Origin of the sequence: Salsipaludibacter albus (genome assembly GCF_019798055.1) — a bacterium.
In the GTDB taxonomy this organism is placed as follows: Bacteria; Actinomycetota; Nitriliruptoria; order Nitriliruptorales; family Nitriliruptoraceae; genus Salsipaludibacter; species Salsipaludibacter albus.
Genome location: NZ_JAHOPH010000026.1, coordinates 1 through 55,488 on the forward strand (window position 1 = coordinate 1; position 55,488 = coordinate 55,488).

General features: G+C 72.3%; 56 protein-coding genes. 29 read left to right on the forward strand and 27 right to left on the reverse strand.

Annotated features, from left to right (window positions below; translation table 11 throughout):
* The coding region (locus tag KR546_RS14125; protein WP_238445363.1) for a PadR family transcriptional regulator at positions 1-495 on the forward strand (495 nt) is incomplete at its 5' end.
* A gap of 67 nt (positions 496-562) precedes the next feature.
* On the opposite strand, the gene KR546_RS14130 is transcribed toward KR546_RS14125, so the two are convergent.
* Complete coding sequence (locus KR546_RS14130) at positions 563-712, reverse strand: hypothetical protein (protein WP_238445364.1); 150 nt, start codon at positions 710-712, stop codon at positions 563-565.
* 76 nt (positions 713-788) lie between these two features.
* On the opposite strand from KR546_RS14130, the gene KR546_RS14135 reads away from it, so the two are divergent.
* Together KR546_RS14135 and KR546_RS14140 are read left to right on the forward strand one after the other, a co-directional pair.
* Positions 789-1,145 carry a hypothetical protein gene (locus tag KR546_RS14135; RefSeq protein ID WP_238445365.1) on the forward strand — a complete coding sequence of 119 codons (357 nt, stop codon included), beginning with the start codon at positions 789-791 and terminating at the stop codon, positions 1,143-1,145.
* Positions 1,146-1,283: 138 nt separating this feature from the next.
* Positions 1,284-2,396: a methyltransferase gene (locus tag KR546_RS14140; RefSeq protein ID WP_238445366.1), complete on the forward strand. Its 1,113-nt coding sequence runs from the start codon at positions 1,284-1,286 to the stop codon at positions 2,394-2,396.
* A gap of 186 nt (positions 2,397-2,582) precedes the next feature.
* On the opposite strand, the gene surE is transcribed toward KR546_RS14140, so the two are convergent.
* Both surE and KR546_RS14150 read right to left on the reverse strand, forming a co-directional pair.
* Positions 2,583-3,488 (reverse strand): 5'/3'-nucleotidase SurE, encoded by a 906-nt coding sequence (surE, locus tag KR546_RS14145; RefSeq protein ID WP_238445367.1) that lies wholly within the window; start codon positions 3,486-3,488, stop codon positions 2,583-2,585.
* Positions 3,485-4,423, reverse strand: coding sequence for a 1-phosphofructokinase family hexose kinase (locus KR546_RS14150; RefSeq protein WP_238445368.1), 939 nt, complete (start codon positions 4,421-4,423; stop codon positions 3,485-3,487). The genes surE and KR546_RS14150 overlap by 4 nt, the downstream gene beginning before the upstream one ends.
* A 224-nt stretch (positions 4,424-4,647) precedes the next feature.
* Here KR546_RS14150 and KR546_RS14155 point away from each other — a divergent pair, with 224 nt between their 5' ends.
* Both KR546_RS14155 and KR546_RS14160 read left to right on the forward strand, forming a co-directional pair.
* Complete coding sequence (locus KR546_RS14155) at positions 4,648-5,172, forward strand: nitroreductase/quinone reductase family protein (RefSeq protein WP_238445369.1); 525 nt, start codon at positions 4,648-4,650, stop codon at positions 5,170-5,172.
* Between the two features lie 26 nt (positions 5,173-5,198).
* Positions 5,199-5,531, forward strand: coding sequence for a TfoX/Sxy family protein (locus KR546_RS14160; protein ID WP_238445370.1), 333 nt, complete (start codon positions 5,199-5,201; stop codon positions 5,529-5,531).
* A gap of 10 nt (positions 5,532-5,541) precedes the next feature.
* On the opposite strand, the gene KR546_RS14165 is transcribed toward KR546_RS14160, so the two are convergent.
* Positions 5,542-6,213, reverse strand: coding sequence for a hypothetical protein (locus KR546_RS14165; protein ID WP_238445371.1), 672 nt, complete (start codon positions 6,211-6,213; stop codon positions 5,542-5,544).
* A 100-nt stretch (positions 6,214-6,313) separates the two neighbouring features.
* Here KR546_RS14165 and KR546_RS14170 point away from each other — a divergent pair, with 100 nt between their 5' ends.
* Positions 6,314-6,895 (forward strand): TetR/AcrR family transcriptional regulator, encoded by a 582-nt coding sequence (locus KR546_RS14170; protein WP_238445372.1) that lies wholly within the window; start codon positions 6,314-6,316, stop codon positions 6,893-6,895.
* Between the two features lie 90 nt (positions 6,896-6,985).
* Here the strand turns inward: KR546_RS14170 and KR546_RS14175 are convergent, their stop codons facing one another.
* Positions 6,986-7,639 (reverse strand): hypothetical protein, encoded by a 654-nt coding sequence (locus tag KR546_RS14175; RefSeq protein ID WP_238445373.1) that lies wholly within the window; start codon positions 7,637-7,639, stop codon positions 6,986-6,988.
* 182 nt (positions 7,640-7,821) lie between these two features.
* Between KR546_RS14175 and KR546_RS14180 the strand changes: the two genes are divergently transcribed.
* The 8 genes from KR546_RS14180 to KR546_RS14215 all read left to right on the forward strand — a co-directional run bounded on the left by KR546_RS14180 (position 7,822) and on the right by KR546_RS14215 (position 17,578).
* Entirely contained in the window at positions 7,822-8,331 is a 510-nt protein-coding gene (locus KR546_RS14180; RefSeq protein WP_238445374.1) for a hypothetical protein, read from the forward strand.
* Positions 8,332-8,414: 83 nt separating this feature from the next.
* On the forward strand, positions 8,415-10,418 hold the full coding sequence (gene lodA / locus KR546_RS14185; protein WP_238445375.1) for a CTQ-dependent lysine 6-oxidase LodA: 2,004 nt from the start codon (positions 8,415-8,417) through the stop codon (positions 10,416-10,418).
* On the forward strand, positions 10,415-11,818 hold the full coding sequence (locus KR546_RS14190) for a tryptophan 7-halogenase (protein ID WP_238445376.1): 1,404 nt from the start codon (positions 10,415-10,417) through the stop codon (positions 11,816-11,818). Before lodA ends, KR546_RS14190 begins: the two co-directional genes overlap by 4 nt.
* A complete protein-coding gene (locus KR546_RS14195) occupies positions 11,815-13,335 on the forward strand; it encodes an aldehyde dehydrogenase (RefSeq protein ID WP_238445377.1) in 1,521 nt (506 codons plus the stop codon). Before KR546_RS14190 ends, KR546_RS14195 begins: the two co-directional genes overlap by 4 nt.
* Entirely contained in the window at positions 13,332-14,636 is a 1,305-nt protein-coding gene (locus KR546_RS14200) for a diaminopimelate decarboxylase family protein (protein ID WP_238445378.1), read from the forward strand. Before KR546_RS14195 ends, KR546_RS14200 begins: the two co-directional genes overlap by 4 nt.
* Positions 14,633-15,571 carry a methionyl-tRNA formyltransferase gene (locus KR546_RS14205; RefSeq protein ID WP_238445379.1) on the forward strand — a complete coding sequence of 313 codons (939 nt, stop codon included), beginning with the start codon at positions 14,633-14,635 and terminating at the stop codon, positions 15,569-15,571. The genes KR546_RS14200 and KR546_RS14205 overlap by 4 nt, the downstream gene beginning before the upstream one ends.
* A gap of 71 nt (positions 15,572-15,642) precedes the next feature.
* Positions 15,643-16,881, forward strand: coding sequence for an argininosuccinate synthase (locus KR546_RS14210; RefSeq protein ID WP_238445380.1), 1,239 nt, complete (start codon positions 15,643-15,645; stop codon positions 16,879-16,881).
* 79 nt (positions 16,882-16,960) lie between these two features.
* The gene (locus tag KR546_RS14215; RefSeq protein ID WP_238445381.1) at positions 16,961-17,578 is read left to right on the forward strand and encodes a TMEM175 family protein; all 618 of its coding nucleotides are present in this window, start codon (positions 16,961-16,963) and stop codon (positions 17,576-17,578) included.
* 68 nt (positions 17,579-17,646) lie between these two features.
* Here KR546_RS14215 and KR546_RS14220 read toward each other — a convergent pair whose 3' ends face one another.
* Positions 17,647-18,015, reverse strand: coding sequence for a VOC family protein (locus KR546_RS14220; RefSeq protein ID WP_274388111.1), 369 nt, complete (start codon positions 18,013-18,015; stop codon positions 17,647-17,649).
* Positions 18,016-18,189: 174 nt separating this feature from the next.
* Between KR546_RS14220 and KR546_RS14225 the strand changes: the two genes are divergently transcribed.
* The gene (locus tag KR546_RS14225) at positions 18,190-18,639 is read left to right on the forward strand and encodes a MarR family winged helix-turn-helix transcriptional regulator (protein ID WP_238445383.1); all 450 of its coding nucleotides are present in this window, start codon (positions 18,190-18,192) and stop codon (positions 18,637-18,639) included.
* Positions 18,640-19,186: 547 nt separating this feature from the next.
* On the opposite strand, the gene KR546_RS14230 is transcribed toward KR546_RS14225, so the two are convergent.
* Positions 19,187-19,768, reverse strand: a complete 582-nt coding sequence (locus KR546_RS14230) for a hypothetical protein (protein ID WP_238445384.1) — start codon at positions 19,766-19,768, stop codon at positions 19,187-19,189.
* A gap of 319 nt (positions 19,769-20,087) precedes the next feature.
* Between KR546_RS14230 and KR546_RS14235 the strand changes: the two genes are divergently transcribed.
* Positions 20,088-20,732, forward strand: a complete 645-nt coding sequence (locus KR546_RS14235; protein ID WP_238445385.1) for a maleylpyruvate isomerase family mycothiol-dependent enzyme — start codon at positions 20,088-20,090, stop codon at positions 20,730-20,732.
* An 893-nt stretch (positions 20,733-21,625) separates the two neighbouring features.
* Here KR546_RS14235 and KR546_RS14240 read toward each other — a convergent pair.
* Positions 21,626-24,514: an AfsR/SARP family transcriptional regulator gene (locus KR546_RS14240; protein ID WP_238445386.1), complete on the reverse strand. Its 2,889-nt coding sequence runs from the start codon at positions 24,512-24,514 to the stop codon at positions 21,626-21,628.
* A gap of 159 nt (positions 24,515-24,673) precedes the next feature.
* On the opposite strand from KR546_RS14240, the gene KR546_RS14245 reads away from it, so the two are divergent.
* The 4 genes from KR546_RS14245 to KR546_RS14260 all read left to right on the forward strand — a co-directional run bounded on the left by KR546_RS14245 (position 24,674) and on the right by KR546_RS14260 (position 27,807).
* Positions 24,674-25,405 carry a DUF4386 family protein gene (locus KR546_RS14245; protein WP_238445387.1) on the forward strand — a complete coding sequence of 244 codons (732 nt, stop codon included), beginning with the start codon at positions 24,674-24,676 and terminating at the stop codon, positions 25,403-25,405.
* Positions 25,402-26,298 carry an ATP-binding cassette domain-containing protein gene (locus KR546_RS14250; RefSeq protein WP_238445388.1) on the forward strand — a complete coding sequence of 299 codons (897 nt, stop codon included), beginning with the start codon at positions 25,402-25,404 and terminating at the stop codon, positions 26,296-26,298. The genes KR546_RS14245 and KR546_RS14250 overlap by 4 nt, the downstream gene beginning before the upstream one ends.
* 27 nt (positions 26,299-26,325) lie before the next feature.
* Positions 26,326-27,147, forward strand: a complete 822-nt coding sequence (locus KR546_RS14255; RefSeq protein WP_238445389.1) for a hypothetical protein — start codon at positions 26,326-26,328, stop codon at positions 27,145-27,147.
* 264 nt (positions 27,148-27,411) lie between these two features.
* Positions 27,412-27,807: a hypothetical protein gene (locus KR546_RS14260; protein ID WP_238445390.1), complete on the forward strand. Its 396-nt coding sequence runs from the start codon at positions 27,412-27,414 to the stop codon at positions 27,805-27,807.
* A 71-nt stretch (positions 27,808-27,878) separates the two neighbouring features.
* Here KR546_RS14260 and KR546_RS14265 read toward each other — a convergent pair whose 3' ends face one another.
* The 4 genes from KR546_RS14265 to KR546_RS14280 form a co-directional block, all read right to left on the reverse strand.
* Entirely contained in the window at positions 27,879-29,327 is a 1,449-nt protein-coding gene (locus KR546_RS14265) for a serine hydrolase domain-containing protein (RefSeq protein ID WP_238445391.1), read from the reverse strand.
* 155 nt (positions 29,328-29,482) lie between these two features.
* On the reverse strand, positions 29,483-29,770 hold the full coding sequence (locus tag KR546_RS14270; RefSeq protein ID WP_238445392.1) for a DUF6510 family protein: 288 nt from the start codon (positions 29,768-29,770) through the stop codon (positions 29,483-29,485).
* Positions 29,771-29,818: 48 nt separating this feature from the next.
* The gene (locus tag KR546_RS14275) at positions 29,819-30,523 is read right to left on the reverse strand and encodes a ferredoxin reductase (protein ID WP_238445393.1); all 705 of its coding nucleotides are present in this window, start codon (positions 30,521-30,523) and stop codon (positions 29,819-29,821) included.
* 2 nt (positions 30,524-30,525) lie between these two features.
* Positions 30,526-31,125, reverse strand: a complete 600-nt coding sequence (locus KR546_RS14280) for a sulfite oxidase-like oxidoreductase (protein ID WP_238445394.1) — start codon at positions 31,123-31,125, stop codon at positions 30,526-30,528.
* A 200-nt stretch (positions 31,126-31,325) separates the two neighbouring features.
* Here KR546_RS14280 and KR546_RS14285 point away from each other — a divergent pair, with 200 nt between their 5' ends.
* Positions 31,326-32,366, forward strand: a complete 1,041-nt coding sequence (locus tag KR546_RS14285) for an NAD(P)-dependent alcohol dehydrogenase (RefSeq protein ID WP_238445395.1) — start codon at positions 31,326-31,328, stop codon at positions 32,364-32,366.
* Here the strand turns inward: KR546_RS14285 and KR546_RS14290 are convergent.
* A complete protein-coding gene (locus tag KR546_RS14290) occupies positions 32,353-33,357 on the reverse strand; it encodes an AraC family transcriptional regulator (protein ID WP_238445396.1) in 1,005 nt (334 codons plus the stop codon). The two genes, KR546_RS14285 and KR546_RS14290, sit on opposite strands and share 14 nt — an antisense overlap.
* A 161-nt stretch (positions 33,358-33,518) precedes the next feature.
* On the opposite strand from KR546_RS14290, the gene KR546_RS14295 reads away from it, so the two are divergent.
* Positions 33,519-34,277, forward strand: a complete 759-nt coding sequence (locus KR546_RS14295) for a DUF4386 domain-containing protein (RefSeq protein ID WP_238445397.1) — start codon at positions 33,519-33,521, stop codon at positions 34,275-34,277.
* 68 nt (positions 34,278-34,345) lie between these two features.
* Positions 34,346-34,996: an alpha/beta hydrolase family protein gene (locus KR546_RS14300; RefSeq protein WP_238445398.1), complete on the forward strand. Its 651-nt coding sequence runs from the start codon at positions 34,346-34,348 to the stop codon at positions 34,994-34,996.
* 74 nt (positions 34,997-35,070) lie between these two features.
* Here the strand turns inward: KR546_RS14300 and KR546_RS14305 are convergent, their stop codons facing one another.
* From KR546_RS14305 to KR546_RS14320, 4 genes are all read right to left on the reverse strand, one after another.
* A complete protein-coding gene (locus KR546_RS14305; protein ID WP_238445399.1) occupies positions 35,071-35,700 on the reverse strand; it encodes a TetR/AcrR family transcriptional regulator in 630 nt (209 codons plus the stop codon).
* A 98-nt stretch (positions 35,701-35,798) separates the two neighbouring features.
* Positions 35,799-36,569, reverse strand: coding sequence for an enoyl-CoA hydratase/isomerase family protein (locus tag KR546_RS14310; RefSeq protein ID WP_238445400.1), 771 nt, complete (start codon positions 36,567-36,569; stop codon positions 35,799-35,801).
* A 52-nt stretch (positions 36,570-36,621) separates the two neighbouring features.
* Positions 36,622-38,052 carry an aldehyde dehydrogenase family protein gene (locus KR546_RS14315; RefSeq protein WP_238445414.1) on the reverse strand — a complete coding sequence of 477 codons (1,431 nt, stop codon included), beginning with the start codon at positions 38,050-38,052 and terminating at the stop codon, positions 36,622-36,624.
* 153 nt (positions 38,053-38,205) lie between these two features.
* Positions 38,206-38,616: an acyl-CoA thioesterase gene (locus KR546_RS14320; protein WP_238445401.1), complete on the reverse strand. Its 411-nt coding sequence runs from the start codon at positions 38,614-38,616 to the stop codon at positions 38,206-38,208.
* 196 nt (positions 38,617-38,812) lie between these two features.
* Between KR546_RS14320 and KR546_RS14325 the strand changes: the two genes are divergently transcribed.
* The 6 genes from KR546_RS14325 to KR546_RS14350 all read left to right on the forward strand — a co-directional run bounded on the left by KR546_RS14325 (position 38,813) and on the right by KR546_RS14350 (position 45,201).
* Positions 38,813-40,243, forward strand: a complete 1,431-nt coding sequence (locus KR546_RS14325; protein ID WP_238445402.1) for an aldehyde dehydrogenase family protein — start codon at positions 38,813-38,815, stop codon at positions 40,241-40,243.
* A 51-nt stretch (positions 40,244-40,294) separates the two neighbouring features.
* Positions 40,295-41,836, forward strand: coding sequence for a benzoate-CoA ligase family protein (locus KR546_RS14330; protein ID WP_238445403.1), 1,542 nt, complete (start codon positions 40,295-40,297; stop codon positions 41,834-41,836).
* A gap of 5 nt (positions 41,837-41,841) precedes the next feature.
* Positions 41,842-42,702 (forward strand): alpha/beta fold hydrolase, encoded by an 861-nt coding sequence (locus tag KR546_RS14335; RefSeq protein WP_238445404.1) that lies wholly within the window; start codon positions 41,842-41,844, stop codon positions 42,700-42,702.
* A gap of 125 nt (positions 42,703-42,827) precedes the next feature.
* On the forward strand, positions 42,828-44,021 hold the full coding sequence (locus KR546_RS14340; RefSeq protein WP_238445415.1) for a thiolase family protein: 1,194 nt from the start codon (positions 42,828-42,830) through the stop codon (positions 44,019-44,021).
* Positions 44,018-44,470, forward strand: coding sequence for a hypothetical protein (locus KR546_RS14345; protein ID WP_238445405.1), 453 nt, complete (start codon positions 44,018-44,020; stop codon positions 44,468-44,470). Before KR546_RS14340 ends, KR546_RS14345 begins: the two co-directional genes overlap by 4 nt.
* Positions 44,467-45,201 carry an SDR family oxidoreductase gene (locus KR546_RS14350; protein ID WP_238445406.1) on the forward strand — a complete coding sequence of 245 codons (735 nt, stop codon included), beginning with the start codon at positions 44,467-44,469 and terminating at the stop codon, positions 45,199-45,201. The genes KR546_RS14345 and KR546_RS14350 overlap by 4 nt, the downstream gene beginning before the upstream one ends.
* A 240-nt stretch (positions 45,202-45,441) precedes the next feature.
* Here KR546_RS14350 and KR546_RS14355 read toward each other — a convergent pair whose 3' ends face one another.
* The 10 genes from KR546_RS14355 to KR546_RS14400 all read right to left on the reverse strand — a co-directional run.
* Positions 45,442-45,828: a cupin domain-containing protein gene (locus KR546_RS14355; protein WP_238445407.1), complete on the reverse strand. Its 387-nt coding sequence runs from the start codon at positions 45,826-45,828 to the stop codon at positions 45,442-45,444.
* A gap of 75 nt (positions 45,829-45,903) precedes the next feature.
* On the reverse strand, positions 45,904-46,674 hold the full coding sequence (locus tag KR546_RS14360; protein ID WP_238445416.1) for a dioxygenase family protein: 771 nt from the start codon (positions 46,672-46,674) through the stop codon (positions 45,904-45,906).
* Between the two features lie 216 nt (positions 46,675-46,890).
* Positions 46,891-48,030, reverse strand: a complete 1,140-nt coding sequence (locus KR546_RS14365; RefSeq protein WP_238445408.1) for a lyase family protein — start codon at positions 48,028-48,030, stop codon at positions 46,891-46,893.
* The gene (locus KR546_RS14370) at positions 48,027-48,500 is read right to left on the reverse strand and encodes a carboxymuconolactone decarboxylase family protein (RefSeq protein WP_274388114.1); all 474 of its coding nucleotides are present in this window, start codon (positions 48,498-48,500) and stop codon (positions 48,027-48,029) included. Before KR546_RS14370 ends, KR546_RS14365 begins: the two co-directional genes overlap by 4 nt.
* A complete protein-coding gene (locus KR546_RS14375) occupies positions 48,497-48,964 on the reverse strand; it encodes a MarR family winged helix-turn-helix transcriptional regulator (RefSeq protein WP_238445409.1) in 468 nt (155 codons plus the stop codon). Before KR546_RS14375 ends, KR546_RS14370 begins: the two co-directional genes overlap by 4 nt.
* On the reverse strand, positions 48,942-50,459 hold the full coding sequence (locus KR546_RS14380; protein WP_238445410.1) for a glutamine synthetase family protein: 1,518 nt from the start codon (positions 50,457-50,459) through the stop codon (positions 48,942-48,944). Before KR546_RS14380 ends, KR546_RS14375 begins: the two co-directional genes overlap by 23 nt.
* Positions 50,456-51,793: an aromatic ring-hydroxylating dioxygenase subunit alpha gene (locus KR546_RS14385; RefSeq protein ID WP_238445411.1), complete on the reverse strand. Its 1,338-nt coding sequence runs from the start codon at positions 51,791-51,793 to the stop codon at positions 50,456-50,458. Before KR546_RS14385 ends, KR546_RS14380 begins: the two co-directional genes overlap by 4 nt.
* Positions 51,794-52,056: 263 nt before the next feature.
* Entirely contained in the window at positions 52,057-53,721 is a 1,665-nt protein-coding gene (locus KR546_RS14390; RefSeq protein WP_238445412.1) for an acyl-CoA dehydrogenase family protein, read from the reverse strand.
* 96 nt (positions 53,722-53,817) lie between these two features.
* Positions 53,818-55,026, reverse strand: coding sequence for an MFS transporter (locus tag KR546_RS14395; protein ID WP_238445413.1), 1,209 nt, complete (start codon positions 55,024-55,026; stop codon positions 53,818-53,820).
* Between the two features lie 110 nt (positions 55,027-55,136).
* On the reverse strand, positions 55,137-55,488 hold a 352-nt coding region (locus tag KR546_RS14400), incomplete at its 5' end, for a hypothetical protein (RefSeq protein ID WP_274388115.1).

The following is a 55,488-nucleotide window of genomic DNA, read 5'->3' on the forward strand; positions in this document are numbered from 1 at the left end:
GGCGTCGGGGGCGGCGGGCGGGTCGCGCGGGCGTTCCTGAGGAGCCGCGGGATCCGCCGTCAGGGGCCGTCGCGGACCACGCGCGGCGACGTGGCCGTTGACAATGGGAAGATATCTTCCTATTCTCTCCCCATGGGACGACGCAAGAAGGGCAGCCTGCTCGCGATCGAGGTGGACATCCTCGACGCGGGCCTCGCCCTGCGGGGGGCCGCCGACGAGTTCCACGGCTTCGAGCTCGCCAAGCAGATCGCGGGAGGATCCTCGGCGCGACGACTCACCTCCCACGGGACCCTCTACAAGGCGCTGGGGCGCCTGGAGGACCGCGGGCTGCTGGCGTCGCGCTGGGAGGACGCCGCACGGGCGGCCGACGCGGGACGTCCCCGCCGCCGCCTCTACCACGTCACCGGCGAGGGCGAACGCGTCCTGGCCGGTTGGCGCCGGACACAACGGGGCTCGACGGGGACCCTGCGCCCCGGGGTGCAGGGCCAGCCATGAGTGCGCGGGGGAGCGACGACGGCGGGTCCACCCGGGTCGAGTCGTTCGTCCTGGGCTGGGTTCGCCGCTACACGAACGGGCTCCCGCCGATCGCCGCGGAGCGGCGGGTCGAGGAGTTGCGCTCGGACTGCCACGAGCACCGGTCCTGGGGGCGCGAGGTCGGCGCGCCCGCGTGGGCCGTGGCGGTGTCGATGGCCACACGAACGATCGCCGGCATGCCGGCAGACCTGCACTGGAGACACACCCAACTCGCGACAGTTCGGGATCGGTCGCTCCGACGGAGAGGACGACCGATGGGTCGCTGGACACGAGACAACTGGTGGTTGGTGCTGGCCGCGCTGGCCGGGACCGCCCTGCTCTTCATCGGCGTGGGGCTGCCCCTCGAGGACCGCACCCTGGGTGCGGTCCTGGGTGGCATCGTCCATGCCGTCGCCGGCCTGGCGATGTTGGCCGGCATCGCCGTGCGTCGCCGTCCTGGGCGACGGGCCCTGGGCGACCTGATGATCGGCGTCAGCGCGCTGCCACTGGCGGCCTGGTTCTGGACGATCGTGGCGCCGCTGCTGGCCCTGGCGGTGATGATCCCGGCGTTCCGGGACGCCGCGGACGCCGGCACGACCAGCGAGACACCCGGTTCGGCCCGACCTGCCTGACCGGGGGCCGTGGCGGACGGTGGGGTGTCCGGGTCCGCCCGGGCACGATCCCGCCACCGTCCGCCACGTCGCGGCCACGTGCCGGGGTCTCGGCCACGGGACGGCGTCATCGGAGACGTCACCGGGAGAGGACGGACCATGGGCCGCATCGATCGACCGGCACTTCCGAGCCGCCCGCCACCACCCGCCGCGGTGCGTGCCGCGCAGGCCCTGCGTCGTGGGGTCGGTCGGGTGCACGACGGCATGACGCTCCCGGTGCTGCGGCTGCTCGAGCAGACGACGTCGCTGGTGGAGGTCCGTGCCACGGCCGCGTTCGCCCGGCTCGGCGTGGCCGACGTGCTCGGGGCCGACCGGCGCACGGCCATCGACCTCGCGACGGTGCTGGACGTCGACCCGGACGCCCTCGACCGGCTGCTGCGCTTCCTCGCGACCGTGGGGGTGGTGGACCGGGACGCCGACGCCTTCGCGTTGACGGCGATGGGCGACCTGCTGCGGCGGGACCATCCACAGTCGCTGCGGCCCTGGATCCTGTTCCAGGGATCGGCGTGGCAGTGGCACGCATGGGAGGAACTCGAGGCCGGGATCACGACACCCGACACGACCCCGTTCCACCGGGCGCACGGACGCGAGTTCTTCGACCACCTGGTGGCCGAACCCGCGGCCGGCGCCACCTTCGACGCCGCGATGGAGGCGACCTCGGGGCTGCAGGCCGAACTGCTCGTCGCTGCGCTCGACCTGGACGGCATCGAGCACGTCTGCGACGTCGGGGGAGGGACCGGGACGATGCTCGCCCGCCTGCTGCAGGGCCGTCCCGGGATGCGCGGCACCCTGTTCGACCTGCCGGAGGTGGTGGCCCGCGCGGGCCCGGTGCTGGACGTGCACGGGGTGGCCGACCGGGTCGAGGTCGTGGGCGGCGACATGTTCACCGCGGTCCCGCCCGGGGCCGATCGGTACCTGCTGTCGGCGATCGTGCACGACTGGAACGACGACCGGGCCGTCGACCTGCTCCGGGCGGTGCGGGCGGCCCTCGGCAGCGACGGGCGGGCGTGGGTCGTCGAGTTGGAGCTGCCCGACCACGACGGCGCCCGGCTCGAGCGTGCCTACGACCTGCTGATGCTCGTCCTCGGAGGTGGTCGTGAGCGCACCCGGGACGACTTCGCCTCGCTGTACGCGGCCGCGGACCTCGAGCACGTCGACGACACGGTTCTCGCCAACGGCTGGCACGTCCACGAGCTCGCCCGCACCCCCTGATCCTCCACGAGCTCGCCCGCACACCCTGATCCTCCACGCCAGCGACCCACCTGACCAGTCCCGTGGCGTTCGCCCCGCGTGCCGTCCGGGTGGAACGCCAGCCAGACCGGACGATTGGCCGTGGGCCTCGCTGATGGGCGTTCGTCCCGCGTGCCGTCCGTATGGAACGCCAAGGGGGAGGTTGGATCAGGTCCAGGGCACCACGGTGGCGGGGTCCACGGCAGGGAACTCAGCGGTCTCGACCGGCTCGAGCGGGGTCAGGGTGACCCAGCCGTCCAGGCACAGGGCGGTGTCGGATTCGGGCTCGCGTCCGCGCGAGCGATCGGTCACGTCCAGGTGCAGGCGCGATCCCGCCAAGTCGGCCGTGGCGACCCGGAAGTGTCCGAAGTGGTCGAGCCGCGCCCAGCGCGTCCCGCGGACCTGGTCCGGCGGGAGGGCCGGCACGTTGACGTTCAGGGCGGTGCGTGGCCGGTGGTCCAGCGCCCAGGCCACGACGCGCACGGCCACGGCCACCGCGGTGTCCCAGTGCCAGTCCTCCGCCTCGGGGTCGTCGTGTGGCCGGGTCGGATCGCGGGTCGGGGCCAGGCTGACCGCCACGCCGCCGCTGCCGAACGTGTGGGCCGTCAGCGCCGCCCCGACGGTGCCCGAGTGGATCACCGAGTGGCCGGTGTTCATCCCGGCGTTGATCCCCGACACGACCAGGTCGGGCCGGGCACCGAACGCGCCCAGCGCGGCCGACATCACGGCGAGACCGGGTGGTCCGGCCAGTGCCCAGCCCTCGACCGGGCCGACGTCGTGGCGTCGCAGGGCCACGTCCTCGTCGCCCTGGAGTCGTCCGATCCCGGTGCCGCTGCCACTGCGATTGTCCAGTGGCGCCGCCACCACGACGTCGTGGTCCTCCGCCAGGGCCACGGCGAGCCGTTGCAGTCCGGGCGAGTCGATCCCGTCGTCGTTGGTGACCAGCACCCGGGCGCGCCCATCGCCGGCGGCCGTCGGGCGGGTGTCGACGTCGATGTCCCGGCCGGTCCCGCCCCCACCGTTCGGGGTCGCCGTCACTCCCGGGTGCTCCGACCTGCCGGGGTCGCCGCTCACGACAGGGTCGTCACGGTGGCGCGGTCGGCGAGGGTGTCGACCAGGTCCGGGCTGGCACTGCCCAACCCGTGGCGCACGACGTTGGCCGCGCCGGCTGCCCATGCCAGCCGGACGGCCCGCTCGGTGTCGCCACCCCGGCGCAGGACGACGGCCAGCGCCGCGGTCATCGAGTCGCCGGCACCCGTGTGGTCGACCACCTCCAGCGCCGGGCCCTCGACCCGCAGTCGCCGCTCGGGCGTGTGGACCACGGCCGGGTCGCTGGAGCGTGACACGACGACCCGCTCGGCTCCACGATCGGCCAGGTCCGCCGCGACGGCCAGGATCTCCTCCTCGTCGGCGTCCTCCTCCAGGACCCCGTCGGCCACCAGGTCCTCGGCGCTGACCTTGAGCCAGTCGAGCCGACCGGCATCCAGCCACGCATCCAACTCGTCGCCGTGCAGGTCCCCGACCATGGCCACGTCCGACTCGGCGAGGTCGGACGCGAGCCGGGCGTAGAAGGCGGGTGGGACGTCGTCGGCGAGTCGGCCGGTGATGACGCACACCCCCGTGGCCAGCGCACGTTGCAGCATCCGGCCGTACAGCTCGTCGATGTCGTGACGGTCGAGCTCCGGCACCGGCGAACGCGCGATCTCCTGGCGTTCCCCGCCGCGACGGTCGTGGACGTAGGCCGGCGACGGCCGGTCGACGCGCACGGCGTCCAGCTCGATCTGCCAGTCCCGGACCAGGCCCTCCATGGCCATCCCGGTCTCGCCGCCCAGGGGCGCGCACACGACCGGTCGCTCGCCGAGGTGGGAGACCATGCGGGCCACCCAGACGGCCTGGCCACCGGCATGCAGGTGGATCTCGTCGCGCTCCTCGTGTCCGGCGTCCTGCTCGATGGTGATGGTGACGAACAGGGACGGGGCGAGGATGGCGATCGTCGGGTCGTGGTCCACGGAACCTCCGTGCGGGGCCGTCGCGGCGTGGGCAGGCGGTGCCGTGCCGGTGCGAGGGGTACCCGCTCGCCGTGGCCGACACGGCGTCCGAACGGCCCGGTCGTCACCGATCCGAGTGCTGGTCCCGTCGAACCCCTCGAGACCGGCCACGCCCGTGGCAGACTCGTCGTGGTCCCCTGACCCGGGGAAGACGTGACACGTCGACGAACGAAGGAGCACGTCCGATGAAGCCTCTGCAGACGATCGGACTCGCGAGCGTTGTGGTTGGGCTGGCACTCGGCGCCGGGTTCGTCTGGGCCTTCCGGACCCGGTACGCACCCGTCCAGGACCGGGTCCGGCGGTTCAACCGGGACGTGACGAACCAGCGGGTGCTCGAGCGCGCGGGGTCCGCCGGCGTGTCCGAGGCCGTCGTGCACCACCGGGGACGCACCACCGGGACGGCCTACCGGACCCCGGTCGTCCCGGTCCGGACCGACGCCGGGTTCGTCATCGGGCTGCCCTACGGCCCCGGCGCCGACTGGGTCCGCAACGTCCTGGACGCCGGGGGCGCGACCCTGGAGTTCGACGGCCGCCGTCACGACGTCGTGGGCGAGCTCGTCCCGGTCGCGGAGGCAGCGCAGTGGTTCGACCCTGGTGAGCAGCGGGTCCAGCGACTGTTCGGGATCGACCAGGTCCTGGTGCTGCACGACCGCCACGCCGAGACGTCGACCGGCAGTGCTGGCGACGACCGGGTGGACGTGGTCGACTGACCCACGGCCACGACGCAGGAGGCCCGATGGCCATCGACGAGGACCTGGCGAACCGCGTGCGCGAGGTGCTCGGTCGGACCGAGCTGCCGGTCCGCGAGCAACGGATGTTCGGCGGGCTCGCCTTCATGGTCCGCGGGCACATGGCGTGTGGGATCCTGGGCGAGGACCTGATGGTGCGGGTGGGCAAGGACGGCTACGACGAGGCCCTCGACCAGCCCAATGCCCGGGTCATGGACTTCACCGGCCGTCCGTCGACGGGCATCGTGTTCGTCGACGCGGAGGGCACGACGGCCGACGACGACCTGGCCGCATGGGTCGGGCGTGGCCTCGACCACGTCGCCACCCTGCCTCCCCGCTGACCTCGGCGCGTCAACGCGCCCCGGCGGGCCGAGGGTCCAGCGACGTCGGAGTGGACCCTCGCTCGCGGAGGCCGGTCGCACCGACCCCGATCGACCACGTCGCGAACAACATCCCTGCCGTGGCGAACACCGGGGTCAACTCCGCGTCCGGGAGGAGGACGGTCAGCGGGACCGAAACCGCGTGGAGGAGCCCCGCGACCACGGCGACGACCCCGAAGAGTCGGAACGTGTTCCCGTGTTCGCGGACCATGCGGGTGCCCATCCACGCGAACGCCAGGCCGCTGACGGGGTAGAGCACCAGCGCCAGTCCCACGTGGGTCCATGCCACCGGAGCGGGCGCCCCGGAGGCCAGGGCGGCGGAGTCGACGACCGATGCGAGGTGGAACACCGTCTCCACGACGTAGGCGGACATCGCTGCTGCGGTGACTCCCAGCGAGCGTTGGATGGCTGCGGGCCAGGCGTGGTCGCGATACGCGACCCACAGCCCGATGGTCAGCAGCGTCGTGCCGAGGACGATCAGGGTGTGCGACGGCACCCACGTGCTCGCCGCGGTCATCGTGGACAGTTCCTCGCGGAGGGTTCCGGAGGCATCGGCCCCCGGGTGCAGCAGCCCGCCTGCCAGGGTGGCGAGGCCGCCGACGACCAGGATGGTCCGCCAGCGGAGGAGTCGTGTGGTCGTCATGGTGGACCTCCCGGGGCCAGAGAGCGGCTTGACACCTGTCAAGTCGAGAAGTGAGTGTGCCCCCTATACTTGACACATGTCAAGTGCCCAGCCCGGACCCGTGCACGATCGCCGCGAGGAGATCCTGCACGCCGCGCGACGTCTCACCGAGGTCGACGGCGTGCCCTCCATGTCGCACCTTGCTCGCGAGGTGGGGCTGAGCCGGCAGGGCCTGTACCTGCACTTCTCCAGCAGGACGGCGCTGCTCCTGGCGCTGGTGGACCACGTCGACCGCCAGGAGGACCTGGACGCCGAGGTGGCGCGCCTGCAGGCCGCCCCCGACGGTGCCTCGGCGGTCCGCGCAGCGACGGAGATGCAGGCCCGGCGGAATCCGCGGATCGCGGCCTTCGCGCGGGTGCTCAACGCCGCACGGATCGAGGACGAGGAGGCTGCCGCCGCGTGGCGAGACCGCACGGCCGGACGTCGTCGTGGTGCCGAGCAGGTCGTCGATCGGCTGGTCGACGAGGGCGCCGTGCATGCCGACTGGGACCACGAGGACGCGGTCGTCCTGCTGTGGGAGCTGACGTCCTTCCCTGTCTGGGACGACCTCGTCAACGAGGCCGGCCTGGCCCCCGACCGCTACGTGCAACTCGTCACCGGGGTGGTCCTGGCCGGCCTGGCTGCCCCGCCCGGCGGAGGGTGACGAGCCACTCGACGCTCGTGCCCCCGAGGTCGTGCGGCGCGGGGCTCGTGCACCGCCGCAACGCTGTCCCTCGGAGCGTCATCCGTCGTCCTACCCGGCCTGGTGTCGCTGGGCGAGGTGGGACTCGACGTGGTCGAGACGGGCGCGGACGTAGGAGATCAGCAGCCCGACGAACACGAACATCGCCGGCTGGGCCACGGTCATGCGGCCCTGGACGAATCCGGCCCCGCCGACGCGGAGCAGGTGGTGTGCTTCCAGGACGATCGTGGCCAGCTCCGCCGTGGCCCAGGCAGCGGTCACGTGTGCGGCGACCCGCCGGTACCGGTGGTGCGTCGGCCCCAGGTGCCGGTACGGGGTGACCAGCGGGATCAGGTGGACCGCGGCAGGGACGGGCGTGAACGCCGTCGCACCCACGACCAGGGCGACGAGCGCACTCAGGGCGAGGCCACTGCCGAAGTACAGGAGGTCGGACCCCGTCACCACGCCGAGCAGGGTGCGCAGCGCGAGGTAGACGAGTTGGGCGGGGACGAGCACGCCCAGCCGTCGTCCGTTGCGCCGACCGACCAGGATGGCTGCCGCAGCCGCGACTGAGGCGGCGACCATCGCGACGGTCGCCCCGGCCGTGGCGTGGGCGACGAGATAGGCCAGGCTCGGCGCGAGGGCGAGGGCCACCGTGATGCGTGACGGGCGCTGCCCGGTCGAGACCGGCGAGGTGGCGAGGATGCGGGTGGCGATGCTGGTCACGTGCGGCTCGATCCGGCGTGGGCTGGAGAAGTCCAGCCTGGCGTGGCCCGGGTCGGCCACACAGTGGGATCGGTCAGGGCCTCGACGTGACGAACGTCACACGTGGTGTCTAGGGTCATCCGCCCGAGTGGCGCGACGCCAGTGTCCGGAGCGTCGGAGAACCAGGCGAGACCGAGGCGAGCATGTCCCAGAGCATCGAGTCCTCCGCGGTGGGGCACGACCACGAGCGGGAGCTGTGGAAGGAAGCCGTGACGATGTCGCTGTACGTCGCGATCTGCGTGCTGGCTGCGCTGACCGCGGTCGGTGACGACACCGTCGACCATGGCGACGTGGTGGAGGTCGTCTGGGGAAGCACCCTCGGCCTGGCACTCGCCCACTGGTTCGCGTTCCAGATCTCGGCCAGGTTGGCCGGGTCCGGGTCGGTGGCGCGACACGACGCCCAGAGCGCGCTCGCGCAACTCGTTGGCGCGGGCGCGGTGGCGCTGCTCGTCACCGTCCCCGTGCTCGTGCTGCGGGGCCCGGCGGCGTTCGGGATCGCCCGCCTCGTGCTCGCCATGTTCATCGGTGGAGTCGGCTACCTGGTGGCACGCAGCAGCGGTGGCAGCCGTCCCCGGGCCGTCCTGTACGGGGTGTCGGTCCTGGTGCTCGCACTCGTCGTGGCGCTCGTGAAGAACCTCCTCAGCGGCTACTGAGGCACACGGCGCCCTCGGTCCGCACATCGGACGCAGAGCCGTGTCTATGCTGCTGCCGAGGGGGGCCTACTCGGAGACCAGTCATGGCCACCCATCGGATCCATCCGTCCATCGGCGTCGCACGGCTCGGCAACAGTCCGGACGAGTTCTACCTCGCCCCCGAGGCCGTCGGCGGCCTCCCGATCGCGTGTGACGCCGCGGGCAACCCGGTCCTGGACGACGACGGCGAGGTCACCTTCGTCGAGCAGTTCAAGGACGGCGTCGGGCGGATCAAGCGGCAGGCTGCCAGGTTCCGGGTGTTCGCCGACACCGACGACGGACCGCAGCCGGTGGAGCTGGGCGACGAGGTCGAACGAATCACCTGGACCGTCCACATCGCCAACAAGAAGCCGATCTGGTTCACCTTCTCCGAGCTGCAGGGCGACCTCGAGTTCGGCCCGGACAACAGCTATGCGAACCAGGACATCCCGGTCAACAACTCCGATGTCGCCGGCGATGCCCGCAAGGCACTGATGATCGACCCCGGCCCGCGGAGCATCGAACGTCCCGGCGACGTCGTCGAGATGTCGAGCTCGACGATCCCGTCCAGCTACCGGTTCGGCTCCTTCCCGCCACGCTCCTCGGGTGGCACCCCGATCACCACGCTGGGCGAGCTGCGCATGGACGAGGCCGGCAACCTCGTGGCCCTGGGCGGCTTCGGGAACGTCGCCGGATCGGGCGACATCACCTCCTTCCGCGGCGCCAGCGGCTACCACGACGACATCGCCGACGGGGTCGTGCTGGCCACCATCCACCTCACCAGTGGCGAGACCATCGACGCCGAACCTGCCTGGCTGCTGGTCGGCAGCCCGAAGTACGCCCCGGAGCTGGTCAACATCACCACCCTGTGGGACACCGCCTACGACACCGCCGTCCGCTTCCTCGGCGCCGCACCCGACATCTACGACCCCCAGGCCGACACCGCCGCCGCGTTCGCCCCCGACGGTGGCTACACCCCCCTGGCCGGCTTCGACCCCGACCACGTCGTGGACTTCACCACCGACGTCGAGCCGATCCTCGAACGCATCGCGGACTACCGCTGGGTCGCCGACGTCCCCTACCTCAGCGACGTCGCCACCCCGGGGTTCGACGTCACCGACGCCTCCGATGCCAACCGCGCCAACCGCGAGCGGTTCTTCCGGCTGTTCCGGGTCCCGGTCCTGCCCGAGCACTACGACGACGTCGGCCCGTCGTTCCCCAACGGCCCCAACCAACTGTTCGCCGACTCGGGCATCCCGCTCCTGCCGCTCAACTCCGGCGACAACTCGGTCACCAACGACGGCCCGATCTACAAGTTCGAGACCCTCTCGGCCACCCAGTACTTCTTCCTCCACCAATGGGCGGTCGGGTCCTTCACCGTCGGGGAGGCAGACCGCGACGACGACCTGCCGACCCGGCTCGACCGGGCCGGCATCGGCAACTGCGTCGGCGCGCCGTTCTCGCCCGGCATCGAGACGACCTGGATCACCCGCAACGCCCCGATCTACGCCGCCCTGGCCCGCCTGAAGGTCGCGCACTTCGACGGCAGCAACGCCGACCTCGCCACCTACTACGCCGACAACGGGCTCAGCACGACCGCCGACGAGGCCGAGGGGCTGGGCTGCGAGCCGGGCGACCTCACCAAGCGCATGGCGATCCCGTGGCAGTCCGACTTCCAGGAGTGCACGGTCCAGACCCCCAACATCACCGACCCGCTCGTCAACCAGTTCGCCGACGGCACCGGGATCGAGGTCCCGCCTGCCTACTACGTCTACTGGTGGCCACCCCAGAGCCCGATGCACGTCGTGGCGGGCAGCCTCGAACCCGAGGACCAGGTCCTCGACGCGGTCGTGTCCCGCATCGACGGCCAACCGATCATCCCGGCCGGCCAGCGCGTCCCCTACCAGCGTGGCATCGCCTCGGTCCAGGACATGCTCGACAGCTGGAGCCGGCTGGGCTTCGTCGTCGACCGCGGCCCGGCCGACATGCCCTACTTCGTCGAGACCGAGCGCAACAGCCAGGCACTGGTCCAGATCCTGCTGAACGAGCAGGCCGCGGGCGGCTCGTGACCCGGTCGGCCGCGTCCGGTGCCCGTGCCGGACGACCCCTCGACGCCGACGTCGTGGTGCTCGGCGGTGGCCCCGGGGGCAGCGCCGCGGGCCTGACCCTGCTGAAGCGCGACGGCCTGGCGGTCACCATGGTCGAGGCGTCCGACTACGTCGCGCCGCGGATCGGCGAGTCGCTGACCCCGGGTGTGCGGCCCCTCCTGGAGTACCTCGACGTCTGGGACGCCTTCTCCGAGGAGCAGGCCCTGGACGCCTTCGGGTCCCGGGCGGCGTGGGGCTCGGCCACTCCTCGCGCCCTGGACTACCTGTTCACCGTGCACGGCAGCGGCTGGACGCTCGACCGCGCCCGGCTCGACCGGTTGCTGGCCGAGACCTTCCGGGCCCGGGGCGGCCGCCTCCTCACCCGCACCCGCTTCCTGGGCTGCACCCGCACGAGCGACGGCTGGGAGGTGCGGGTCCGCGTCGACCGCGACGGCCTCGGCCGCGACAGCGGCGATCCCGACGACCGGGGCGAGGAGCGGGTGCTGCGCTGCCGCTTCCTCGTCGACGCGACCGGGCGGCCCGCCCGGCTCGCCCGCTGGCTGGGGGTGGCGCGCACCGTCCACGACCGGTTGGTGGGGGTGGCCCGGGTCGGCACGCTCCCGCCCGGCCGCGACCAGGAGGCGGTCGTGCAGGTCGAGGCCTGCGCGTACGGCTGGTGGTACACCGCACCGACCCCCGGCGGCCGGCTCGCGACCGTGCTGATGAGCGACGTCGATCTGGTCCGCCGCGCCGACGCCGCCGACCCGGACCGATGGGAGGCACTGGCCGCCGACCTGCCGATGACCCGCGAGGGACTGGACGGGGTCCGGTTCGACGACGACCCGCGGGTGTTCCCGGCCGCCACGGCCAGCCTGCGACGGGCCGGTGGGGACGGCTGGGTCGCGGTCGGGGACGCCGTCGCCAGCCACGACCCGCTGTCGTCGACCGGCATCGCCCACGCGCTGGGCACCGGGACCCAGGCCGCGCTGGTGGTCGCGAACGCCCTGTTCGGCGACGGCCGGGCCCTGGCCGCCTACCAGCAGGCCGTGCGCGCCGACTTCGCCCGCCACCTGCGGACCCACTGGCAGGTCCACCAGGCCGAGGCGCGCTGGCCCGACGCCCCGTTCTGGGCGCGTCGCCGCACCCCCGTGACCCTCGCCCCCGACACGGTCGTGCCCGACGTGCTGCCGGTCGGTGACAGCACGTTCGACCACTCCGTGCACCTGGATCCTCGGCTGGCCCGCCGGCTGCACGCCGCCCTGCGTCCCGGCCGCACCGCCCACGAGGTCGTGGCGGCCTTCGCGGCCGACCATCCGGGGGTCCCGGACCAACGCATCATCCTGGGCGTGCAGGAACTGGTCGGCACGGACGCCGCACCATGACGCCCCCACCACCGGCACCGGCCACGACCACCGCGACCGCCGCGGCCTGGCACGACCGGGCCGCGTCGCTGCGTCCCGAGACCCGGCCCTTCGTGGGCGGCCGCCACGTCGCGCCGGCCACGACCGCGACGTTCGACGACCACGATCCCGCGACCGGCCGCCGCCTCGCCACCGTCCCGGCCTGCGGGGCCGAGGACGTCGACCGGGCCGTGCGGGTCGCCCGCGAGGCGTTCGCGCACGGTCCCTGGCCGCACACCCCGCCGGCCGAGCGCAAGCGGGTGCTGCTGCGCCTGGCCGCCCTGGTCGAGGAGCACCGCGAGGAGCTCGCACTGCTCGAGACGCTCGACGTCGGCAAGCCGATCCGCGACAGCCTCGGGGTGGACGTGCCGGCCGCGGCGCGCTGCCTCGCCTGGTACGGCGAGGCGGTCGACAAGCGCTACGGCCGGGTCGCACCGGTCGGGCCCGACGCGATCGCGACGATCACCCACGAGCCGATCGGCGTCGTCGGCGCGATCGTGCCGTGGAACTTCCCGCTGCTGATCACCTGCTGGAAGGTCGCGCCGGCGCTGGCCGCCGGCAACTGTGTCGTGGTCAAGCCGGCGGAGCAGTCCCCGCTGTCGGCCCTGCGGCTGGCCGCACTGGCGACCGAGGCCGGGCTGCCCGACGGTGTGCTCAACGTGGTGCCGGGCACCGGGGACGCCGGGAAGGCGCTGGGGCTGCACCCGGACGTCGACATGGTGGCGTTCACCGGCTCGACCGCGACCGGGCGTCGCCTGCTGACCTACGCCGCCCGGTCCAACCTCAAACGGGTCACCCTCGAGTGCGGCGGCAAGTCCCCGCAGGTCGTCCTGGCCGACTGTGGCGACCTCGACCGGGTCGCCGCCGCGGTGTCCCGCGGGATCTTCTTCAACCAGGGCCAGGTCTGCAACGCCGGCTCGCGCCTGGTTGTCGAGCCGTCGGTCAGGGACGAGCTGGTCGAACGGGTCGTGGCCCGTGCCCGCGAACTGGTCCCGGGGGACCCGCTCGACCCGGCCACCGAGCTGGGCGCGATCGTCGACCACGCCCAGCTCGACGGGATCCTCGACCACGTCGCCGGTGCCGAGGCGGCCGGCGCCCGCCTGCTGGTCGGCGGTGACCGGGCGCGCACCGACAGCGGGGGCAGCTTCGTCACCCCGGCGGTGCTGGACCGGGTGACGCCGGACATGGCGATCGCGCAGGAGGAGGTGTTCGGTCCCGTGCTGGTGGCGATCGACGCCGACGACACCGACGACGCCATCCGGATCGCCAACGACAGCCGCTACGGGCTGGCCGCCGGGGTGTGGAGCCGCGACATCGGCCGGGCGAACCGCGTGGCCGCCCGCCTGCGGGCCGGGATCGTGTGGATCAACGGCTTCGACAAGCACGACCTGTCGACCCCGTTCGGCGGCGTCGGCGAGACCGGCTCGTCCCGGGACAAGTCCTTGGCGGCGCTCGACGCCTACGGCGAGGTCAAGGTGACCTGGGCCGAGCTCACGTGAGCGCCCCGTCCGCCACGACCCTGACCGGGCCGGCGCTGGAGGCGGCCGCGGACCGGTTCGGCACGCCGCTGTACGCCTACGACCTGGACGGCGTGGCAAGGCGCCACCGGGAACTGGTGGCCGCGCTGCCCGACCGGGTCGACGTCCACTACGCGCTGAAGGCCAACGGCAGCCTCGCGATCGCGGCCCGGCTGGCCGACGTGGGGTGCGGCGTGGACGTGTGCTCGCGTGGCGAGCTGGCGGTCGCCGCTGCGGCCGGGTTCCCGGGTGTCCGGACCCTGTTCACCGGGCCCGGCAAGTCCGACCACGACCTCCACGAGGCGGTCGCCCGTGGGCTCCGCTGGGTCGTGGTGGAGTCCGTGGGCGAAGCACGACGGCTCGCTGCCGTCGCCACCGCGGCCGGTCGGCGACAGCCGGTGCTGGTCCGGATCGCGCCCCGGACACTGCCGTCCGGTGACGGGCTGGTCGTGGCCGTGCCGGGTGGCAAGTTCGGGGTCGACGAGGAGGAGGCGGCCGAGGCGCTGGCGACCGTCGCCGCGCTGCCGGGCCTGCGGCTGGAGGGCATCCACGTCTACGCCGAGTCGTGCGTGCTGGACGCCGGGCACATGCTCGCGATCAACACCCGGACGATCGCGCTGGCACGCGACCTGGCCGCCCACGACCTGCCGATCACCGTCGTCGACCTCGGTGGCGGGCTCGGCGTCCCGTACGGACCCGACGAACCGGCCTTCGACCTGGCGCGCTGGTCCGACGGGTTGCGCTCGCGGTGTCGCGACCTGCCGGCGGACTGGCGGCTGGTGGTCGAACCGGGTCGGTTCCTGGTCGCCGAGCACGGCACGTACGTCGTCACGGTGCTGGACGTCAAGACCGTCGCCGGCCGTCGGCACGTCATCGTCGACGGCGGGATCAACCAGCTGTACCGGCCGAACATGGCCCGGGCCAACCGCCAGGTCGAGGTGCTGGGCGCGTCGGGACAGGACGGGCCCACGGAGGTGGTGGCCATCGCCGGACCACTGCTGTCGGGCGAGGACGTGCTGGCCACCGACGTCGAACTGCCAAGGATCGACCCGGGCCGACGCCTGGCCTTCCGATCCTGTGGTGCCTACGGCTACGGCCACGGCATCAGCGGGTTCTCGGCCCACCCGACGCCGGCCGAGGTGGCGATCGAACCGGACGGCTCGGCGTGGGAGATGCGTCGTCGGGGTCGGCCGTCCGCCGCGCTGCGCGACCAGTCGGCCACACCGTCGGCCACGCCGGAGAGGACACCTGCCATGGACCGGACCACGAGCCACGCGCCATGAGGGTCGTCTTCCTGGGGTTCCAGACCTGGGGCCACGCGAGCCTGCAGGCGTTGCTCGGCGACCCCTGCCACACGGTGCCGTTGGTGGTCACCCATCCCCAGAGCAGCCACCCCTACGAGGCGATCTGGGCCGACTCGGTCGCCGACCTCGCCACCGCCGCCGGCATCGAGGTCGTCACCGCCCGCTCCGCCAACCTCGACGGCGTGCCGGAACGCATCGCCGCGGCCGCGCCGGACGTGCTGGTGTGCTCCGACTGGCGGACGTGGGTGGCCCCGGAGGTGCTCCGACTCGCCCGTCACGGGGGGGTCAACATCCACGACGGCTTCCTCCCCGAGTACGGCGGCTTCGCACCGATCAACTGGGCGATCAGCCGTGGCGAGGAGCAGGTCGGCCTGACCGCGCACTGCATGGACGAGGAGTTCGACCTCGGCGACGTCGTCGTGCAGCGTTGCCTGCCGGTCGCCCCCACCGACACGGCCACCGACGTGGCGCGGCGGGTGTTCGCCCTGCTCCCCGCCGTGACCCTGGAGGCGCTCGACCGCGTCGCCGACCCCGGCTTCCGGCCCGTGCCCCAGGACCGCGGCCGGGCGACCTTCTTCCACAAGCGCAGTGACCGCGACGCCCGGATCGACTGGTCGCTGCCGGCCGTCGAGGTCCACGACCTCGTCCGGGCGCAGTCCGATCCCTACCCCAACGCCCACGCCCGCCACGCCGGCCGGCGCCTGCACGTCAAGCGGGCCTCGTTGCCCGACCAGGCCTGGTGCGGCACGCCGGGCCGGGTGTTCGCCCGCGTCGGCGACGGTGTCGTCGTGCTGTGTGGCCCCGGTCGTGACGACCCGGGACAGGGACTGGTGCTCGAGGTCGTGCAGCCCGAGGGCGGCGACGCCATGCCCGCGGCCGCCTGGTTCCGGACCATGGGTGACTACCTCGACTAGGCCCCCCACGCCCGACTCGCCCCGACCCGCGCGACCCCGCGCGCACCACCCGCACCACCGAGGAGGAATCCGTGAAGATCGTGCTGGCCTACTCCGGCGGCCTCGACACGTCCGTCGCGCTGCCGTGGCTCCGCGAGCACCACGACGCCGAGGTGATCGCCTACTGCGCCGACCTGGGCCAGGCGGATGACCTCGCCACGGTCGAACGACGGGCGTGGCAGGCCGGCGCGGCCGACGTCGTCATCGAGGACCTGCGCGACACCTACCTCCGCGACCACGTGTTCCGGGCACTGCGGGCCGGTGCCGCCTACGAGGACCGCTACCTGATGGCGGCGCCGCTGGGTCGCCCGCTGATCGGCCGGCGGCTGGTCGAGATCGCCCACGAACGCGGCGCGACCGCCGTCGCCCACGGCTCCACCGGCAAGGGAAACGACCAGGTGCGCTTCTACGCCGCCGCCGTCGCACACGACCCGGGCATCCGGGTCATCGGCCCGGCCATGGAGTGGGAGCTGGGCTCCCGGGCCGACGAACTGGCCTACGCCCGCCGGCACGGGATCGAGGTCGATGCCACCGACGACAGCCCGTTCAGCATGGACGGCAGCCTGTGGGGCACCAGCACCGAACTCGGTCCGCTGGACGACCCGTCGTGGCCACCCGACGAGCGGGTCTTCCAGCTCACCACCAGCCCGCGCGAGGCCCCCGACACGCCGCACCGGCTCACGCTGGAGTTCGTCGCGGGCACGCCGGTGGCCCTGGACGGCGAACGCCTCGACCCCGTGCCACTGGTCGAGCGGCTCAACACGATCGCCGGGCGCCACGGCATCGGGCGGGTCGACATCGTCGAGAACAGCCTGCTGGGCATCAAGTCCCGGGCCATCTACGAGAGCCCGGCCGGCACGGTGCTGCACCTCGCGCACCGCGAGCTCGAGAGCCTGGTCATCGATCGCGACACCCTGCACCACAAGGGAGAGGTCGGCCGGAGATATGCCGAGCTCGTCTACTACGGACTGTGGTACTCCCCGTTGCGGGAGGCGCTGGATGCGTTCGTCGACGTGACCCAGGCGCGGGTCGACGGCACGGTCGACCTCGAGCTGTACAAGGGCACCGCGACCGTGCTGGGCCGGCGCTCCGACAACGCGCTGTACAGCCACTCGCTCAGCGCCCACGACGACCGCGACCAGTTCGCCCACCACCTCGGCGAGGGCTTCTCCTACGTCTGGTCGATGCCGTTGCGGCTGCGTGCGCTGACCGGCGACCCCCGCACGCCCGCGTCCGCCACGACCGGGTCGGTGCCCGGGATGCAGCCGTGATCGACGCCCGCTGCCCGCGAGACCGACCAGATCCCCACCAACTAGCCTTGGCGCGGCGGCAGAGGACGAAGGAACGGTGGTGGACAGCCCGAACCCACAGCGGCGCGGCTTCACCACGGACCGGCTCGAGGCGTTCAGCGACGGCGTGTTCGCCATCGCGATCACCCTCCTGGTGCTCGAACTGTCCCTGCCGGAGGGCTGGCTGGACGATCCCCTCACGGCGTTCCTGGGTCTGTGGCCGAGCTATCTGGCCTACGTGGTCAGTTTCGCGACCATCGGGGCGGCCTGGCTGGCTCACACCGCAGTGACCAATCGGATCGCCCGGGGTGACACCACCTTTGCTCGGCTCAACCTGCTGTTGCTCCTGGTGGTGTCGTTCCTGACCTTCCCGACCTCGCTGGTCGGCGAAGCGGTCAGGGCGGAGGATGCCGAACGCGTCGCCACCACGATCTTCGGGCTCAACCTGTTCCTCGTCGCGGTGATCACCGCGCTGATGTGGCGTCATGCCCGACACCACGGGCTGGTTCGCGACGATGTCTCGGACGACGAGGCTGCGGTGCTGACCCAGCGGCTGACCCCCAGTCTCTGGGGCTACCTCGCGCTGATCGCGGTCGGGCTGTTCCTGCCGGTCGTGGCCGTCATTGGCTACCTGGCCATCGGGCTCGTCCTGCTCCTTCCGGTACGTCGCCACGACTGACCACGTCACACCGAACAGCGGGATGTCGAGCCAGGGCTTGCCCCCCGAGATCGTGACGCCCGACGGGATCAGTCGAACTCGACGACGGCGATCGAGTTTCCGGCGGGGTCTTCGAGCCATGCGATGGCGCGCCCGGGGCCGCGATGAATGCCGCGGTCGTCGGCATCGATGCCGTCGTAGCGTCGCATCCGAACACCCCGGTCGACCAAGTCGTCGACGGCCTGGGTGATGTCGTCGACCACGACATTCAGGACCGTGAAGGTTGCGGGTTCGTGATCCGGCTTGGCGTACACGAGGGTCTCGTGGCCGTCGGGGCCACCCAGCCACAGGGGTCCGTGGTCGCCCAGCGGTGTCACATGCATGCCCAGGACGGTCGTGTAGAAGTCGATCGCGGGGGCGACATCGTCCACCGAGAAGCTCCCGACCGTTCGTGTCATGCTGACCATGGCGTCCCCCGGGTGGCCAAGCTGTTCGATGATGACACCTTCCTACCATGATGACAGTAAACTGTCAACAACCGGCGAAGTGAATGTGCCATGGTCGTCCTCCCCGAACGCCCCGCTCGTGCCGACCACGGAGACGCGGGCCTCGGTGGGCCGACCGAGGAGCAGGTGCTCGTCAGCGCGATCGCCAAGACGGTGTTCCGGCTGAACGGTCAGCTCGTGGAGATGGCCGAGGTCTTGGCGGCACCGGCTGGACTGACGGCCTCGTGGTGGCGCGTGCTCGGCGCCGTCGCCTTCGAACCGGCGCCGGTGGTCGAGATCGCGCGTCGCTTCGGCATCACCCGCCAGAGTGTCCAGCGGGTGGCCGACCTCGTGGTGGCGGAAGGTCTGGCCGAGTATCGCCCGAATCCTGCCCACCAGCGCGCCAAACTCGTGTGCCTGACCGAAGCCGGACGCGCCAAGCTGCGCGAGATCGCTCCCGGACATCGGGCGCGTTCGGCCCAGCTCGTCCGCAACGTCGGCGACGATCCGCTTCGTGAGATCCTGGCCGGACTCACCGCCCTGTCACGAGGAATCGACGAGGCGGCGGGCGACGCCGGACACCTCGACGCGCCATGACTGCCAGCCCGGATCGAGGCTTCCGAGGTCGGACCGGCGGAGGAACATGGCGCAGCAGCCGGTCGTCGACGCAGCGTCGAGACGACCCTCGTATGGACCCAGGGAAGGGCACGCAGGTCAGCCCTGGCCGTCGACGACGTACCGGGGCCGCTGCGTCACGCCAGCATCAGGCGATGCGACCATCCAAGGAACGTGTCACGCCAGCCATGGGAGATCCCGCGGATCTCGACAGTCTCGAGCACGCTGGTCAGCCGTAGGAGATCGGCGGCCGTCAGATGGGTTGCCGCTTCTGACGGAAGCGCCGGGACAGGGTCGTGTGCTCTTCTCGTGCGCTCATGCATGGGACGAGCACACGACCGCGTGCACCGGCGACCGCCAAGTGGCGAGGTCGGGCGGCCACCATCCTTCGCGCCGCTCACCAGAGCGTCGAGATCGGTTGAATACGCAGTGGTTCTCCGATGCACGACGATGCGACGAAAGCGGCCCGTGGGTCAGCGAGACCTGGCGCTCGTCGAAGGGTGGCCGTTCCACGTCCCGGGCTTGGCGATTACAACGGCGGTGGCTGCTGCCCATCGCAGGGTGCGCCAACGCCGACCTGGGAGGGCTGCTCGGCACTGGCGGTCGTCACGATCAGGTCGAGACAGCGAGGGTCGTCGACCCGGAAGCCACCGACAAACGCAAGCCAGCCGTCGCCGTCACATCCGCTGGTCGTGATGGCGGTCCCGAAGTAGTCGGGGTCGCCAGCGTGGCCCCAGCCCAGCACGGCCTCCCGCTCTGGGGCGTCAATCTCCAAGCTCACGCCGCTGTCGGCGCGTACGAGCAACCCGATCTTGGACCAGAAGGGAGGAACCCCCTCCTGGTCGTCGCGAACGGCTTGGAGAGCCCGGTCGGACCCGGGAGCGAAGGGCAGGGCGACCGCATCAAGTACGGCCGAGTACCCCTCTGGCAGGTCGTCGCGCTGCTCGATGGAATCGTCGCACGGCAGCGTCCGTGCGCCATCAGGTGCTGGCGGGGCTGATGCTGACGGCGCCGTAGTCGGCGGGGTCGGATCGCTGGTCCCACCGGTGCAGGCCCCCAGCATCGCGACGAGTACGGCCATTGCTGGCAGAACGCCCTTCGTGCGCGCCATGTCATCTCCAAACGACCGCGTTGACCTACGCCCGACCGTAGGGCTATGCCAGAGGGCGTGGAGTGGGTCTTGAGCGACAGAGATCGGACAGATCTCCGAGGTTCGATCGGGTGCTCGAGAGTGGCTTGGTCGGCTGGATCTCACCGGGGTTGTCCGGCTTGGCCGGGATCGTTCGTAGCCAAGGCGCACCACCAGAGGGTCGACGGTCCTCGAGGAGCAACGATTCTCGCCCCGTCCGAGTTCGAGCACTTCTGACGTTGACCGATGAGTCGCGTCCGCCGGCGCCGTCTGTCTCGTTGGCCATGATCATGGAGTGTCAATGACAACTGCCCTGGACCGAGCCTCGCTGTGGAGCCTGATCCACCACGAGCGAGCCTGCCTGGCCGCTGATCTCGACAGCGTGGATGCTGAGGACTGGCGCGAGTCGTCGCTGTGTCCGGGCTGGACGGTGGAGGACGTGGTCGCCCACCTGACGGCAGTGGCCACCTTGGGGCGGTGGCGGTGGTTGACGAGCATGGTTGGCGCAGGCTTCGACGCTGACGTGCACAACCGACGTCGCCTCCTCGAACAGCGGGGGCCAACTCCGGGCGACACACTGCGGAGGTTTCGGGCCGCCATCGACCTGGAGGTGGCGCCCTCGGGTCACACGGCGGCGTGGTTGGGAGAGGTCATCGTGCATGGTGCTGATGTGCGCCACCCATTGGGCATCCAGGACTCGACGTCCGTCCAGGCGGCGACCGAGGTGGCACGGTTCTTCGCGCAGCGCGACTTCACGGTCGATGGGCGGACCCGCTCACGCGACCTGCGGCTCGTGGCGACCGACGGACCGTTCGCAGTCGGCACGGGCCCGATCGTCGAAGGAACGACCATGGCCTTGGTGATGACCATGGCCGGGCGCGAGCCGTTCGTCGACCGTTTGTCCGGGCCGGGCGTGGACGTGATTCGCGAGCGCACAGCGGCCTGACCGCCACCGCAAGTGGTGATTGCGGTCGATCCCGGTCGATTGTCGCCTTTGGGGGCGTGGGCGGGTGCCCAGTCGACAATCGACTTTGTTCACGCGAAGCGGCTCGATCGATTGTCGACTGCACGCCCACCAGCAGGGGTCAAAGCGACAATCGACTTCTTGGCGACCTCGGATATCCGTTTGTGCGCAGTGGTTCTCCGAGGGTTGTCAGGCCGCCTCGCGAAGGTGTGTAGACCGGTGCTACCAGAGGGATGGGTCTGGGGCATCGAGATGACCAGGATGAACGGGTGGCTTGGCCGGCAAGCCCCGAGTTGGCACGGTCACCCGATGATCACGCCGTCCTCCACCGCGAAGGCGCGCACGTCCAACGCCCTCACCAACGAGGTCGCGGCCTGCCGACACGCGTCGACGTCTCCTCGACAGTGCATCGCGAAGTGGTCAACCGGGTCACTCGACAGGTTGAGTTCGATTCGAAGCCCGGCCCCTCCCAACGGACCCACGCGGGCTCGCTGTCGTTGATCGTCCCGATGTCGAGGGCCTGGGCGATGCGGACGACCGAGGCTCGATCGAGCTGCAGTGGCGCCGGTTGAAAGTCCTCCGGGATGTCGTGTGGACGGCTCGCGTTGTGGGGGATGTCCTGCACGAAGACGTCCCAGCTCACCTCAGCCCCAACCGCCCGGTCGTTGGCCATGCTAGGCGGGAGGGGATTCCGCTCGTACCGGCGAAGTGGATGGAGCGGCGGCTCGCCCCCCTGTGGGTCGCGTGGCCCTCCCGAATGGGGAGGGGAAGACCCATCATGTGCCCCGCACCGCATCGGTGGAGACTCGTGATGTCCGCGGGGCCGGTGATGTCGTTGCTGTTGCTGCTCGCAGTCTCTCGACCCGCCAACCGGATCATCCTCGGTGACGCAAGGCGTCTTGACGGAGGTCGTCGTTCAGGATGTCCCGCATGAAGGCCAGCGCGTCGAGGTGGTCCATCCCGGCGCCTCGCTCGATGCTCGCGGTGTGTTCTGGGTCGGTGGTGATCTTGCTGGCCGCGTCTGCGGCAACCGTGTCGATTGCGAGCGCGCCGAAGTCGCCCGTCTCGCGGAAGAAGCCCAGCACGACAGCCGCGGCGTCGAGGCGACCGACTGCAGCGTGCATGGTGATGAACTCGAGTGCGGCGAGGCGGCTGGCCACGAAGCTGAGATCGGTCTCGAGGAGCTCTGTGATGTGGTCGCGGAGCAGCCGCAGACCCTCTCGGTGATCGCCACTGCGGAAGGCAGCGCGGGCGGTCGCGGGGCCGTTGGCCGAGAATGTCCCGTCCGGGACCGGGATCGCAGCTGAGGCGTCGAAGAGTTGCTCCGCGGCGGGGTAGTCGCCGCGCAGGAGCGCTGAGTACGCACGCATGAACAGCGACCAGTGCAGGAACGTCGGCGGCCCGCCCTCCCGGTGGCGGTTGGTCAACTCCGCCACGTAGCGGTCGTGTTCGGCGAACGCCCCGGCGCGCAGGAGCCCTGCGGCGACGCCCACGAGCTGCATCCAGTCGGCGAGGTACTCCTCGCCGCGACCGCGGAGCCACGCGACGGCTTCGCGTGACGCATCCACCATCGTGGTGTCGCCCGGAGTGACCAGTGCACGGGCGTGGCGCACCACCGGGTGGTCACCGTGGCCGTGACGGGCGACGAGTCGATCCAGGCCGTCCGCGTCGCCGAGCTCGGCGAGCCGCTGCGTCGCCCAGAGCAGCCAGGTCAGTCGGCTGTCCTCGTCCTCGTCGTCGAGGAGCGGCAGGAGTTGCTCTGCCCATTCACCGACCTCCAGGCGTCCGCGCATGGCGAGTTCGCTCGCCAGTGGTCGGGCGACGGCAGCCGCCAGGTCAGCGTCGCCGGCTGCGACGGCGCGGTCGAAGGCTGCCCGGAGGTTGGGCCAGAGTTCGACAGCGCCCGCGGCGCCCTCGAGCTCGTCGGGTCCCTCGAGCAGCTGGCGCAGCCGTCGTGCCTCGGCGTGGCACCACAGGGCGTGGCGCTGCATGGTCGCTGTGGCTTCCTCGCCGTCGGCCAGGATCTCGGCGGAGAACTGCCGGACGGTCTCCAGCAGCCGGTAGCGCTTGCCGCGCGAGTCGAAGCGGACCATGAGCAGCGATCGGCGCGTGAGCTGTCCCAGCAGGTCGTCGACGGCCGCCACGTCGAGATCAGGGGCCTCGTCCGGCCAGGCCACGTGCCGAGCAGCTGCGGCGTCGAACGGACCGGTGAAGGCCGAGAGGCGCGCGAGGACGTGCTGCTCACGATGGTCGAGGAGGTCGTAGGACCACTGCAAGGTCGCCCGGAGGGTCCGCTGCCGATGGTGGCGGTCGCGTCGATGGCCGGCGAGCAGCTCGAGGCGTCGGTCGAGACGGTCGACGATCTCGGTCGCTGTGAGGGTGCCGACTCGCCCAGCGGCAAGCTCGATCGCCAGTGGCAGGCCGTCGAGCCGGCGACAGATCTCCTCGACCGCATGACGTTCTTCGTCGAGGTCGAAATCGGGACGCACGGCCATGGCCCGGTCGGCGAACAGCTCAGGACCGTGCGCGGGGTCGAGCGGTCCGAGCTGGACGAGGTGCTCGCCGCCGATGGCGAGCGCCTCCCGTGACGTGGCCAGGACCTGGATCCCCTCGCAGGTGGAGGCCACTGCCAGTGCGATTGCGGCAGCACCGTCCAGGACGTGCTCGCAGTTGTCGAGCAGCACGATCCCCCGGCGCTCCCGCAGACGCGCGAGCACCGCCGTCCGCACATCCCTGCCCGCGACCTCCCGCGCTCCCACCGCGCCGGCGACGGCACGATCGACGTCCTGCGCGGCACGGACCTCGTCCAGTGGCACGAACCACGCGCCAGTGTCCGGATCCGTGGTCCTGGTGCGTGCGACCTCGAGCGCGAGGCGCGTCTTGCCGACCCCCCCGGACCCCACGAGCGTCAGGACCGCCGCTCGGTCGAGTGCCATCCCGACCCGCCGGCGGTCGTCGTCGCGCCCGACCAGGCGCGTCAGCGGCCGTGGGAGGGCACCCGCCGCATCTTCGGGGATGGGCGGGGAGGGACCGGGTGCGCCATCCGGCGGCGCCCGGTCGCCGTCCAGCAGGATTGTCGACTGGCGGAGGATCGCCGCCTCCACTCGCTGGAGGCGCGGTCCTGGGTCCACACCGAGTTCGTCGACGAGGTGTCCGCGGGCCACCTGGAAGGCCGCCAGCGCGTCGGCCTGCCTGCCGGCGCGGTAGAGCGCCACCATGAGCAGCTCCCAGAGCCGCTCCCGGAAGGGATGACGGCTCGTCAGCTCGGTCAGGTCTGCAAGGGCGCTCTCGGGATCATCCGCGACGCGCTGGTCGAGGTCGCGTTCCACGGCCCCGAGCCAGCTTTCGACCAGTCCGTCCACGGCAGGCCGGAGTGCCGGGGACTCGAGGCCCGCCAGCGGCGTGCCGCCCCACTCGGCCAGGGCGGCAGTGACGTCCCCTGCCGCCAGGTGTCGCTGGAACCTCGTCACGTCGATGGCTGCGGGGTCCACGTCCAGCTGGTAGGCCGCGCCGACACGCACGATGGTCGTCGGCCCGACTGCCTTGCGGAGTCGCACCACGTAGGACTGGAGGGTCTTGTCGGCGGTGCGTGGCGGGTCGTCGTCCCAGACCGCACGGATCAGCTCGGCCACGGAGACCGCGGTGCGGGGTGACAGCGCCAGGGCGGCGAGCACGGCCTGGCACTTGGCCGGGCCGATGTCGAGCTCGCCATGGTCGTCCTGGACGCGGACTCCGCCCAGGAGCGCGATCTGCAGCGTCGGCACGTCGTCCTGTCAGTAGGTCGCCGCAGCGTGCCAGATGTCGCCCGGCACGTCGTCCGGTTGCGCGAACGGGCTCAACCGGGGCTCAACCGAGGCTCGACCGTGATCGGGCATGGTGCCACCCGGCGACGGAGAACCGTGGCCTCGACGAACGGACGAACCGTGAACACCTCTCTTCGACAGGCGACCACCGATGCGGTGGTCCCCGACAGCCGGCTGCCCGGCCAGCGTGCCGGCGGCTGGGCTGCGCTGCTCCAGGCAGCGACCTTCGTCTTCGGCTTCGCCGTGTATGGCACCGTGATCGCAGGCGCTGAGTACGGGGCGCTGGCCATCGACCCCGCGACACACGTCGCGTTCCTGGTCGACAACCAGCTGATCCTGCACGCCTGGTACGCGGTCATCTACCTCGTCTTCGGCGGCGCGCTCGTCGTGCTCGCCCCGGCGATCTACGACCGCGTCCGTGGTGGTGCACCCACGATGGCCCGGGTCGGCACGATCTTCGGCCTGGTCTGGGCGACGCTGATGTTCGCTGTCGGCATGACCGCCATCGTCGGCGGCGACATCGTCGCCACGCTCGCCACGATCGACGGCGACAGGGCCGCAGCCGCGTGGAGCACCACTCGCCTGCTCATGGAGGGGATGGGTGGCGGCATCGAGATCGTTGGCGGCCTGTGGATCGGCCTGGTCAGCCTGGCCGCCCTGCGCAGCCGGACGCTGCCGGTCTGGCTCAACCGGATCGGCGTCCTGACCGGCGTCGCCGGCATCGCGACCACGTCGCTGTTCGCCGCGGAGGTCATCACGAGCATCTTCGGCCTCGGGAGCATCGTCTGGCTCACGTGGCTCGGGATCCACCTGGTCCGGGGTGCTCGCACCGAGACGTCGAGTGTCCGATGATCCGCGTCACCAACCTCACCAAGCGGTACGGCGCGCGCACCGCCGTCGACGACCTGAGCTTCGATGTCGCCGCCGGCCGGGTCACCGGCTTCGTCGGCCCGAACGGTGCCGGCAAGTCCACAACGATGCGCGCCATGGTCGGGCTCAACCGTCCCGACGCCGGCGAGGTCCGCTACGACGGCCACCGCTACATCGACCTCGCCACACCGGCGAGCGTGGTCGGGTCCGTGCTCGATGCCCGCAGTGTCCATCCCGGCCGCAGCGCGCGGGACCACCTGCGCGCCACGGCGGCGCTCAGCGGCCTGCCCACCGAGCGTGTGAGCGAGGCCCTGGCCGCCGTGGGACTGACCTCCGTCGCACGACAGCGCGCCGGCGGCTTCTCGCTGGGCATGCGCCAACGTCTGGCCCTCGCGACGGCGCTGCTCGGTCGGCCGCGGGTCCTGCTCCTCGACGAGCCAGCGAACGGTCTCGACCCCGACGGCATCCGGTGGCTCCGTGACCACCTGCGCGACTTCGCGGACCGCGGGGGGACGGTGTTCGTGTCCAGCCACCTCATCGGCGAGCTGGCCATGTTCGTGGACGACCTCGTCGTGATCGGGGGTGGTCGGCTCCTCGGTGCGGGCCCCTTGGACACGTTCACACCTGCCGGCGACACGGTGGTGCACGCCGAGACGTCGGACGCCACGGCGCTCACCGACCTCCTCCTGCAGGCAGACGTCGACGCCCGCTCGCAGGGTGCGCGGCTGACCGTGCGTGGCGCGAGCCGCGACATCGTCTCGCAGCTCGCGTTCGACCACGGGATCCGACTCGTGGAGCTGACCGAGGTGACCACGTCCTTGGAGGACCACCTGCTCGACCTCACCAACAACGCCGCCGAGTTCAGCGCTGTCTGACGGGCGCGACCGCAAGGAGCACCGACCATGACCAGCACCACGACCATCTCCGCCACCGGCACCCCCGCGGCCTCTCCGCCGACGCTCGACCCGGTCGCGGTCTCCACCGTGCGCCGCCTCGGCCGTGCGCTCGTCAGCGAGTCCATCAAGCTCACGACGGTGCGTTCCTACCGGGCGATCGCCGCACTCACCGTCGCCGTCGGCACACTCGTGACCTGGGGCGTGGCCCGCTACGTCGACGACGAGCCGATGACGGTCGCGATGCTGTTCCTGTTCGCGTCCGTCTTCACGGCGGTCTTCGCTGCGGTCGCGGGCATCCTGCTGTTCAGCACCGAAGCGCAGCATGGCAGCCTCGGACCGACCCTGAGCGCACAGCCGCGCCGGTGGGTCGTGGCGGCGGCCAAGGCCACCACCACCGCCGTGTTCGGGGCAGCGCTCGGTCTCGCCGGCGTCGCTGCGGGCCTGCTCGGCGCCGTCCTCGGAGGCATCCCCGCAGGTCACACCTCCACGATCCTCGAGAGCAGCCTGTGGGCCGTGGCCTTCGCCACGCTGTCAGCGCTGCTCGGCCTCGGGGTGGGCATGGCCGCACGCCACAGCACCGTCGCCATCTCCGGGCTGCTCGTGTGGTGGTTGGTCGTCGAGAACCTGCTGGCGGTCTTCCTCGACCCGCAGCTCTCCCGCTTCCTGCCCTTCGTGGCCGGCAACGGCCTGCTGCAGATCGTGGTCGACGACCCCGATGCCCTCGCCGTGGCCCTGTCCCTGCCACAGAACGCCGCGGTCTTCGGTGGCTACTCGCTCCTGGCGCTGGTCGTCGGCGCCGCGCTGCTCCACCGGCGCGACGCCCACTGACCTGCATGCGCCACCCGCCCAGACGCCCTGACGTTGCATGACCCGGGACGCTGGGGCAGTTCGTGCTGCACCGGAACGGGACACGGCTCGGGCGCCGGTCGCTGCGGACCATGCTGACCCGGTCGTTCGGGGCCCGATCCTTCGCGGGTTCTGGCGGCACGCTTGGCAGGGACGGGCAAGAGGTTGGCGGGAACGGGCAAGAGGCCACGAAACCGCGTCCATAGCGTGATAGCCACCTCAGCTCAGCAGACCGGAGAAACCCCCATGGAGAAGATCGCCGCCATCGGTGTCACGACCATCCTCGGTGGGGTCGCGGCCATGCAGCTCGCCCTCGTGCTCGGCGCCCCATGGGGTGCGCACGTGTACGGGGGGCGTGTCGCCGGTCCCGGCGAGGCACTGCCCGCCCCGTACCGGGTCGCGAGTGTCGTGGCGATCGGCCTCCTGGTCGGCGCGGGCTGGCTCGTGCTTGCTCGCGCCGGCGTCGTCGCCCCGGACCTCGCGGCATCGGCGCTCGTGCTCCGCGGCACGTGGGTCGTGGCCGTCTACCTCGTCCTCAACACCCTCGCGAACCTGGCCTCCACGAGCCTGGTCGAACGTTGGGCCCTCGGAGCGGCGACCGCCGCGGCCGCCGTCATGACGGTCCTGGTCGCCCGGTCCTGACCTCGACCGGCCGCACTGCACGGCGTGGTCGCCAGCACTCCTGACCCGGGACGACCGGGCCGAGGCGTGGGTCAGGGGAGCGGAGGTCCCTTGGTGGAGGCGACGCCGAGCCTGAACACGGCCCACGTCACGCCGGCAATCGCGGATGCGATGAGCAGCATGCCGAGGTCGGGCTGGAACAGGGCCAGCGTGGTCAGTGGTGCGCCGACGAGGTTCGGAACCAGGTACAGCATGACCCACGCCGCGGCCAGGGTGGTCAGCAGCGGGAACCAGAGGCTGAACAGGCCGGCGGGTCCCGACTTGGCCCGAATCTCGACTCGGTGACGCCACGCCCAGACCATGCTCAGCAGGTAGACGACAGGAAGCAGCACCAGGCCGAGGAACAGCGCCTTCTGGGGCCATCGCGAGCCCTCGCCGTCGTCGTCGAGACCGAGGGCGCGGGCGGTGATGCCGTTGCGGAGCTGGGTCGTTTCCCCGAAGCCGATGCCACTGCCGCCGTTGACCAACACCACGACCCCGGTGCGCTCCGAGGGACGCATCGTCGCGAGCGTCTCGAACCCGGGAGTCGACCCGGAGTGCCACACCGTCCCGTTGTCGGTGTCGACGAACCAGCCGAAGCCGTAGAACGGCGAGGCCGAACTCGCTGGCCGCATCATCTGCGCCTTGCCAGCGGCACTGAGCACGTCGTCCTCGCCGTTGAGCATCATGGCCATGTACCGCGACAGGTCGTTGGCACTTGCGACGACTCCACCTTGCGGAGCCGTCGCGCGGTCGGTCGTGGTGTCCGGGAGCGGTCGCTTGGTGGTGAACCAGGGGCGGTGCCCGGTCGCCATGGCCTCGTGGGCCTCGCCGTCAGCGACGAAGCTGTTGTCCATGCCGACTGGCTCGAGGATGTTGGAGGCCACGTACGACTGGTAGTCCTGACCGCTCACGACCTCGATCAGGCGACCCAGGAGCACGTAGTTGGCGTTGGAGTATTCGAACCGTTCGCCGGGCTGGCCTGCCGGGGCCGTCTTGGCCAGCGCGTCCACCCGGAGTGCCAGTTCGTCCCTGCCCGATGCCGCGTCGGTGTGCGAGGCGTTGCCCTGCAACGTGGAGAAGCCGCTGGTGTGGCTGAGGAGTTGGCGGATGGTCACGGCACCGGCGGGTCGTCCCGAGAAGCCGTCGAGGTACTGGGACAGCTCGGCATCCAGGTCGACCTCGCCGGCCTCGACCAGTTGCATGACGGCAAGGGCGGTGAAGCTCTTGGAGATCGAGCCGGTCAGGAAGGGCGTGTCCGGGGTGACCTCGCGGTCACTCCCGGCCCTGGCGACCCCGCGCGCGCCCGCCGTGGTCGTGGCGTCATCGTCCACCACGGCGTAGGCCAGGCCAGGCACGCCCGAGGCCGGCATCTGCGCATCGATGACGTCCTCGACCGATCCCTGTGGCATGGCCGCCTGCCCGGCGACACCGAGACCCATTACCAGGGCAGCCGCGAGGCCGACCCGTGCCTGGGCACGGCGGGTGGTCAGGGCGCTCATCGCCGTACCTCCGGGGTGTCGTCGCCGAGCCTACGGCCCGCGCGGGCGACGAACGCGTCGTCGAGCGTGGGCTGGTCGACCATCAGTCGCCCGGGCACGACGTCGCAGTCCGGGCAGACGGTGTGGCCTCGCTGCCCGCCTGGACGGGCCGACGGTCATGCGAAGGAGATCGCCGTCACCCTCCGCACGTGGAGACCGATGCGGCCACGGATCTCGGTGAGCACGATCTCGGTGGCGCCGCACGCGGGGCAGCGCATGACCATCCCGGGACAGCGCAGGTAGACGTGGGTGGCGGCCACCCGGTGGCGGTCGTCGCAGTCGCCACACTGCACGGTTGCCGTGGTCATGTCGGTGCCGAAGGCCAATGCCAGCGCCCCGGCCAGGGCATTGCCGTCGACGTGGGCGGTCGACCGTTCCGCGGGGGTGGAGGTGTCCTGGGCCATCGGGGTCTGCCTTGCAACGGGGATGTCGACGCGGGCGTTCGGGCCCGATCACCCGAAGCGTTCGGTGCGGATCGTGGTGGGACCGTAGCCAAGCACCGCCAGGGACGCGGCTGCCGCCTCGACGAACGCGGTCGGTCCGCACACGTAGGTCAGCCCGCCACTGGGGGCCGGCAGGTGTCGTCGCAGTGTCTGGGCGTCGACGCGACCGGTCTCGCCGTCCCAGTCGGGGGGGATGTCGTCGCCGGTGAGCGTGATCACGACGTGTTCACCTTCCGTGGTGGCCGCCAACTCGTCGCGGTAGAGAATCCGGTCGGGGGTGCGGGCCGAGTACACCAGGTGGAAGGGCGTGGGGTCGCCGAGGCGCCGACGGTGTCGCAGCATCGACGCGAGTGGCACGATCCCCGAGCCACCGGCCAGCAGCACGACCCGGTCGGTGGTGTTGGGTTCCCACACGAACCATCCACCCACCGGACCTCGCACCTCCACCGCCGTGCCCGGTCGCGCGACATCGGCCAGGAACGGTGACACCTCGCCGTCGTCCACCCGTTGCACCGTGATCGCCAGGGGTCGGGCGGGGGCGGATGCCACCGAGTAGCTGCGCGTGGCCTGGTAGCCGTCGGGGGCGGTGAGCCGCAGGTCGACGTGTTGGCCGGCTCGGTGGGTCGTCCAGCCCGGCACGTCCAGCACCAGGGTGGTCGCCGAATCCGTCTCGGCGATGCGTTGCGTGACCGTTGCCTGGCGCCAGCGCAGCATCCTCAGTCGCCGGCGTAGCGCTGTTCCAACCACGGATCTCCGTGGTTGTGGTACCCCGCCGACTCCCAGAAGCCCGGCTGGTCGTGGTCGACGAGCCGGATCCCCCGGATCCACTTCGCGCTCTTCCACAGGTACAGGTGTGGGACCAGCAGCCGGGCCGGGCCGCCATGCTCGACCTCCAACGGGTCACCGTCGAAGGTGTGGGCCACCAGTGCCACACGGTCCACGAGGTCCTCGACCGGAAGGTTGGTGGTGTAGCCGCCGTAGCAGTACACCTGCGCGTACGGCGCGTCGTCACGGACCCCTGCCTCGTCCAACAGCGTCGCCACCGACACGCCCGCCCACTGGGTGTCGAACTTCGACCAGTGCGTCACGCAATGGATGTCGGTGGTGACCGACTCGACCTCCAGCGCGGTGAACTCGTCCCAGCTCCAGGTCCGTTCCACCTGGTCGTCGCGGACCGTCAACGCCCACGAATCGGTCTCCACCAGTGGCGTGGGACCGGCTGTCAACACCGGGAAGTCGTCCACGCGGTACTGGCCCGGTGGCAGACGTTCGTCGTCGTCGCCCCGCCGCCCCCCGAAGCCTGCCGTGACGCTCATCCGTCGCCTCCGCCCAGTCGACGCCGGTGCCGGCTGCTCGGCGGGACGCTAGCACGCCGCCCAGGTTCGCCTCGACCGATCCCACGCGAGCCTGCCGCCCTGGCCCGGACGGGCAACAGGCTGGCAGGAACGGCCAAGAGGCACGCCGCGGACGTTCGTAGCGTGCCAACACACCAGCACACGACCGGAACGGACCCGACATGCAGAGCACCCACCACGACATCCCCCGCGCGATCCCGACCACCATGGAGGCGATCACGCAGTCCAGCTACACCAGCCCCCACCAGCTCCGGCTCACGACCGTGGCGACCCCCAGCCCCGGCCCGGGCCAGGTCCTGGTCGAGGTCGCTGCGGCCGGCATCGACCAGGGCGTGTGGCACCTCGTCACTGGCCGCCCGTACGTGGTGCGGCTCGCCGGGTACGGCATCCGCAAGCCCAGGCAGTCCATCCCGGGCTTCGACCTGTCCGGTCGTGTCGTCGCGGTCGGCTCCGACGTCGCGGCGTTCGACGTCGGCGACCGGGTGTTCGGCATCGGCATCGCCACCTTCGCGCAGTACGCGGTCGCCGAGACGGCCAAGCTCAGCCGCGTCCCCGACGGCATCACCGACGAGCAGGCGGCGGTCGCCGCGATCTCGGGCGGCGCGGCGTTGCAGGCCGTCGACGACGTCGCCGGTGTCCAGCCGGACATGCGCGTCCTCGTGATCGGCGCGTCCGGCGGCGTCGGCTCCTACGCCGTGCAGTTGGCCGTCGCCCGCGGCGCGACCGTCACCGGCGTGGCCAGCGCGGCCAAGGCCGACCTGGTCCGCGACCTCGGCGCGGACCACGTCATCGCCTACGACCGCGACTCGCTGGACAGCGAGGGGGTCGAGTACGACGTCGTCCTGAGCATCGGCGGGTTGGCACCGGTCCGGACCCTGCGGCGGCTCCTGACCCCCACCGGCACGCTCGTGATCGTGGGCGCCGAGGGGGGCAGCAGCATCACCGGCGGGCTCGGCCGCCAGCTGCGCGCCGTGCTGTGGTCGCCGTTCGTCGGCCAGCGGATGACCACGTTCATCGCCCGTGAGCACCGCGACGTGGTCGACCGACTCGCGGATGACCTGGCGTCCGGGGCGGTCGTGCCCGCGATCGGCCACACGGTCGGGCTCGCCGAGGTCCCCGACACGATCGGCGCGCTCCGAGCCGGCCGGCTGCGTGGCAAGGCCGTCGTGCAGATCGGCGCCGGGGGTGTCAGGAGCCGGTGAGCTGTTGGCGGTGGGCCAGCGGGGTCGTGCCGGTCCAGCGCTTGAACGCCCGGGTGAAGGCGCTCTGGCCGGCGAACCCGGTGAAGAACGCGACCTCGCCGAGTGGGCGGCCGGGGTCGGCCAGGAGCGAACACGCGATGTCGAGGCGGACCTCGTCGGTGACCTGCTGGAACGTGGCGTCGTGGTCCGCCAGGCGCCGGTGCAGCGTGCGCTCGCTCATCGCCAGGCGGCTGGCGACCTCCGCCTTGCCGGGCACCCCGTCGCACAGCGTGTCCGCGACGGCGGCGCGGACCCGCTCGACGACCGACCGGTCGCCGCCCTGTTCACGGTGCAGGTCGTCCAGCTGGGCCAGGAGGTACGCCGACAGCCCGGCGTCGGCCAGGCGTGTGCGTGCGGACAGGGCCGACGCGGGGAGGTGAAGCGCATCCTCGGTGGCCCCGAAACGCACCGGCCCGCCGAAGTAGGCCCGGTGGTCGCGGGTCGTGGGCGGTGCGGCGTGCCGGAACGTCACCAGCGACGCCCGCAGCGGCGCGCCCACGCTCGAGCGCAGGATCGTGGTCATCGCCGCCAGCGCGCACTCGTTGGCGACCTGCATCCCGTGTCGGGGCCCGGTCCGGCCCAGCAGGCGGATCGCGGCCCCGTCCTCGGTGATGTGCAGGTCGTACTCCAGGGTGTCGCTGACCACCAGGATGTAGCGGATGATGCGCTCGATCGCGTCCTGCAGCGTGGGGGCGGTGACCATCGCGTGGCCGAGCGCCCCGAACATGGCCGGTTCGACCGACGCGCCGTAGCGCAGCGGGAACTGGTGGTCGCCGTCGCGCACGGCCCGCTCGATCAGCGTGTAGTAGGCGTCGTCCGACACCAGTGACGGCTGGCCCGTCTCGGGTTCGACGGACGTGACCCCGGCGATGTCCAGCAGTTCCTGTCGCGGCACCGACGGGTCCGCGACGGTGATCATCCGACGCAGGATGTTGGAGCTGACGGTTGCCATGGGCACGTTCTAGCAGACCGGGGCGAGCGGATGCCCGCCACGACCGGCGACCGGGGTGCTGGCCGGCTCGGTCAAGAAGCTGGCGGGACCGGCCAAGAGCCCGGGATCGTCGCTTCGTAGGGTCCTTTCCATCACCTCGACGACCCGAACGGAGCCGCCCCATGACCCCCGCCCAGACCACCTCCCAGACCGCCATCGCCCGCGCCACGTCGACCCGCGGCAGGGTGGCCCGCCCGACCGCCCGCACCACCGGCCTTGCCTACCTCGGCATCGTCCTGTGCGGATTGTTCGCCGAGTTCGTCGTCCGCATGTCGCTGGTCTCGCCCGGCGACGCCGTGGCGACGGCCGAGTCGATCGCTGCATCGCCCTGGCTGTTCGGCAGCGGCATCGGCGCCGACGTCGTGATGATCGCGCTGGACGTCACCGTCGCGTTCGGGCTGTACCGGCTGCTGCGCCACGTGGACGAGCGCCTGGCGCTGGTCGCCACCGTCGCGCGACTGGTCCAGGCCGCCGTGCTGACGGCCAACCTCGTCAACCCGCTGCGTGCGCTCGGCCACGCCCGGGACGCCGTCGCCGGCGTGCCGGGTGCCGCGGACGCCGCGTTGGGGGCGATGGAGACGCACGCCCTGGTCTACGACGTCGGGCTGATCGCGTTCGCGGTGTCGTGCCTGGCCGTGGCCCGCCTGCTGTCCACGACCGGGGTCGTCCCGCGGCTGCTGTGGCTCGGGATGGCCGCCACCGGCGTCGTCTACCTGGTCGGCTCGCTCGCGGCGGTGTTCGCCCCGACCCTGTCGGCCGCGATCGACCCCTTCTACCTGGTCGCGATCGTCGTCGAGCCCGCCTTCGCCCTGTGGCTCGTCCTGCGTGGTCGGCGCCTGGAGCCCACGACCGCCCCGGCGCCGGCCCACACCCTGGCGTGACCCCCCACGGGCCGGCATCGCCGCCAGCTCGTACGCCAGGCTGGCCGAGCACCTCGCCTCGGGTCGGCGTGCTCGGCCACTCGATCGGCGGTCATGCCGCCCTGGCGGTCGGTGGCGCCCGGCTGGACACCAACGCGTTCGCCGACCGCTGCGACGCCGGTGTCCCCGGCGACTCCGTCGACGACGAGGCAGCCTGGCTGTGCGGGGTGCTGGCGCCGAACCTCGACGCGCTGGCCCGACGTGTGGGACTCGCGGGGACGTCGCTTCCGCGGCTCGCGCCCACCACGGACGTCGACGCGGTGGTCGCCCTTGCCGGCGACGCCTACCTGTTCGACGCCGACGGGCTGGCCGCGATGACCACGCCGGTCCTGGCCGTCGGTGGTCGCGACGACACCGGGACCCCGTGGGACCTGGGTGCCGGCATGACGTTCGCACACGTCGGCAGCCATCGGCGCGTCGTGGGCGGCCTGGAGGGCGCCGAGCACCTGGTGTTCACCGGGCGCTGTGATCGCCTCCGCCGGGTGACGCCGTTCGTGCCGATGGGCCTCTGTGACGACGCGGACGGCCACCGCGCGACGCGTCACGACGTCGTGGCGCACGTCCCCACCGCGTTCCTGCTCGACACGCTGGCCGGTGACGACGCGGCCGGCAGGCTCCTGGACACCCCGGCAGACCTGCCCATGGCCAGCATCGAGACGAGCGGCGACGGCGATGCCTGACCAGTTCCCAGGCCGTGGGATCCGTGGGTCGCACGGGCGGTCGTGGGCTGCCGGGTACGACCTCGACACCCGTTTCAGGCGACGCCGAAGAGGGTGTGGAGGGTGCGGCGGACGCGGGGGCGCAGCTCGGCGTGGGCGGTCTCCCAGTCGGGTCGGGGCAGCCAGGCGACGAAGGTGCCCTCGACGACGGCGCGCATGACCGCGGCGGCCTCGTCGGGGTCGTCGACGTGGAAGACCCCGGCCTGGACGCCCTCGCGGATCACGGTGGCGAACAGCCCGTCCACGATCCGCTCGGTCATCTGGGCCACCTCGACGAACGCCTCGTCGCGGGCGGCGTGCTCGACCAGGTCCACGTAGAGCAGTTGGTAGGCGCGGTTGCGGGGTGCGTCCACGAACAGGATGTCGAGCATGTCGTCGAGGGCCTCGACCGGGTCGTCGGCCGCGGCGACCGCGGCCTGGATGCGCTCGGCCACGGTCAGCAGCGCCCAGCGCATGGTCGTCAACAGCAGGTTCGACTTGGACTGGAAGTGGTACAGCACCAGCCCCTTGGAGACCTCGGCGCGGTCGGCGACGTCCTGCAGCGACACCCGATGTCCACCCCGGTCGGAGATGACCCGGTAGGCGGCCCGGATGATGTCGACTTCCCGGTCCGACAGCGAGGTCTCCAGCTCGGCGATGGTCGGCTGGGTGGTGGTCTCGGTCATGCCGGGCCTTCGGACGGTGGTGCGCCGGTTCGAACGGGCTCGTCGTGTCGGGTTCGTGGCGAGGTGGCGACTGGTCGGGTGCGCCGTGACGCCGAGGGTCAGCTCCCCCGGTACTCCGGGGAGCGCTTCTCGGTGAACGCGGTCATCCCCTCGACCGCGTCGTCGCTGGCGAACAAGGGTGCCAGTTCCTCCAGTTCGACGCGAAGACCGTCGGCGAGGTCGCGGTCGACCCCGCGGTGCACGGCGTGCTTGACGGCCGCGATCGCCAGCGGGGCGCCGCCCGCCAGCGACGTGACCATCTCGTCGACCGTCGCCTCCAGCTCGTCGGCCTCGACCAGCCGGTCGACCATGCCCAGCTCGTGGGCCTCCTCCGGCGTCACCGCCCGGCCCGCCAGCATCAGGTCCAGCGCGCGCCCGCGCCCGATCAGCCGGGGGAGTCGCTGGGTCCCGCCGGTCCCGGGCAGCAGGCCCAGGGTCACCTCGGGCAGGCCGATCCGGTACCGCCCGGTCGCGGCGACCCGGATGTCACAGGCCAGGGCGATCTCGTAGCCGCCCCCCAGGGCGTGGCCGGCGATCGCCGCCACGAAGACCGGGTCCTCGGCGGCGAACCGGTCGAACACCTCGTGGGCTCGGGCGACCATGGCGTTGTTGTCGTCGGCGCTGCGGTCCAGGAATCCCTTGACGTCCGCACCTGCCGAAAAGAACTTCTCGCCGGACGACGACACCACGACCGCGATCGCGTCGTCGTCGACCACGCTGGTGATCGCCGCGTCCAGCTCCTCGAGGAAGTCGGGGTCGTAGCTGTTGGCCGGCGGCCGGTCGAGGACGATCCGGCCGACGCGGTCGGCGGTGGAGGCGGTGACGGCCATGGGGCGGTCCTTGCTGGAGCGGTCGGGATGTGGACGGGTGGGACTGGGTGGATCAGCCGAGGCCGCCGATGACGCTGGACTTGTAGCGGGAGTACTCGGCGAGGGCCTCGAGGCCGTGCTCCTTGCCGAGACCGGACTGCTTGGTGCCACCGAACGGCATCTCGTCGTAGCCGTAGTGCAACTGGTTGACCCAGGTCATGCCCGCGTCGAGCTCGTTGACGGCCCGGTTGATCGCGGTCCCGTCGGTCGTCCAGATCGACGAGCCCAGCCCGTAGGCGGTGGCGTTGGCCCGCTCGATCGCCTCGTCCAGCGAGTCGACCGACCACACCGGCAGGACCGGACCGAAGACCTCCTCGGTGGACAGTCGCGAGTCGTCCGGGACGTCCACGGCCAGGCCCGGCTGGTAGAAGTGTCCGTCACCCTCCACGACGTGGCCACCGGTCACCAGTTCGGCGCCGGCGTCGACCGCGTCGGCCACCTGGTCGACCAGCAGGTCACGCTGGGCCGCGGTGTGCAGGGGACCGATCCGCAGCTTCGGCTTGTCCGGCTTGGTGGTGCCGTCACCGGGCTCGTAGCGCTCGATCCGCCCGGACAGCAGCTCGACGAACTGGTCGAAGACGTCGGCGTGCACGAAGGCTCGCTTTGGCGCCAGGCACACCTGCCCGGCGTTCCAGTAGCGCCCGATCTGGATGGTCTTCACGGCTGTCTCGAGGTCGGCGTCCGGGAGCACGATCGTCGGGTCGGAGCCACCCAGCTCCAGGCTGACGTGCTTGAGCGCCGGGCCAGCGGTCTCCATCAGGGTGCGGCCGGTCGCGGTCGACCCGGTGAAGGCGATCCGTGGCACGTCGGGGTGGCCGACCAGCGCGCCGCCGGTCTCGCCGCCCCCGGTCACGACGTTGAAGACGCCGTCGGGCAGCCCCGCCTCGGTCGCGATCCGGGCGACCTGCAGGGTCGCGAGCGGCGTGGTCTCGGCCGGCTTGGCGACGACCGTGTTGCCCGCGGCCAACGCCGGGCCCAGCTTGTTGGCCAGCAGGGTCAGCGGGAAGTTCCACGGCATGATCGCGCCGACCACGCCGAACGGATGGCGCTTCACCAGGCCGTAGGCCGGACCGAACTGGCTCGGCAGCTCCTGGTGGACGCCCCGGACCTTCGTCGCGGACTCGGCGTAGTAGCGCAGCCCGGAGAGCATGTGGTGGAACTCGCCGTTTGCCTCCAGCAGGGGCTTGCCCTGCTCGGCGACGAGCGTGGCGACGAGCTCGTCGCTGTTGTCGGCCAGGGCGTCGGCAAGCGTGCGCAGCAGCTTGGCGCGGGCGGTGACGTCGGTCGCGGCCCACTCGGCCGCCGCGGTGGTCGCGGCCTCGACCGCGGCGTCGACGTCGTCGGGGGTCGCGTCGGTCGTGGTGTCGACCACCGCACCGGTCGCGGGGTTCACGACCTCGCGCTCCGCCCCGCTGCCGGCATGCGTCGAGCCGTTGATCCACATGTCTGCCACGTCGTTGCCTTCGGTCGAGAGGTCTCGTCGGGATGGGGTGCGGGGAGGTGGAGGGTCCGGGGTCGCCCCGCGGTCCTTGCGCGGGTCGAGCCCGTCGACCTCCCGTGCGTCGAAACCACCCTAGCAGGTGGACTGACTGACGGGTCAGTCCGGATCCCGGTCGTCCGTCCCGTCGAGGGCGGCACGGAGGTGGTCGGGCCAGGGGCGCGGGGCCGCACCATCGGGGGACCACACGGTCACGACCTCGCCGCCGCCCACCCGGGGGCCGTCCACGAGTGTGGCCTCGAAGGCGTAGGTCACCGACGTGCGCCCGACCCGCGTCACCGCGAAGGTGATCTCGACCTCGTCGTCGAAGCGGACGGGGGCCGAGTAGTCGAGCGACAGGGCCACGCGTGGGGTCGCGCCGAAGGTCTCGTCGATGACCCCGATGGCCCGGTGCAGCTCAGCCTCGCCCTCCTCGGCCCACCGGATCAGCACGGCGTGGTGCCAGCGGTCGGCGGCGTCGGTGTCCATCCACTGCAGCCGCCGCCGGAGGCTCACGGACGGCAGGTTCACGGGGTCTCCGATGGTGGCGGGTTCGACGTGACGGCCGTCGGTCTGGCGGTGGCCGGCGGGTCGGACGCCACCCGTTGCGGAAGACTGACTGACCGGTTAGTCTGGATCACACCGCCCAGTGTGGCAGGCCCGTCCCCGCACCGCAACCCCGTGCCCGGCCGCGACCTGCACCGCGACGCCGTCGAGGAGGCCGCCGATGCCCGGATCGTTCGTCGACGGGGAGGTCCTGGACCTTCCTGGTGGACCCATCGAGGTGCACGATCCCGCGACCGGTGACCTGGTCGACACCGTGGCCGACGTCGGTGCCGACGGCGTCGACCGCGCCGTGCAGGCAGCGTCCGACGCGTTCCCCGACTGGTGGGCGACCCCGGCCTCGACCCGTGGCCACCTGCTGCGTGACGGTGCCGCCGCGGTACGGGACGCGATCGACGAACTCGCCCCGATCCTCACCAGCGAGCAGGGCAAGCCATTGCGCGAGTCCCGCCTCGAACTCTCCCGGGCCGCCGAGACGCTCGAGCACTACGCCGGGCTGGCGCTGGCCATCCGTGGCGCCGCCGTGTCGGACCTCGACCGTGGCGCGCGTGCGATGGTGCTGACCCGCCCGCTGGGTGTCGTCGGCGCCATCGTCCCGTGGAACTTCCCCACCACGCTGCTGTCGAACAAGCTCGGGCCCGCCCTGGTCACCGGCAACACCGTCGTGGCCAAGCCCGACGAGACCACACCGCTGACCACCCTGCGCTTCGCCCGCATCCTCCACGAGTCCGGCCTCCCCGCGGGGGTGTTCAACGTCGTCACGGGGCTGGGCGCGACCACCGGCCAGGCCATCCTCGACCATCCCGACATCCGCAAGGTCGCCTTCACCGGGTCCACGCCGGTCGGTCGCCACGTGATGCGCACCGCCGCCGACACCCTCAAGCGGGTGACCCTCGAACTCGGCGGGTCCGACCCGTTGATCGTGCTGGACGACGCCGACGTCGACGCGGCCATCTCGGCGGCGTCGATGGGTCGGTTCTTCAACTGTGGCCAGGCCTGCCTCGCCATCAAGCGGGTCTACGCCAGCGAGTCGATCGCCGAGCGGGTCGCCGAGGGCATCGCGGCCAAGGCTCGCAAGCTCGTGCTGGGCCCGGGCGACCGGACGGGCACCCAGGTCGGTCCCATGCACAGTGCGGACGGCCGGGAGCTGATCGAGGCCCAGGTCGCCGACGCCGTCGAGCGCGGCGGCGAGGTCCTGGCGGGCGGTGGCCGGCCCGAGGGTGACGAGTACGGCGCCGGCCACTTCCACCAGCCGACCGTCGTGTACGACCCCGCCCACGACGCGCGGGTGAGCGTGGAGGAGACCTTCGGCCCGGTGCTGCCAGTGTGGCCGGTCGCCGACCTCGACGAGGCGATCGCCCGGTCCAACGCCTCGCCGTTCGGCCTCGGCTCGTCGGTCTGGACCAGCGACCTCGCCGCCGCGATGCAGGCCGCCGAGCGGCTGGACGCCGGCTACACGTGGATCAATTCGCGCACCAAGGTCTACGACGAGCTGCCGTTCGGCGGGGTCAAGCAGTCCGGCTACGGCAAGGAGCACGGCGAGGAGGCGCTGTCGTTCTACACCGAGCAGAAGTCCGTCGTGATCCGGACCTGACGCCAGGACCGCCCTCCGCACCGAGCGCTTCGCACCCGACCGTCCCGACCGATGGGCACCGCCGTGAACACCGAGTCCCTGCGCCGCAACGTCAGCCTGCTCAGCGACCACAACCTCGAGGCCGGGCGCGGCGACAAGACCGCCCTGCTGGCCGACGACTGGTCGTTGACCTTCGCCGAGGTGCACCGCCTGGTGTGCCGGACCGCGTCACGGCTGCGTGCCGACGGGGTGCGGCGCGGCGAGCGGATCGTCCTCGTGCTGGACGACTCCCCGGCCTTCCATGCGGCGTTCCTCGGTGCCATCCGGGCTGGTGCGGTGCCGGTCCCGGTCAACTTCCTCGCCCGGCCCGAGGACTTCGACCACTTCATGGGCGACTCCTACGCGGTGCGGGTCATCACCGATCCCGGCTTTCTGGACAAGGTCGGTCCCGCTGCCGAGCGCGCCGGCGTCGACGTGCACGTCAACGACGGCGACACCGCACTGTCGCTGGACGGCTGGCTGGCCGAGGGCGACGACGAGGTCGACCCGCTCGACACCCACCCCGACGACCCGGCCTTCTGGCTCTACTCGTCGGGGTCGACGGGCAAGCCCAAGGGCGTCATCCACCACCAGCACGACGTCGTCTTCACCTGCGAGCAGTACGCCGTGGGGGTGCTGGGGCTGCGCACCGACGACGTGACGTTCTCGACGACGAAGCTGTTCCACGCCTACGGGCTGGGCAACGGGCTCACCTTCCCGATGTACACCGGGTCGACCGCCATCCAGATGCCCGGACGCCCCGCCGCGCCCACCGCCCTGGACGTCGTCGAGACCCACCGGCCCAGCGTGCTGTTCTCGGTCCCGACGCTGTACAACGCCATGCTCAACGACCCGACGATGCGCGACCGCGACCTGTCCAGCCTGCGGATCGGGGCGTCGGCGGCCGAGGCGCTCCCGCCCGAGGTGTGGCGCCGCTGGCACGACCGCACCGGCACCGAGATCCTCGACGGGATCGGCTCGACCGAGATGCTGCACATCTACTGCTCCAACCGCGAGGGTTCGGTCGCCCCCGGCACGTCGGGCACGGCGGTCCCGGGCTACGAGGTCGAGCTGCGCGACGAGTCCGGCACCCCCGTGCCCGACGACGGCGAGGAGCAGACAGGCGAGCTGTACGTCCGTGGCGACTCGCGCCTGATGACCTACTGGCACAACGCCGACACGTCGGCCCGGTCCATCTTCGGCGAGTGGTTCCGCACCGGCGACCGCTACCGCCGCACGCCCGAGGGCAACTACGCCTACGAGGGCCGTGCCGACGACATGATGAAGATGGGTGGCCTGTGGGTCAGCCCGATCGAGGTCGAGAACCGGCTGATGGAGCACGAGGTCGTGTCCGAGGCGGCGGTCGTCGCGGTCGACGTCGACGGGCTGGCCACGATCAAGGCCTACGTCATCCTGCGCGACGGCCACGACGGGGACGACGACCTGGTCCTCGCGCTCCAGGAGTTCTGCAAGGACGAGCTGCTGCGCTACCAGTTCCCCCGCCTGGTCGAGTTCGTCGACGACCTGCCCCGGACCGCGACGGGCAAGATCCAGCGCTTCAAGCTGCGGGCGTGACGACGATGACCAGTCCTGCGACGTCGCCGTCCGGCGACCAGGCCGCTGCCCGCGAGCGGGAGGTGCCGGAGCCGGTCGAGCCGCTCCGGGTCGGGCTGTCGCGCGGTCCGGTGGAGGTGCTGGACCTGCCCGCGGACCCGGAGAAGGTCGACACGGCGCCGCTGGTGTTCCTGCACGAGGGCCTGGGATCGCTGCGGCTGTGGCGGTCCTTCCCGGCCGACGTGCACGCTGCGACCGGTCGGCGCACGGTCGTGTGGTCGCGCCACGGCCACGGGGACTCCGCGGTCGTCACCGCGCCGCGCGACGTGACCTACATGCACGAGGAGGCGGTGCTGGTCCTGCCCGAGCTGCTCGCCCGACTGGACCTGGTCGCGCCGGTCCTGGTCGGCCACAGCGACGGCGCCTCGATCGCGCTGATCAACGCCGCGTCCAGCCGGGCCGGGCTGGACGTCGAGCCGCCGACCGCCGTGGTGGCCATGGCGCCACACGTCGTGGTCGAGGACGTGTCGATCGACGGCATCACCGCGGCACGCGAGGCCTGGGAGACCTCCGACCTCCCCGCGCGGATGGCCCGTCACCATCGCGACGCCTCCGCGACGTTCTGGGGCTGGAACCGGATCTGGCTGGACCCGGCCTTCCGCGACTGGGACATCACCCCGTACCTGCCCGGAATCGGTTGCCCGGTGCTGGGCGTGCAGGGTCGCGACGACCAGTACGGCACGATGCACCAGCTGGACCTGCTGCAGGCCGGCGTCGCCGGCCCGTTCACACGGGTCGAGTTGGACGACTGCCGCCACGCCCCCCACCTCGACCGCCCCGACGCCACCCGAGCCGCCGTGGTCGACTTCCTGGCCGGACTGCCGTGAGTTCGGTGCCCCCACGGCCCCTACCGTGGCCCACGAACTGTCGAGTGTGCGCATCGCTGCAGCGGGCTGGAGCGGACCGCACACTCGACGACCGACTCGAGGCCCCACTGACCGGGAGCATGATGATGCGCGAGGTCGCGATCGTGTCCGCCGTGCGGACCCCCGTCGGGAGGATCGGTGGGGTGCTGTCGGGCGTGCGCCCGGACGACCTCGCCGCGCTGGTGGTCCGGGAGGCCGTGGACCGGGCCGGGATCGACTCGGCCGGGATCGGCGAGATCGTCCTGGGGTGTGCGAACCAGGCCGGCGAGGACAACCGCAACGTCGCGCGCATGGCCGGGCTGCTGGCCGACCTGCCGGTCGAGGTTCCCGGCGTGACCGTGAACCGACTGTGCGGTTCGGGCCTGGAGTCGATGGCCTCGGCGGCACGCAGGATCGCCGTGGGCGAGGTCGACGTGGTCGTCGCTGGTGGGGTCGAGTCGATGTCGCGCGCCCCGTGGGCGGTCGCAAAGCCCCAGCGCGTGCCACCCCGGGGCGTGCCCGACCTGGTCGACACGGCGCTGGGCTGGCGGTTCGTGAACTCCCTGATGGAGGAGCGTGGCCACACCGACGGACTCGGTGTCACCGCCGAGAACCTGGCCGAGGAGCACGACATCGCCCGGGAGGACCAGGACGCGTTCGCGCTGGCGTCGCACCGCAAGGCGGTCGCGGCGGCCGAGGCGGGACGGTTCGACGACGAGCTGGTGGCGGTGCCGGTCCGGGGTGGCGAGGTCACCGCCGACGAGGGTCCGAGGCCCGACACCTCCCTGGAGGCCCTGGCCGGGCTGCGGCCGGTGTTCAAGGACGGTGGCACGGTCACGGCCGGCAACTCCAGTCCCCTCAACGACGGCGCGGCCGCCACCGTGCTGGTCGCCGCCGACGTGGCCCGCGAGCAGGGCCTGGACGTCCTGGCCACCTTCGTCGGCTCGGCCACCGCAGGGGTGCCACCGAGGATCATGGGGATCGGCCCGGTGCCCGCGACCGCGAGGTTGTTCGACCGGCTCGGGCTGGGGTTCGACGACGTCGACGTGGTCGAGCTCAACGAGGCCTTCGCCGCCCAGTCGCTGGCGGTCACCCGGTCGTGGGGGCTGGCCGACGACGACGAGCGGGTCAACCCCAACGGCGGCGCGATCGCGCTGGGCCATCCGCTCGGGTGCTCGGGCACCAAGCTGGCCGTGACCGCGATCCACGAGCTGCGGCGACGCGGTGGCGGACGGGCACTCGTGACCATGTGCATCGGCGTCGGCCAGGGCATCGCCGGCGTCCTGGAGGTCCCCGCATGAGTGGGACTGCGGTGACGGTCTGGACGCGGGTGGACGCCGGCGTCGACGTGGACGCGGCGCTGGCCGCGGCCGACCTGTCGGCCGGTGACGAGGGGCCGCTGGTGGCGGTGCTCGACGGCGCCGTGGCGCCCGAGGAGGTGGCGGACGTGCTGGGGAGGTGGATCGCCACGCTGCGGGACGCGATGGAGCGTGGGGTCGACGTCGTGACGGTCGTGCCCGACGACCACCTCGAGGGCGACGACGTCGGTCGACTGTCGGTCGGCCACGGCGTCGTGGCGGGCTCGCGTGCCTACGGGTTCGAGGGCCAGCGCGACGGGCTGGTCGCCAACGTCGTGGTCGGGCCGCTGGCGGACGCGTTGGACACCGCTCGGTGGGTGCTGAGGTCCGGGCGGCTCAGCGGGCAGGTCCTGCTCGTCGGCGACGCCCACCACGGAAGGCAGCGACCATGACCGCGACCGAGTGGCACGAGGCCAGTGTCGACCGTTGGGTCGTCGTGACCGGCGCGGCGGGTGGGATCGGCGCCGCCGTCGTGCAGCGCCTGCTCGACGACGGCCTCGAGGTCGTCGCGGTCGACCTCGCTGTCCCTGACGACGGCCCGGGCACGGGGCCCGACGACGACCGGATCGCCTGGGTGGCCGCCGACCTCACCACCGCGGACGGGCGGGCGGCCGTTGTCGCCGCGACCGAGGACCGTCGGCTGGTGGGCCTGGTCAACGTCGCCGGCATCACCCGTGACGCGCGGCTGGTCAAGATGGACGACGCTGCGGTCGCGGCCGTGCTCGCGGTCAACGCCCAGGCACCGCTGGACCTGTCACTGGCCCTGGCCGACCGACTGGTCGAAGGTGGCGCGATCGTCAACATCTCGTCGCGCTCCCACCTCGGCAACTTCGGACAGATGAACTACGCCACGTCGAAGGGCGCGATCATCGGGACCACGATCGCCCTGTCGCGGTCCCTTGCGCCCCGGGTCCGGGTCAACGCGATCGCCCCCGGCTTGATCGCCACGCCGATGACCGACGCGATGCCCGATGACGTGCTGGCCAAGGTGACCGCCGAGGTGCCACTCGGACGTGCCGGCGAACCGACCGAGGTCGCCGCGGAGGTCGCCCACCTGCTGTCGCCCGACGCCGCCTACACCACCGGCCAGGTCGTCTACGTCTGCGGCGGCCGCTCCCGCTGACCCCGCCCCGGCACCGGCGGCACTCAGCGCTCGACTGTGATGAATTCGCGCGGACTGTTGCACGATCCCATCACGGCTGCGGTGGGGTGGCCGTGGCGAGGCTCGGTGACGGCTGCGGTGGGGTGGCCGTGGCGAGGCTCGGTTGTGATGGATCCGTGCGAACTGTTGCACGATCCGATCACGGCCGGCGGGATTCCTCCATGTCGACGCACGAAGCCGGGGCCGGCGCGAAAGCTCGAGTCAGGTGGTGGGGTCGGCGTGGACGGTCAGCAGGACGACGGCGTCGTCGCGGGCGGCCAGGTCGTGGAGCTCGCGGGGCAGGACCGCCCATTCGCCCGCGTCCAGCGACAGCGCGTCGTCGCCGACGTGCACCGTCACGGCGCCGCTGAGCACCTGCAGAGTCGCGGGGCCCGGTGAGGGGTGCTCGCCCAGGCGCTGCCCGGCGCACACGGCGAGCAGGGTCTGCTTCAGGTCTGCGCCCAGGTGGGGTGTCAGGGTCCGCGCCGCCCGCCCGGCGGCCAGGCCGTTGGCCTGCTCGAGCAGCTCGGCTCCCGCCGCGTGGAGGTCGAGTGCGCCCTCGGGTTGCTCGGGGTCACGGCGTTCGGCGTGGACGGCATCGTCGGTCATCGGTCGCTCCTCACGATCGCTCGTCGTCGACCGTAGGTCCGACGGCTCCACCTGTCAGGACGGTCGGGCACCCGGTCAGGCGACGACGAACGAGCGCTTGGCGAGGCCCATCCAGAAGCCGTCGATGGGCTGGTCCGGGGCCTGCTCGGGATCCCCGCCGGCACCCAGCGTCAGGAACATCGGGGCGAAGTGCTCGATCGTGGGATGGGCGAACGGCATGCCCGGGGCACGATCACGGAACGCCGCCAGGGACTCCACGTCGCCGGCGGCCAGGGTCTCGTGCGCCCAGGCGTCGAACTCTCGTGACCACCCGGGAGCGGCCGCCGACGGGTCCTGCCAGTGGCGGCGGTCGAGGAACGGCAGGCCATGGGTGGTGAAGCCGGACCCCAGCACCAGCACGCCCTGGTCACGCAGCGGCTGGAGGCGGCGGCCGATGTCGAGCAGGTCGTCGGGCTCGAGCGACGGCAGCGACACCTGCAGCACCGGGACGTCCGCATTGGGGTACATGACCGTCAGCGGGACGTAGGCGCCGTGGTCGAGTCCGCGGCCGGTCCGGGCGACGTGGCGGGTGTCGGGCATCATCCTCGCGACCTGGTCGGCGAGGTCGGGCGCTCCCGGTGCCGGGTAGGTGACCTCGGAGAAGCGCCGTGGGAAGCCGCCGAAGTCGTACACCAATGGCACCGTCTCGGTGGCGCCGAGCATCATCGGCGCGGCCTCCCAGTGGGCCGACGCGACCAGGATCGCCTTCGGCCGGGGCAGCGACACGGCCAGGGCCTGCAGTTGCGCCACCCACGCCGTGTCGTCCACCAGGGGCGGCGCCCCGTGGCTGATGAACACCGCTGGCATGCGGCCGTGGTCGCCGCTGTCGTCGAGGCCGCCGGCCGCAGCCGGGATGGGCTCGGTCGGACGTGGCTGGTCGTCCGACCGGAGGGCCGTGGACGGGTCCTGCTGCATGGGCATCTCGTTCGTGTCGTTCGCACCGCCAGGGGGACAGTGTGTCGTACGGGTGCAACGATAGATGAACGTTCAACTATTCCTGCTGGGTCCCGCCCACGACCGGGTTCAGCCGACCTGCCAGGCACGGACGGCGCGGTCGACCAGCTCGCCGGCACGTCCCGGTTCGTCGTCGCCGGCGTGCGCTGCCATCGCGTCGGGCTGGACCTCGAGCTGCTCGAGGGCGCGCAGGCCGTGGTCCAGGGCGGCACCGGTCGCGACCACGAGGTCGGGGAGCAGGTCCCACTCGGCCTGCCACGCCCCGGCGGCACGTTCGAGCTCGACCTCGGTCCCGGACAGCAGTCCGCCGGCGGCCGACGACGCGACCCGTGCGGCCGCCGCCGACTGCACGGCCGCGGCCGAGTTCGCCTTGTCGGGCATGGCCGACGACCCACCCGCCGCGGTGTCGAGCAACTCGCCGACCTCCGCCTGGGACAGCAGCACGAGATCGCGGGCACGAGAGGCGGCCTGTCCGGCGACGGTCGCGAGCAGGCCCGCGAGCTCGTGGACCCGATCGCGGTTGCCGTGCCAGGGCAGTGGGGCGACCGGGAGGTCGAGCCGAGCCCCCCACGCCGTGACCCGCTCCTCCGACTGGCCGGCGCCGGTGCCGACCGGGCCACCCCAGGCCAGCGCGACCAGCTCGCGGGCTCGCCGGAGCCGGTCACGGTCCCCGGTCAGCCCGTCGAGCCACGTGGCCGCGCGCAGCCCGAACGTCGTCGTGCGGGCCGGCTGGAGGAGCGTCCGCCCCCGCATGGCGGTGTCCCGGTGCGTCGTGGCCAGCGCCGCACAGCGCTCCCCGGACGAGACCACCAGGTCCGACAGGGTGGCGAGGTCGTCGGCCAGCCCCCGCATCGCGGCGCTGTCGACGACGTCCTGGCTGGTCAGCCCGTCGTGGAGGTGGGGCGCGGCCGCGTCGGGCAGGAGCGGACCCAGCTCGGCCAGCAGGGCGGGGACCGGCGTGGCGTCGGCTCGCAGGCCAGCCGCCACGGTCTCCAGGTCGATCGCCGCGGCCAGTCCGGTCACGTCGTCGAGGACCACCGGTCGTGGGTGGTCGGCGAGGTCGCCCGGGAGCGCCTCGGGCGGGACCGCACCCACGTCGACCCCGGCGGCGAGCCAGGCGACCTCGGCGGCGACCATGCGGGTGACCCGTGCGCGGGCGGTCCACGTCGCCGCGACGGCGGTGTCCCGGGTGATCGAGACGGCGGTCACGACGAGGACCCGTCTCGCGTGTCGGTGTCGGCGACCACCTCGGCGAGGATCCGGAAGCCCTCGTTGGCGGCGGGGAGGCCGGCGTAGATCGCCGTGTGGAGCAGCACCTCGACGAGCTGCTCGGGGCGGACACCGGTCCGCTCCAGCGCCGACCGCAGGTGCATCCGCAGCTCGGCCTCGCGACCAAGCGCGGCGAGGATCCCGATCGTCACCAGGCTGCGCTGGTCACGGGGCAGGCCGTCCCGCGACCACAGCCCGCCCCAGGCGACGCGGGTCGCGAGCTCCTGGAACGGGGCGTTCAGCGTGGTCGTGGCGGCGACCGCCGCGTCGACGTGGTCGTCGCCCAGCACCGCACGCCGGACAGCCATGGCGTCGTCGTGGTCGGCCAGCGGGAAGCCGGCCGGGCCCGGCGGGTCGCCGGACGGATCGGGCGGGGCTTCGGACGAGTCGGGCGGGGTGTCGGCGGTCATCGGTCGTCCTCGTCGTCGTCCAGCATCGCGCGCAGCAGGTCCAGGAGCGAGTCTGCCCGCGCGGGGGACAGGCCGGCGAGCAGTCGCCGGCTCGCCTCGGCGGCCAGTGGGGTCACGCCGGCCAGTCGGTCGCGTCCGGCGGAGGTCAGCGTGACGACCAGCCGTCGACGGTCGGCCTCGTCGGCGCGACGGTCGACCAACCCGTCCCGGAGCAGGCGGTCGACCACTCGTCCGACCGTCGTGCGATCCAGCGCCGCCCGGGCCCCGAGTTCGGTCAGGTCGATGCCCGGCTGCTCGCCGACCACGTGCAGGACGGCGTACTGCGGCGGGGTCGGCTCGTCGCCCACCACCTCCGACCACAGCCGGGCGTGGCGCTGGTGGACCCGCCGGACCAGGTGGGCCGGGACCGTCGCCAGGGACTGGTCGACGGGGGAGACCGCCTCAGAAGAGCTCGAAGTACTCACGCTGCTCCCAGTCGTTGACGTGGGCGTCGTGCCGGGCCACTTCGTGGCGCTTCAGGTCGAGGAACCACTGCCGCACGGTCGTGCCCAGTGCCGCCCCGAGCACCTCGTCGGCCTCCAACGCGTCCAGGGCGTCGCGCAGGGTCGCCGGCAACCGATCACCCGTGGCGTAGGGCGTGGTCGTGGGCGGTGGTGGCGTGAGCTCGCCGTCCAGCCCGGCCCGGCCGCAGGCCAGTTGCGCTGCCAGCAGGAGGTGCGGGTTGGCGGCGGCCTCGCCGGCCCGGTTCTCGATCCGGGTCGCCGGGCCGTGGCCGACCACCCGGAGCATCGCCCCCTTGTTGTCGATCCCCCAGCCGATCCGCTCCGGGGCCAGCGAGTGGGGGCGGTAGCGCTTGTAGCCGTTGATCGTCGGCGTGGTCAGGGCGGTCGCCCCCGGTGCGTGCGCGAGCAGGCCGGCCAGCCACGCCTGTCCGGTGGCCGACAGGACCTCGTCCGCCACGTCGTCCGTCGCCCCGTCCGACGCGTCCTCCGCCGTCCCGGTCCCGCGATCGGCCGTGTCGCTGGCGAACACGTTGGTGCCGTCGTCGTCGACCAGGGACAGGTGGACGTGCCAGCCGGCCGAGAACACGTTCGCCATGGCCGGACGCGTCATGAAGGTCACGTGGAGGCCGACCCGTCGCGCCGCCTGCCGGAGGGTCGAGCGCAGCAGGGCCACGCCGTCGGCGGCGGCCATCACGTCCATCGGCGCCAGCGTCACCTCCAGCTGGGACGGTCCCATCTCGGCCTCGACCGATCGCAGCGGGAGGTCCAGTGCACGGGCGCTGTCGCGGACCAGGTCGACGACCGGGTGGAAGTCGTCGAGCACGACGTCGTTGAGGAGTTGGTAGCCGCCGCTGAGCAGCTCGACCGGGCGCGGGCTGCCCGGCATGCCGGCGTCGTCGGGGGCCAGGCCCTGCCGGAGGTCGCGGAAGACGTGGAACTCCAGCTCGACGCCGATCCGGGCGGCCAGGCCCCGATCGGCGAGTCGGTCGACCTCCCGGGCCAGGATCGCGCGGGGCGAGATCGCGACCGGCTCGCCGTCGGGGTAGTGGACGTCGGCCAGCACCACCCCGGTCCCCGGGGCGTGTGGCAGGACGTGGAAGGTGGCCGGGTCGGGCAGCATCACGAGGTCGCCGATGCCGCTGAGGCGGTGGTCGTCCAGCACCCGGTCGGTCTCGAACACCGGGTAGACGGTCCGGTTGGAAGTGTCCTTGAGCAGCACCGTGCCGGGCAGGGTGTGGCCGTGGCGCATCGCCACCTCGAGCGCCTCCGGGGTCAACGCCTTGCCCCGGAGCAGCCCGTGGGGGTCGACCAGCAGCACGCGGACCAGCTCGATGCCGTGCTGCTCGATCGTGCGACGCACCGCCTGCCAGTCGTCCCAGCGACGCTGGGTCCAGACCATGTCGCCGAACCCGACCGGCGTGCCGACGGCGTCCGGGTTGCGCGGGTCGCCCGTCACGCGTCCACCTCGTCGCGTGAATCGACCGGGTCGCGGGCCCACGGGGAGCGGTGGCGTCGGCGGGCGGCGCGGTCGCGCCAGTGGCCCTCCCAGCCGTCCCGTGGCGTGATCATGTCGACGGCAACGGGGCCGAGGTCGTCCAGCGAGGTCCCGGGAGCGTGGCGGGCAGGGGTCGGACGACCAGCCGCGTGGTCGTCGATCGCGCGCAGGAGCTGGCGGCGGTAGGCGGTCACGGCGCGGTCCGACACGCCGAGGTGTTCGACCGTGCGGTCCTGGATCCGCCCGATCGACTCGACCGCCCACTGGTCGTGCACGTTGATGTCCATGCCCATCCCGGTGTAGGTGGTCGTGGCCTGCTCGGTCGGGTCGAAGCCCCAGTCGTCGTGGCGCCCGTGGATCGGCTCGTAGTCCGGCAGGGTGACTCCCTCCAGGCGCTGGGCCCGCAGGGTCTCGGTGTCCGTGGCCTCCTCGAGGTCGTACATGACCATGTACCAGTGGTGGTTGTGGTCGTCGATCGGCACGTGCCACTGCGCGATGGCCATCCGGTTGCCGAACGGGATGACGAAGGCGTTGGGGAACAGCAGGTTGGTGATCCGGACGTGGCGCAGGTCGTCGGCGAGGTCACGCAGGGCGTACACCCGCAGTCCGTAGCCGGTCACCTCGACGTCGATGTCGGGTCGGAAGTTGTCCCCGACCAGCTTGGACAGCGGCACGTCGGTGCCGTCCACGTGCTCGCGGAACTGCTGGCCGTAGGTGTCGCGCGGATCCTCGTCCAGGAAGCGGTGGAGGAAGGACACGTGGCTGGGGTCGATCCCGCCCTCCAGGCCCTGGAGCCAGTTGCACTTCCACCAGCCCTTGAAGGCGAAGGTGTGGGACTCCGGTGCGTCGAAGGCGTCGAAGGCCGGTGGGTCCGGTGGCTCACCGCCGCCCATCCAGGCGAAGATGATGCCGTTGATCGCGCGCACCGGGTGGGCCGGGTGGGCGACCTTCTCGCGGAAGCGACTCTCGGGTGGCTCGGCGGGCTGTTCCAGGCAGGCGCCGGTGTGGTCGTAGAGCCAGCCGTGGTACAGGCACCGGATGCCACCGTCCTCGAGCCGTCCGAACGCCAGGTCCACGCCCCGGTGGGAACACGTGCGCCCGACCAGTCCGTACCCGCCGTCGGCCCGGCGGTACAGCACGAGGTCCTCGCCCAGCAGCCGAACCGGCTTGGCCGGGCGTTCGTCGGGCAGCTCCTCCACCAGCGCCACCGGCTGCCAGTAGGCCCGCAGCAGGTCCCCGGCCGGCGTGCCGGGGCCGGTCCGCGTCAACCGTTCGTTGTCCTCTGCTGACAGCATCCGTGCCTCCCAGGTCCGTGACGCCATTCCCTCAGCATGCTGACCTTCGGGGGACTGAATGTCAAGGGTTGCGGATCGGGAAGACCACCCGCCCGTGCGGAAGCGGGTGCAGGGTGGTGCGGGTTCCGCTCGCTTCGGCACCCACTCGGCCATCGACGTGCCTGACACGGGCGACCGGGTGCGAGATGGTGCGGGTTCCGCTCGGTGTTGCACCCACTGGGAGGCCGGAGGGGACATGCGTGCCGGAGGACGGGCGTCGGGTCCTATCGCAGGACGGGGTGGGCGCGGGCGAGGATGGTGTCGAGGTCGGCGGCGGTGTCCAGCGTGCCGTAGGCGAGGTGGCGGTCGGCCAGTCGGCTGGCGCAGAAGGCGTCGGCGACGGCCGGGTCGCCGTTGCGCACCAGCAGCGCGGCCTGCAGGGTCACGGCGAGGTGCTCGACGACGCGCCGGGCCGAGCGCTCGTCGGGCGCGGCGACCAGCTCCCGGGCCGTCGCGATCGCGCGATCGACGTGGGGATCGGCGCCGGCCGCGGCGTCCAGCTCGACGAACAGGGCGTCGACCGCACCGGGACTGCGCGCCATCGCCCGCAGCACGTCCAGGCACTGCACGTTGCCCGACCCCTCCCAGATCCCGTTGAGAGGCGACTGCCGGAACAGCCGGGGCATCCCGGACTCCTCCACGAACCCGTTGCCGCCGAGGCACTCCAGCGCCTCGGCGACGTGGCCGGGCGCCCGCTTGCAGGTCCAGTACTTCGCGATCGGCGTCGCCAGCCGGCGCAGGGCGACCTCGTGCTCGTCGTCGGGATGGTCGAAGGTCGCCGCGACCCGCAGTCCCAGGGTCGTCGCGGCGGCGACCTCCAGCGCCAGGTCGGCCACGACGTTGCGCATCAGTGGCTGCTCGGCCAGCAGCGCACCGAAGGCCGACCGGTGGGCGACGTGCCAGGCGGCCTGGACCAGTCCGTGGCGCATCTGGCCGGTCGCGCCCATGATGCAGTCCAGCCGGGTGGCCGCGACCATCTCCATGATCACCGGGATGCCCCGGTGCGGCTGTCCGACGAGCCAGCCGAGGGTGTCGTCGAACTCCACCTCGCCAGAGGCGTTGGACCGGTCGCCGAGCTTGTCCTTGAGGCGCTGGATCGCGAACGGGTTGCGGGTGCCGTCGGGCAACCAGCGCGGGACCAGGAAGCACGATGGTGCGGCCTGCGGGTCGAGCGTGGCCAGGACGAGGAAGGCGTCGTTCATCGGTGCCGAGCAGAACCACTTGTGCCCGGTCAGGCGGTGCAGCGCGCCCGGACCGTCGTGGCCCGGCTCGGCCGGGACCGCGGCGGTGGTGTTGGCGCGGACGTCGCTGCCGCCCTGCTTCTCGGTCATCGCCATGCCGAACAGCGCACCCTGCTTGCCCCCCGACCCGGTCCCGGGGCCGATCGCCGGGCCGACGGTGGGGTCGTAGACGTCGCTGGTGACGAGCGGCTCCCAGGCGGCGGCGAGCTCCGGTTGGTGGCGCAGGCTCGGGACGACCGCGTAGGTCATCGTCAGCGGGCACAGCGTCCCGGAGTCGACCTGTGGCCACAGGACGTAGCGCGCCGCTCGTGCGACGTGGGCGCCCGGCCGGTCGTCGGCCCACGGTGCCGCGTGCAGCCCGTGGGCCACGCCGGCCGCCATGAGCTCGTGGTAGGCAGGGTGGTACTCGACCAGGTCGATCCGGTGCCCGTACCGGTCGTGGGTCCGCAGGACGGGTGGGTGCTCGTTGGCCAGTCGCCCACGCTCGATCCACTCGGCGTCACCGACCAGCCGACCGGTGGCCTGCAGGTCGTCGGTCGCCCAGTCCGCACCGTGGCGGACCACCGCCTCCCGCAACGTCACGTCGTCGGCCCACGCGTCCTGGTCCTCGTAGGGCGGTGGCTGGTTGCGGACCGTGTGCGTGGCCATCGCGTCGTGTCCGATCGCTCGACGTGCTCCGGGGCGTCCCGTCGACGCACAGGAGCGGGTGCGCCTGTTTCGTCAGGGGCCGTCCAGCAGGTCAGGCTACGTCGCATCCGGCCCACGGAGCCCGTGTCGGCGGGTGGTCACGGCCAGCACCCCGGCCGCCGCAGCCGCCAGCACGGCCGCGGTCAGCCAGGCCGACCGGTAGGACGTGGACTGCGCGATCAGGCCGAACCCGAGTGGTCCGACCGCATTGCCGATCGACAGACCCGCCAGCCCGATGCCCGTCGCGGCGCCCGGGGCGCCCGGACTGAGCCGCAGCAGGGTCAGGAACAGCAGGCCGGACCAGCCCCAGCCGGCGGCGAACGTGCCGATCGTGCCGATCACCAGCGCGGGCGCCGATCCGAGCGAGCCGACCAGCATCGCGACCGCACCGGTCGCCAGCATCACGGTCATCAGGCCCAGCTGGGAGCCCGGTCGCCGATCCGCCCGCATCCCGGCGGCGATCCGCGCCACGATGCCGGCGATGCTCCCGGTGGCCAGCAGCAGGCCGGCCGCCGACTCGCCGAACCCGTTCGCCGTCGCCGACTCGGTCAGGAAAACCCCGACCCCGCTGGCGGCCCCCGAGCCCAACGCCGCCGCGAGCGCGATCGACACCAGCAGGGCGCGCGGCGGTGGCGTCGACGGCGTGGAGGGGTCACGCGCCACGTCGCGCGCCACCGGGCGCCGGGTCCGTTCGTCCCTGCGCGCGGTCCCCGCCAGCAGGGCGGCGAGCGCCATCGCGGGGACGATCGCCAGGGCGAAGGCCCAGCGCCAGCCGACGGTGACGGCGATCGACGGGATCGCGAGTCCCGCCACCAGCGCCGCGCCGGGCACGGCGGCCTCCTTGACCCCGAACGCCAGTCCCTGGCGAGCCGGTGGGACGGTCCGCGCGACCAGGATCGCCAGCCCGGGATCCATGAAGGCGAAGCCCAGTCCGGACAGGGCGAGGAACAGTCCCAGGGTGGCCCAGCCGTCGACGAGCAGGGCGATCCCGGCACACGACGCCAGGCTCCAGCCTGCACCGAGGAGGATCGCGCTGCGCGCCCCGAGCCGGTCGGTCAGCCGACCGGCGACCGGCCCGGCCACGGCACCGACCAGGAAGGCGGCGCTGACGACGGCGCCCAGCGTCGCGTCGGCGAACCCGAGGTCGCGGCGGATCTGCACGGCCAGGCCACCGACCAGGAAGACCGGCAACGCGGCCAGCACCAGCCCGGTGCCCACCGTCGCGACCGGGCGCACCGGGATCCTGGGCGTGGTGCGGGTGGACACGTGGCGTCTCCCAGGGCCGGGACCGGCGGCAGACGGTAGGGGCTGGTGGCACCGAGAGCCGTGCGAGTGACCGACGCGCCGACGCCGCGACGTGACCCGGTCGGACGAGCTCAGGCGAGCGTCGCCTCGACCTCGTCGACCTCGGACAGCAACTGGTTGGCGATGCCCGGGTTGGCCTCGCCGTCGGCGACCTGCTGGTCGATCTCCTGGCGCACGGCGACCAGCTCGTCGCGGGCCTTCTGGACCCGGTCGTCGTCACCACTTGCCAGTCGCGTGTTCACGGCCGTGAGGCGCTCGCCGATCCTGGTGGCGGCCTCGTCGGTCAGCTGTCCACGGTCCAGCCCGTCGGTGAGCAGGTCCCGGACGTCGGCCAGCTCGGCGGCCGTGGGTGACACGGTCGCCGGCGCCGGCGCCGGGGCGGGTGTCGTCGGGGGTGCGGTCGTCGGCGGGGCGGTCGTCGGG

Excerpts from the sequence above, each read along its gene's own strand:
- KR546_RS14130 (WP_238445364.1), bottom strand. The coding sequence starts at position 712 with ATGCCGGCGATCGTTCGTGTGGCCATCGACACCGCCACGGCCCACGCG.
- KR546_RS14135 (WP_238445365.1), top strand. The coding sequence starts at position 789 with ATGGGTCGCTGGACACGAGACAACTGGTGGTTGGTGCTGGCCGCGCTG.
- KR546_RS14140 (WP_238445366.1), top strand. The coding sequence starts at position 1,284 with ATGGGCCGCATCGATCGACCGGCACTTCCGAGCCGCCCGCCACCACCC.
- KR546_RS14155 (WP_238445369.1), top strand. The coding sequence starts at position 4,648 with ATGAAGCCTCTGCAGACGATCGGACTCGCGAGCGTTGTGGTTGGGCTG.
- KR546_RS14160 (WP_238445370.1), top strand. The coding sequence starts at position 5,199 with ATGGCCATCGACGAGGACCTGGCGAACCGCGTGCGCGAGGTGCTCGGT.
- KR546_RS14165 (WP_238445371.1), bottom strand. The coding sequence starts at position 6,213 with ATGACGACCACACGACTCCTCCGCTGGCGGACCATCCTGGTCGTCGGC.
- KR546_RS14180 (WP_238445374.1), top strand. The coding sequence starts at position 7,822 with ATGTCCCAGAGCATCGAGTCCTCCGCGGTGGGGCACGACCACGAGCGG.
- lodA (WP_238445375.1), top strand. The coding sequence starts at position 8,415 with ATGGCCACCCATCGGATCCATCCGTCCATCGGCGTCGCACGGCTCGGC.
- KR546_RS14195 (WP_238445377.1), top strand. The coding sequence starts at position 11,815 with ATGACGCCCCCACCACCGGCACCGGCCACGACCACCGCGACCGCCGCG.
- KR546_RS14205 (WP_238445379.1), top strand. The coding sequence starts at position 14,633 with ATGAGGGTCGTCTTCCTGGGGTTCCAGACCTGGGGCCACGCGAGCCTG.
- KR546_RS14220 (WP_274388111.1), bottom strand. The coding sequence starts at position 18,015 with ATGACACGAACGGTCGGGAGCTTCTCGGTGGACGATGTCGCCCCCGCG.
- KR546_RS14230 (WP_238445384.1), bottom strand. The coding sequence starts at position 19,768 with ATGGCGCGCACGAAGGGCGTTCTGCCAGCAATGGCCGTACTCGTCGCG.
- KR546_RS14235 (WP_238445385.1), top strand. The coding sequence starts at position 20,088 with ATGACAACTGCCCTGGACCGAGCCTCGCTGTGGAGCCTGATCCACCAC.
- KR546_RS14250 (WP_238445388.1), top strand. The coding sequence starts at position 25,402 with ATGATCCGCGTCACCAACCTCACCAAGCGGTACGGCGCGCGCACCGCC.
- KR546_RS14255 (WP_238445389.1), top strand. The coding sequence starts at position 26,326 with ATGACCAGCACCACGACCATCTCCGCCACCGGCACCCCCGCGGCCTCT.
- KR546_RS14260 (WP_238445390.1), top strand. The coding sequence starts at position 27,412 with ATGGAGAAGATCGCCGCCATCGGTGTCACGACCATCCTCGGTGGGGTC.
- KR546_RS14265 (WP_238445391.1), bottom strand. The coding sequence starts at position 29,327 with ATGAGCGCCCTGACCACCCGCCGTGCCCAGGCACGGGTCGGCCTCGCG.
- KR546_RS14270 (WP_238445392.1), bottom strand. The coding sequence starts at position 29,770 with ATGGCCCAGGACACCTCCACCCCCGCGGAACGGTCGACCGCCCACGTC.
- KR546_RS14275 (WP_238445393.1), bottom strand. The coding sequence starts at position 30,523 with ATGCTGCGCTGGCGCCAGGCAACGGTCACGCAACGCATCGCCGAGACG.
- KR546_RS14280 (WP_238445394.1), bottom strand. The coding sequence starts at position 31,125 with ATGAGCGTCACGGCAGGCTTCGGGGGGCGGCGGGGCGACGACGACGAA.
- KR546_RS14285 (WP_238445395.1), top strand. The coding sequence starts at position 31,326 with ATGCAGAGCACCCACCACGACATCCCCCGCGCGATCCCGACCACCATG.
- KR546_RS14290 (WP_238445396.1), bottom strand. The coding sequence starts at position 33,357 with ATGGCAACCGTCAGCTCCAACATCCTGCGTCGGATGATCACCGTCGCG.
- KR546_RS14295 (WP_238445397.1), top strand. The coding sequence starts at position 33,519 with ATGACCCCCGCCCAGACCACCTCCCAGACCGCCATCGCCCGCGCCACG.
- KR546_RS14305 (WP_238445399.1), bottom strand. The coding sequence starts at position 35,700 with ATGACCGAGACCACCACCCAGCCGACCATCGCCGAGCTGGAGACCTCG.
- KR546_RS14310 (WP_238445400.1), bottom strand. The coding sequence starts at position 36,569 with ATGGCCGTCACCGCCTCCACCGCCGACCGCGTCGGCCGGATCGTCCTC.
- KR546_RS14315 (WP_238445414.1), bottom strand. The coding sequence starts at position 38,052 with ATGTGGATCAACGGCTCGACGCATGCCGGCAGCGGGGCGGAGCGCGAG.
- KR546_RS14325 (WP_238445402.1), top strand. The coding sequence starts at position 38,813 with ATGCCCGGATCGTTCGTCGACGGGGAGGTCCTGGACCTTCCTGGTGGA.
- KR546_RS14330 (WP_238445403.1), top strand. The coding sequence starts at position 40,295 with ATGGGCACCGCCGTGAACACCGAGTCCCTGCGCCGCAACGTCAGCCTG.
- KR546_RS14335 (WP_238445404.1), top strand. The coding sequence starts at position 41,842 with ATGACCAGTCCTGCGACGTCGCCGTCCGGCGACCAGGCCGCTGCCCGC.
- KR546_RS14340 (WP_238445415.1), top strand. The coding sequence starts at position 42,828 with ATGCGCGAGGTCGCGATCGTGTCCGCCGTGCGGACCCCCGTCGGGAGG.
- KR546_RS14345 (WP_238445405.1), top strand. The coding sequence starts at position 44,018 with ATGAGTGGGACTGCGGTGACGGTCTGGACGCGGGTGGACGCCGGCGTC.
- KR546_RS14350 (WP_238445406.1), top strand. The coding sequence starts at position 44,467 with ATGACCGCGACCGAGTGGCACGAGGCCAGTGTCGACCGTTGGGTCGTC.
- KR546_RS14355 (WP_238445407.1), bottom strand. The coding sequence starts at position 45,828 with ATGACCGACGATGCCGTCCACGCCGAACGCCGTGACCCCGAGCAACCC.
- KR546_RS14360 (WP_238445416.1), bottom strand. The coding sequence starts at position 46,674 with ATGCCAGCGGTGTTCATCAGCCACGGGGCGCCGCCCCTGGTGGACGAC.
- KR546_RS14370 (WP_274388114.1), bottom strand. The coding sequence starts at position 48,500 with ATGACCGCCGACACCCCGCCCGACTCGTCCGAAGCCCCGCCCGATCCG.
- KR546_RS14385 (WP_238445411.1), bottom strand. The coding sequence starts at position 51,793 with ATGCTGTCAGCAGAGGACAACGAACGGTTGACGCGGACCGGCCCCGGC.
- KR546_RS14390 (WP_238445412.1), bottom strand. The coding sequence starts at position 53,721 with ATGGCCACGCACACGGTCCGCAACCAGCCACCGCCCTACGAGGACCAG.